Origin of the sequence: Streptomyces sp. NPDC085927, from assembly GCF_044540975.1 — a bacterium.
GTDB classification, from domain to species: domain Bacteria; phylum Actinomycetota; class Actinomycetes; order Streptomycetales; family Streptomycetaceae; genus Streptomyces; species Streptomyces hirsutus.
This window is the reverse complement of record NZ_JBITSN010000015.1, coordinates 155,086-212,756: the sequence shown is the minus strand read 5'-3', so window position 1 is coordinate 212,756 and position 57,671 is coordinate 155,086. Positions and strand designations below refer to the sequence as shown.

50 protein-coding genes and 3 tRNA genes (2 of these 53 only partly in view) are annotated in these 57,671 nt (G+C 68.7%); 30 read left to right on the top strand and 23 right to left on the bottom strand.

The window, feature by feature from the left end:
- The 7 genes from ACIF80_RS30705 to trxA form a co-directional block, all read left to right on the top strand.
- On the top strand, positions 1-929 hold the 3' portion of the coding sequence (locus ACIF80_RS30705) for a DUF6049 family protein (RefSeq protein ID WP_399810528.1). The gene continues 1,486 nt to the left of window position 1, outside the view; the window shows 929 of its 2,415 coding nt (coding positions 1,487-2,415); its start codon lies off the left edge, out of view; it ends in the stop codon at positions 927-929.
- Positions 930-973: 44 nt separating this feature from the next.
- A complete protein-coding gene (murJ, locus tag ACIF80_RS30700; protein WP_399810527.1) occupies positions 974-3,220 on the top strand; it encodes a murein biosynthesis integral membrane protein MurJ in 2,247 nt (748 codons plus the stop codon).
- A 141-nt stretch (positions 3,221-3,361) separates the two neighbouring features.
- Positions 3,362-5,092: a protein kinase family protein gene (locus ACIF80_RS30695; protein WP_399810525.1), complete on the top strand. Its 1,731-nt coding sequence runs from the start codon at positions 3,362-3,364 to the stop codon at positions 5,090-5,092.
- 29 nt (positions 5,093-5,121) lie between these two features.
- Positions 5,122-5,847 (top strand): RNA polymerase sigma factor SigM, encoded by a 726-nt coding sequence (sigM, locus tag ACIF80_RS30690; protein ID WP_399810523.1) that lies wholly within the window; start codon positions 5,122-5,124, stop codon positions 5,845-5,847.
- Entirely contained in the window at positions 5,844-6,788 is a 945-nt protein-coding gene (locus ACIF80_RS30685; protein WP_399810521.1) for an anti-sigma factor family protein, read from the top strand. Before sigM ends, ACIF80_RS30685 begins: the two co-directional genes overlap by 4 nt.
- 192 nt (positions 6,789-6,980) lie before the next feature.
- Positions 6,981-7,949, top strand: coding sequence for a thioredoxin-disulfide reductase (trxB, locus tag ACIF80_RS30680; protein ID WP_399810519.1), 969 nt, complete (start codon positions 6,981-6,983; stop codon positions 7,947-7,949).
- A 41-nt stretch (positions 7,950-7,990) separates the two neighbouring features.
- On the top strand, positions 7,991-8,323 hold the full coding sequence (trxA, locus tag ACIF80_RS30675) for a thioredoxin (RefSeq protein ID WP_399810517.1): 333 nt from the start codon (positions 7,991-7,993) through the stop codon (positions 8,321-8,323).
- A gap of 160 nt (positions 8,324-8,483) precedes the next feature.
- Here trxA and ACIF80_RS30670 read toward each other — a convergent pair whose 3' ends face one another.
- The 9 genes from ACIF80_RS30670 to rpmH form a co-directional block, all read right to left on the bottom strand.
- Positions 8,484-9,101: a GNAT family N-acetyltransferase gene (locus tag ACIF80_RS30670; protein ID WP_399810516.1), complete on the bottom strand. Its 618-nt coding sequence runs from the start codon at positions 9,099-9,101 to the stop codon at positions 8,484-8,486.
- Positions 9,102-9,429: 328 nt separating this feature from the next.
- The gene (locus tag ACIF80_RS30665; RefSeq protein WP_399810514.1) at positions 9,430-10,530 is read right to left on the bottom strand and encodes a ParB/RepB/Spo0J family partition protein; all 1,101 of its coding nucleotides are present in this window, start codon (positions 10,528-10,530) and stop codon (positions 9,430-9,432) included.
- Positions 10,527-11,603, bottom strand: a complete 1,077-nt coding sequence (locus ACIF80_RS30660) for a ParA family protein (protein WP_399810546.1) — start codon at positions 11,601-11,603, stop codon at positions 10,527-10,529. The genes ACIF80_RS30665 and ACIF80_RS30660 overlap by 4 nt, the downstream gene beginning before the upstream one ends.
- 343 nt (positions 11,604-11,946) lie before the next feature.
- Positions 11,947-12,666, bottom strand: coding sequence for a 16S rRNA (guanine(527)-N(7))-methyltransferase RsmG (gene rsmG / locus ACIF80_RS30655; protein WP_399810513.1), 720 nt, complete (start codon positions 12,664-12,666; stop codon positions 11,947-11,949).
- Between the two features lie 115 nt (positions 12,667-12,781).
- The gene (locus ACIF80_RS30650; protein WP_399810511.1) at positions 12,782-13,294 is read right to left on the bottom strand and encodes a protein jag; all 513 of its coding nucleotides are present in this window, start codon (positions 13,292-13,294) and stop codon (positions 12,782-12,784) included.
- Positions 13,295-13,309: 15 nt separating this feature from the next.
- A complete protein-coding gene (gene yidC, locus ACIF80_RS30645) occupies positions 13,310-14,581 on the bottom strand; it encodes a membrane protein insertase YidC (RefSeq protein ID WP_399810509.1) in 1,272 nt (423 codons plus the stop codon).
- Between the two features lie 3 nt (positions 14,582-14,584).
- The gene (gene yidD, locus ACIF80_RS30640; protein ID WP_399810507.1) at positions 14,585-14,956 is read right to left on the bottom strand and encodes a membrane protein insertion efficiency factor YidD; all 372 of its coding nucleotides are present in this window, start codon (positions 14,954-14,956) and stop codon (positions 14,585-14,587) included.
- Complete coding sequence (rnpA, locus tag ACIF80_RS30635) at positions 14,953-15,324, bottom strand: ribonuclease P protein component (RefSeq protein ID WP_399810505.1); 372 nt, start codon at positions 15,322-15,324, stop codon at positions 14,953-14,955. The genes yidD and rnpA overlap by 4 nt, the downstream gene beginning before the upstream one ends.
- A 21-nt stretch (positions 15,325-15,345) precedes the next feature.
- On the bottom strand, positions 15,346-15,483 hold the full coding sequence (rpmH, locus tag ACIF80_RS30630; RefSeq protein ID WP_003949374.1) for a 50S ribosomal protein L34: 138 nt from the start codon (positions 15,481-15,483) through the stop codon (positions 15,346-15,348).
- Between the two features lie 376 nt (positions 15,484-15,859).
- Here rpmH and dnaA point away from each other — a divergent pair, with 376 nt between their 5' ends.
- The 9 genes from dnaA to ACIF80_RS30585 all read left to right on the top strand — a co-directional run bounded on the left by dnaA (position 15,860) and on the right by ACIF80_RS30585 (position 29,261).
- Entirely contained in the window at positions 15,860-17,824 is a 1,965-nt protein-coding gene (dnaA, locus tag ACIF80_RS30625; RefSeq protein WP_399810503.1) for a chromosomal replication initiator protein DnaA, read from the top strand.
- A 1,190-nt stretch (positions 17,825-19,014) separates the two neighbouring features.
- On the top strand, positions 19,015-20,145 hold the full coding sequence (gene dnaN, locus ACIF80_RS30620; RefSeq protein WP_055596610.1) for a DNA polymerase III subunit beta: 1,131 nt from the start codon (positions 19,015-19,017) through the stop codon (positions 20,143-20,145).
- Between the two features lie 295 nt (positions 20,146-20,440).
- Positions 20,441-21,316, top strand: coding sequence for a phosphogluconate dehydrogenase (NAD(+)-dependent, decarboxylating) (gene gnd, locus ACIF80_RS30615; RefSeq protein WP_055596609.1), 876 nt, complete (start codon positions 20,441-20,443; stop codon positions 21,314-21,316).
- Between the two features lie 125 nt (positions 21,317-21,441).
- Positions 21,442-22,563, top strand: coding sequence for a DNA replication/repair protein RecF (recF, locus tag ACIF80_RS30610; protein ID WP_399810501.1), 1,122 nt, complete (start codon positions 21,442-21,444; stop codon positions 22,561-22,563).
- Positions 22,560-23,114 carry a DUF721 domain-containing protein gene (locus tag ACIF80_RS30605; protein ID WP_399810499.1) on the top strand — a complete coding sequence of 185 codons (555 nt, stop codon included), beginning with the start codon at positions 22,560-22,562 and terminating at the stop codon, positions 23,112-23,114. Before recF ends, ACIF80_RS30605 begins: the two co-directional genes overlap by 4 nt.
- Positions 23,115-23,603: 489 nt before the next feature.
- Positions 23,604-25,664, top strand: coding sequence for a DNA topoisomerase (ATP-hydrolyzing) subunit B (gene gyrB, locus ACIF80_RS30600; RefSeq protein WP_399810497.1), 2,061 nt, complete (start codon positions 23,604-23,606; stop codon positions 25,662-25,664).
- Between the two features lie 42 nt (positions 25,665-25,706).
- Positions 25,707-28,298, top strand: coding sequence for a DNA gyrase subunit A (gene gyrA / locus ACIF80_RS30595; RefSeq protein WP_399810495.1), 2,592 nt, complete (start codon positions 25,707-25,709; stop codon positions 28,296-28,298).
- Positions 28,299-28,316: 18 nt separating this feature from the next.
- Positions 28,317-29,066 carry a DUF3566 domain-containing protein gene (locus ACIF80_RS30590; RefSeq protein ID WP_399810493.1) on the top strand — a complete coding sequence of 250 codons (750 nt, stop codon included), beginning with the start codon at positions 28,317-28,319 and terminating at the stop codon, positions 29,064-29,066.
- 121 nt (positions 29,067-29,187) lie between these two features.
- Positions 29,188-29,261, top strand: a tRNA-Ile gene (locus ACIF80_RS30585).
- Positions 29,262-29,780: 519 nt separating this feature from the next.
- On the opposite strand, the gene ACIF80_RS30580 is transcribed toward ACIF80_RS30585, so the two are convergent.
- On the bottom strand, positions 29,781-30,164 hold the full coding sequence (locus ACIF80_RS30580; protein ID WP_399810492.1) for a DUF6344 domain-containing protein: 384 nt from the start codon (positions 30,162-30,164) through the stop codon (positions 29,781-29,783).
- A gap of 337 nt (positions 30,165-30,501) precedes the next feature.
- Here ACIF80_RS30580 and ACIF80_RS30575 point away from each other — a divergent pair, with 337 nt between their 5' ends.
- Positions 30,502-30,630 carry a DLW-39 family protein gene (locus ACIF80_RS30575; RefSeq protein WP_003999697.1) on the top strand — a complete coding sequence of 43 codons (129 nt, stop codon included), beginning with the start codon at positions 30,502-30,504 and terminating at the stop codon, positions 30,628-30,630.
- A 225-nt stretch (positions 30,631-30,855) separates the two neighbouring features.
- A complete protein-coding gene (locus ACIF80_RS30570; RefSeq protein ID WP_399810490.1) occupies positions 30,856-32,190 on the top strand; it encodes a hypothetical protein in 1,335 nt (444 codons plus the stop codon).
- On the opposite strand, the gene ACIF80_RS30565 is transcribed toward ACIF80_RS30570, so the two are convergent.
- Positions 32,177-33,925, bottom strand: coding sequence for a serine/threonine-protein kinase (locus ACIF80_RS30565; protein ID WP_399810489.1), 1,749 nt, complete (start codon positions 33,923-33,925; stop codon positions 32,177-32,179). The genes ACIF80_RS30570 and ACIF80_RS30565 overlap by 14 nt on opposite strands.
- 174 nt (positions 33,926-34,099) lie before the next feature.
- Entirely contained in the window at positions 34,100-34,648 is a 549-nt protein-coding gene (locus ACIF80_RS30560; RefSeq protein WP_055605041.1) for a hypothetical protein, read from the bottom strand.
- A 182-nt stretch (positions 34,649-34,830) separates the two neighbouring features.
- Here ACIF80_RS30560 and ACIF80_RS30555 point away from each other — a divergent pair.
- Positions 34,831-34,903 (top strand) — tRNA-Ala (locus ACIF80_RS30555).
- Positions 34,904-35,161: 258 nt separating this feature from the next.
- Here the strand turns inward: ACIF80_RS30555 and ACIF80_RS30550 are convergent.
- Positions 35,162-35,869 (bottom strand): DUF5324 family protein, encoded by a 708-nt coding sequence (locus tag ACIF80_RS30550; RefSeq protein WP_399810487.1) that lies wholly within the window; start codon positions 35,867-35,869, stop codon positions 35,162-35,164.
- A 323-nt stretch (positions 35,870-36,192) separates the two neighbouring features.
- On the opposite strand from ACIF80_RS30550, the gene ACIF80_RS30545 reads away from it, so the two are divergent.
- A complete protein-coding gene (locus ACIF80_RS30545; RefSeq protein ID WP_055594763.1) occupies positions 36,193-36,720 on the top strand; it encodes a peptidylprolyl isomerase in 528 nt (175 codons plus the stop codon).
- 109 nt (positions 36,721-36,829) lie between these two features.
- On the top strand, positions 36,830-37,717 hold the full coding sequence (locus ACIF80_RS30540) for a rhomboid family intramembrane serine protease (protein ID WP_399810486.1): 888 nt from the start codon (positions 36,830-36,832) through the stop codon (positions 37,715-37,717).
- Between the two features lie 332 nt (positions 37,718-38,049).
- Here the strand turns inward: ACIF80_RS30540 and crgA are convergent, their stop codons facing one another.
- Positions 38,050-38,304, bottom strand: a complete 255-nt coding sequence (crgA, locus tag ACIF80_RS30535) for a cell division protein CrgA (RefSeq protein ID WP_399810484.1) — start codon at positions 38,302-38,304, stop codon at positions 38,050-38,052.
- Between the two features lie 139 nt (positions 38,305-38,443).
- On the opposite strand from crgA, the gene ACIF80_RS30530 reads away from it, so the two are divergent.
- The 6 genes from ACIF80_RS30530 to ACIF80_RS30505 are packed head-to-tail and all read left to right on the top strand — an operon-like array spanning position 38,444 to position 42,948.
- Positions 38,444-39,223, top strand: a complete 780-nt coding sequence (locus ACIF80_RS30530) for a DUF881 domain-containing protein (RefSeq protein WP_399810483.1) — start codon at positions 38,444-38,446, stop codon at positions 39,221-39,223.
- A gap of 59 nt (positions 39,224-39,282) precedes the next feature.
- Entirely contained in the window at positions 39,283-40,020 is a 738-nt protein-coding gene (locus ACIF80_RS30525; protein WP_399810481.1) for a class E sortase, read from the top strand.
- 52 nt (positions 40,021-40,072) lie between these two features.
- On the top strand, positions 40,073-40,234 hold the full coding sequence (locus ACIF80_RS30520) for a hypothetical protein (protein WP_399810479.1): 162 nt from the start codon (positions 40,073-40,075) through the stop codon (positions 40,232-40,234).
- Positions 40,231-40,869 carry an aminodeoxychorismate/anthranilate synthase component II gene (locus ACIF80_RS30515; RefSeq protein WP_399810478.1) on the top strand — a complete coding sequence of 213 codons (639 nt, stop codon included), beginning with the start codon at positions 40,231-40,233 and terminating at the stop codon, positions 40,867-40,869. The genes ACIF80_RS30520 and ACIF80_RS30515 overlap by 4 nt, the downstream gene beginning before the upstream one ends.
- On the top strand, positions 40,866-42,170 hold the full coding sequence (locus ACIF80_RS30510) for a class E sortase (protein WP_399810477.1): 1,305 nt from the start codon (positions 40,866-40,868) through the stop codon (positions 42,168-42,170). The genes ACIF80_RS30515 and ACIF80_RS30510 overlap by 4 nt, the downstream gene beginning before the upstream one ends.
- A 13-nt stretch (positions 42,171-42,183) precedes the next feature.
- The gene (locus ACIF80_RS30505) at positions 42,184-42,948 is read left to right on the top strand and encodes a class E sortase (protein ID WP_399810475.1); all 765 of its coding nucleotides are present in this window, start codon (positions 42,184-42,186) and stop codon (positions 42,946-42,948) included.
- 105 nt (positions 42,949-43,053) lie between these two features.
- Here the strand turns inward: ACIF80_RS30505 and ACIF80_RS30500 are convergent, their stop codons facing one another.
- From ACIF80_RS30500 to ACIF80_RS30470, 7 genes are all read right to left on the bottom strand, one after another.
- Positions 43,054-44,094, bottom strand: a complete 1,041-nt coding sequence (locus tag ACIF80_RS30500) for a restriction endonuclease (protein WP_399810474.1) — start codon at positions 44,092-44,094, stop codon at positions 43,054-43,056.
- A gap of 290 nt (positions 44,095-44,384) precedes the next feature.
- The gene (gene pknB / locus ACIF80_RS30495) at positions 44,385-46,391 is read right to left on the bottom strand and encodes a Stk1 family PASTA domain-containing Ser/Thr kinase (RefSeq protein ID WP_399810472.1); all 2,007 of its coding nucleotides are present in this window, start codon (positions 46,389-46,391) and stop codon (positions 44,385-44,387) included.
- Positions 46,392-46,560: 169 nt separating this feature from the next.
- Positions 46,561-48,036 carry a peptidoglycan D,D-transpeptidase FtsI family protein gene (locus ACIF80_RS30490; protein ID WP_399810470.1) on the bottom strand — a complete coding sequence of 492 codons (1,476 nt, stop codon included), beginning with the start codon at positions 48,034-48,036 and terminating at the stop codon, positions 46,561-46,563.
- Positions 48,033-49,469, bottom strand: a complete 1,437-nt coding sequence (locus tag ACIF80_RS30485) for an FtsW/RodA/SpoVE family cell cycle protein (protein WP_399810469.1) — start codon at positions 49,467-49,469, stop codon at positions 48,033-48,035. Before ACIF80_RS30485 ends, ACIF80_RS30490 begins: the two co-directional genes overlap by 4 nt.
- Positions 49,470-49,496: 27 nt before the next feature.
- Entirely contained in the window at positions 49,497-51,032 is a 1,536-nt protein-coding gene (locus ACIF80_RS30480) for a Stp1/IreP family PP2C-type Ser/Thr phosphatase (RefSeq protein ID WP_399810544.1), read from the bottom strand.
- Positions 51,033-51,164: 132 nt separating this feature from the next.
- Positions 51,165-51,674, bottom strand: coding sequence for an FHA domain-containing protein (locus tag ACIF80_RS30475; RefSeq protein ID WP_055605028.1), 510 nt, complete (start codon positions 51,672-51,674; stop codon positions 51,165-51,167).
- A gap of 10 nt (positions 51,675-51,684) precedes the next feature.
- Positions 51,685-52,557 carry an FhaA domain-containing protein gene (locus ACIF80_RS30470; protein WP_399810467.1) on the bottom strand — a complete coding sequence of 291 codons (873 nt, stop codon included), beginning with the start codon at positions 52,555-52,557 and terminating at the stop codon, positions 51,685-51,687.
- A gap of 713 nt (positions 52,558-53,270) precedes the next feature.
- Here ACIF80_RS30470 and ACIF80_RS30465 point away from each other — a divergent pair.
- Positions 53,271-53,354 (top strand) — tRNA-Leu (locus tag ACIF80_RS30465).
- A 364-nt stretch (positions 53,355-53,718) separates the two neighbouring features.
- Here the strand turns inward: ACIF80_RS30465 and ACIF80_RS30460 are convergent.
- Positions 53,719-54,687, bottom strand: coding sequence for an NAD-dependent epimerase/dehydratase family protein (locus ACIF80_RS30460; RefSeq protein WP_399810465.1), 969 nt, complete (start codon positions 54,685-54,687; stop codon positions 53,719-53,721).
- Positions 54,684-55,796: a ScbA/BarX family gamma-butyrolactone biosynthesis protein gene (locus tag ACIF80_RS30455; protein WP_399810463.1), complete on the bottom strand. Its 1,113-nt coding sequence runs from the start codon at positions 55,794-55,796 to the stop codon at positions 54,684-54,686. Before ACIF80_RS30455 ends, ACIF80_RS30460 begins: the two co-directional genes overlap by 4 nt.
- A gap of 215 nt (positions 55,797-56,011) precedes the next feature.
- Between ACIF80_RS30455 and ACIF80_RS30450 the strand changes: the two genes are divergently transcribed.
- Complete coding sequence (locus tag ACIF80_RS30450; protein WP_399810461.1) at positions 56,012-56,686, top strand: ScbR family autoregulator-binding transcription factor; 675 nt, start codon at positions 56,012-56,014, stop codon at positions 56,684-56,686.
- 329 nt (positions 56,687-57,015) lie between these two features.
- On the top strand, positions 57,016-57,671 hold the 5' portion of the coding sequence (locus ACIF80_RS30445) for a DUF2252 domain-containing protein (protein WP_399810460.1). 808 nt of this gene lie beyond the right edge of the window; 656 of the gene's 1,464 nt are visible here — the first part of the coding sequence; it begins with the start codon at positions 57,016-57,018; its stop codon lies off the right edge, out of view.

Here is a 57,671-nt window from a genome sequence, read left to right as displayed (position 1 = left end):
CCGCGAAGGCCGAACCGGACCCCGCCGCCACCACCGAGGTGCCCGCGGCCTCCTCGTACCCCTCCTCGCTGCGCAAGCAGGAGCTGCCACGGTCCGCGTTCGAGCAGATCGCGAGGACTCAGGACAAGCTCGACACGTTCAAGGTGATCCTCTCGGACCCGTCCCGGGTCGTGACCCCGTTCGGCCGGGCCCTGAACCGCGGGATGTCCGTCTCCTGGCGCGGCCGGATCGCCGAGGCCGCCACCTACCGCAGCGGCGTCGAGGCGTACCTCGATGAACTCCTCGACCAGGTGAAACTGATCGACAAGTCGGAGACGAAGCTCTCCGGCCGCAGCGCCACCATCCCCGTAACCGTCCAGAACAACCTGGTGCAGGGCGTCGAGAACCTGACGCTGCGGCTCACCTCGACCAACCCGACCCGCCTCGAGATCGGCGGCGACGCCTACGAGGAGCAGCCGGTCACCGTCTCCGGCGGGCACAGCCAGTCGGTGAAGTTCACCACGTCCGCCAACGCCAACGGCCGGGCCACGGTGATCGCCCAGCTGTACACGCAGGACGGCCAGAAGTACGGCGAGCCCGTCACCTTCGACGTCAAGGTCACCGAGATCACCGCCACGGTGATGCTGGTCATCGGCGGCGGCGTGCTGCTGCTCGTCCTCGCCGGCTTCCGGATGTACACGCAACGCAAGCGTGCCGCGGCCCGCGAGGCCCAGGAGCAGAACCGCGTGGAGGACGAGGGCCCCGACGGCCCGCAGAACCCGGACACCCCCGCGGAACGTCCTACCAAGAAGCCGGAGAACGGCCCTGGGACGAAGGAACCGGAAGCCGGCTCGGAGACGGACGCCCCGGAGCAGCCGAGTGACCCGGCACCGGACACCGCACCGGGAAACGCAGGCCCGTCCGGCACGGGTGAGAGAGTGGACCGTTGAGGATGTCGTGGCCGGTGGGCCCGGGACGATGAGGTGGGGTAACCATGAACGCGCCGTACGACGGTGACCGCGGCCATGCCGCGGGCAACTCGGGCCATCCCGAGTCGGACCCCCGGGGGGGCCCGCCGCCCGGTCACGACCAGGCGCCGCAGCCGCCCGCCGACATGTACCTCCAGGACGCCTACGACCAGGATCCCTACCGGGCGCAGGACATCGCCGCTCAGGACCCGGTCGCCGAGGCCCTGTACGACCGCGCGGCGCACCCTCCGCCCCCACCGGGCACATACCCCCCTCAGCAGCCGCTGTACGGGCAGCCGCCCCGCTCTCCCCACGCGCCCGACCCCCGGGTGTGGGCCCAGGCTCCCGCGCCGGAGCCGGACGGCCCGTCCCGACACCTTCCGTACGGGGACGACCCCCGCACGACGCAGTTCGTGGGCGTGGACGACTTGGTCGGCCAGGTCGGGGAGCAACGTCATGAGCCCGACGCCTTCGCCCACCTCTTCCGCGACCAGCAGCAGGGCGGGGGGCACCCCGGCCGGCCCTACGAGCCCGTGCCCGGCCCGGCTTCCGCGGCCCCCGGCCACTATGCGGGCGCCACACCGCCTCCGGTCGCCGAGGCTCCCGCGCCGGAACCGGCTTCCGCGGCACCCGCGAAGAAGGGCGGCCGGGCCGGAGGGCTGCTGAAGTCCAGCGCCGTGATGGCGGCGGGCACGATGGTGTCCCGCCTCACGGGTTTCATCCGGTCCGCGCTGATCGTCTCAGCACTCGGTCTGGGCCTCCTCGGTGACTCGTTCCAGGTCGCCTACCAGTTGCCGACCATGATCTACATCCTCACCGTCGGCGGCGGCCTCAACTCCGTCTTCGTACCGCAGCTCGTCCGTTCCATGAAGGACGACGCCGACGGCGGCGTCGCGTACGCCAACCGGCTGCTGACCCTTGTGATGGTGGCCCTGGCCGCGCTCACCGCCGCCGCGTGGCTCGCCGCGCCGCTCCTCGTGCGGGCGCTGTCGAACCCGGTCGCCTCCGACCCCGCGGCCAACGAGGTCGCCGTCACCTTCACCCGTTACTTCCTGCCCTCGATCTTCTTCATGGGCGTGCACGTGGTGATGGGCCAGATCCTCAACGCCCGCGGACGGTTCGGCGCGATGATGTGGACCCCGGTCCTCAACAACATCGTCATCATCGTGACGCTCGGTACGTTCATCTATGTCTACGGCACCTCCGCCAACTCGCAGATGACCGTCACGAGCATTCCGCCGGAGGGCCAGCGTCTCCTCGGCATCGGTGTCCTGCTCGGCCTCGTCGTCCAGGCCCTGGCCATGATCCCGTACCTGCGCGAAACGGGATTCCGTATCCGTCTGCGCTTCGACTGGAAGGGCCACGGGCTGGGCAAGGCGGCGATGCTCGCCAAGTGGACCATCCTTTTCGTGCTCGCCAACCAGGCGGGCGCGCTGGTCGTGACCCAGCTCTCCACCGCTGCCGGCCTGGACTCCGATGTCCAGGGCACCGGCTTCGCCGCCTACGCCAACGCCCAGCTGATCTGGGGTCTGCCCCAGGCCATCATCACCGTCTCCCTGATGGCCGCCCTGCTGCCCCGTATCTCCCGCTCGGCGGCAGAGGACGACGGTGGCGCCGTCCGGGACGACATCTCCCAGGGCCTGCGCACCACGGCCGTCGCGATTGTGCCGATCGCCTTCGGTTTCATCGCGCTCGGCATCCCGATGTGCACCCTGATCTTCGGCTCCTCGGGCACCAGCGAAGCGACCAACATGGGTTACATGCTGATGGCCTTCGGCCTCGGCCTGATTCCCTACTCCGTGCAGTACGTCGTCCTGCGCGCCTTCTACGCCTACGAGGACACCCGAACCCCCTTCTACAACACGGTCATCGTGGCCGCGGTCAACGCGGTCGCCTCGGCGGTCTGCTACTTCGTCCTCCCCGCCCGCTGGGCCGTGGTCGGCATGGCCGCCTCGTACGGTGTGGCCTACGCGGCCGGCGTCGGTATCGCCTGGCGGCGGCTGCGCACGAAGCTGGGCGGAGACCTGGACGGCGCCCGAGTCCTGCGGACATACGCCCGGCTGTGCATCGCCTCGATTCCGGCCGCTCTCCTCGCCGGCGCGGTCTGCTACGGGATCGGGCACACCCTCGGTCAGGGCGCCGGCGGTTCCTTCGCCGCGCTGCTGGTCGGTGGAGCCGTGCTGCTCGGCGTCTTCTTCGTCGCCGCGCGCCGGATGCGCATCGTGGAGGTCAACTCACTGGTCGGTATGGTCCGCGGGCGCCTGGGACGCTGAGGCGGGGGTAGCCGCACAACCATCGTCAGTCCTTGTGTGTCGTGCATAGCGGCGGACTGTGGGCACAATTGGTTTCGGCGTCGGACGGCGCGCACGGGCCGTCGCCCGACGCGTACATGGATGGGGAGGCAGGGAACGACGGTGGCGGAACGGAGCACAGCTGCCGTCGACGTGGCAGACAACAGTGACGACCAGTCGCTGACCGCGCAGGCGGACCAGTCCACGGCCGACGGGGTGGCCAAGAACCAGGAGCAGGAAACGGACAGCGACGCGGCACAGGAGAACACCGACACCGGGATCGACGGTTCCGGGAAGACGCCGCCTCTCGAACTGCACAGCGGTCACAAGCTCGCCAGACGCTACCGCCTTGAGGAGTGCGTCACCCGTCTGGACGGATTCAGCAGTTGGCGTGCCGTGGACGAGAAGCTCCGCCGTGCCGTCGGCGTGCACATCCTGCCCGCGGAGCACTCGCGTGCCCGCTCCGTCCTGGCCGCGGCCCGTTCCTCCGCCCTGCTGGGCGACCCGCGCTTCGTTCAGGTCCTGGACGCCGTCGAGGAGGACGACGTCGTCTACGTCGTCCACGAATGGCTCCCCGACGCGACCGAGTTGACCGCCCTGCTGGCGGCCGGCCCGCTGGAGGTGTACGACGCCTACCAGATGGTCAGTCAGATCTCCTCCGCCATGGCCGCGGCCCACCGCGAGGGCCTCGCCCATCTGCGTCTGAACCCCAACGCGGTACTGCGCACCTCGACCGGTCAGTGGCGCATCCGGGGCCTCGCGGTGAACGCGGCGCTGCGTGGCATCGACTCCGACACCCCGCAGCGCGCCGACACCGAGTCCATCGGTGCCCTGCTGTACGCGGCGCTCACCCAGCGCTGGCCGTACGAGAGTGACGCCTACGGTCTGTCCGGGCTGCCGAAGGACATCGGCCTGATCCCGCCCGACCAGGTGCGGGCCGGCGTTCACCGCGGCCTGTCCGAGCTCGCCATGCGCGCCCTGGCCAACGACGGGGCCACCGCGTCCCGCCACGAGTCCCCCTGCACCACGCCGGAGGAACTGGTGAAGGCGATCGGCGAGATGCCCCGCATCCGCCCGCCGGAGCCCACGTTCACCACTCCACCGGACTACCAGCGCACGACCTATCAGCAGGGCTCCTACGGGCGCCCCGCGCCCCGGCCGGGCGCACGCGTCACACAGCCCGTCCCTGTCCCCCCGCCTCCACTGCAGAGCCGTACCGGCAAGGCCCTGAAGTGGGCCGTCTCGGCACTGCTGATCGCCGCGCTCGGCCTGGGCAGTTGGCAGCTTGCCGACGCCCTCATCGGCCAGGGCAACAACGCGGACGACACCGACAAGACGCAGACGACGGACGAGAGCGACAAGAGCGGCAACCATCCCAAGCCTGCCGAGCCGCTCACGATCCAGGGCGCCCAGGAGTACGTCGCGTCGGGGAGTGCCCAGGCCCCGGGCGACGTCGCGAAGACGTACGACAACAACAGCGAGACCTACTGGCGGACCAAGAAGTACAACGAAGGCCCGGAACTCGCTCCGTACAAACCCGGCGTGGGCATCGTCTACGATCTCGGCTCGGCCAAGGAGATCTCGACGGCGTCGATAGGGCTCCGCTACACCGGTGACCGCACGGCGGTGCATCTGTACGCCACGGACTCGCTGACGCCGTCGACCGGGGTTGACGGCATGAAGGAGATCGGGACCGGCACGACCAGTGCCGGGACGCTGAACGTGAAGGCGTCGGAGACGGTGAAGACGCGGTACGTGCTGCTGTGGATCACGGCCGTACCGAACACTCCCGCCGACGGCTACAGCACCGCAGGCTACAAGCAGGCCATCACCGACCTGAAGTTCACCGGCTGACGTCTCACCGAGGGAGGGGAGGGGTCCCGATGCCGGATGGCACCACGCACCGCGACGCAAGCGATCAGGACCTCCTCACCCGTCATGTGGCGGGCGATCCCGAAGCCTTCGGCGAACTGGTGCGACGGCACCGGGACCGGTTGTGGGCGGTAGCCCTGCGGACGCTGGGAGACCGCGAGGAGGCCGCTGACGCGGTTCAGGACGCTCTTGTCTCCGCCTACCGGGCCGCTCATACCTTCCGGGGCCAGTCGGCCGTCACGACATGGCTGCACCGGATCACGGTGAACGCCTGTCTGGACCGTGCGCGCAAGGCCGCCTCCCGGAAGACCTCTCCTGTCGATGACACGGAGCGCCTGGAGCAGCTGCTGGAGCCCCACGAGTCCGCTTCGGCTCCTGCGGAACGGAACGACCTGCATCGCCAGCTCGTCGAAGCGCTGGGGACATTACCGCCCGATCAGCGGGCGGCGCTCGTCCTCGTGGACATGCAGGGCTATCCGGTGGCCGAGGCCGCCCGCATCCTCGGTGTGCCCACCGGCACGGTGAAGAGCCGCTGTGCCCGGGGCAGAGCCAGACTCCTGCCTCTTCTGCATCACCTACGACCGGACGGCGGCGGTGACGGCAGGAAACGGGGCAAGGAACGGAACCGGGTGCAGGGGGTATCCGTCCCACCCGCAGCGGGACCGCGTCGAGCAGGTCCGCCGGATACAGGACCGAGTGACCCAGCGGCAGTGAAGGGCGGAGGTGGGCGAGCGTGACCTCGACGACAGACATGACGGAGCACCCAGGCGTCGAGGAGATCTCCGACCTCACCGAGGGACTTCTGCCGCCCGCCCGGGACACCGCTGTGCGCCGGCATCTGGAGGAGTGCGAGCTCTGCGCGGACGTCCGTGCCTCACTGGAGGAGATCCAGGGGCTGCTCGGCACCATGCCGGGGCCCCCCCGTATGCCGGCCGAGGTGGCCAGCCGTATCGACGCCGCGCTCGCCGCGGAAGCTCTGCTCCATGCCACAGCGCCGGAACCCGGGGACCTCGCAGAATCGGTCGACACAGAACCCGTCGGCGCTTCTCCTGCTCTGCCCGACGGTGATCGCGCGCATGTTTCACGTGAAACATCGGTATCGCGTGAAGCGCAGGCGCCGACGGGTCGGCCCGCTGGGCGCCCTCGGCCCTCCACGGCCGGTCCGGGGCGCAAGGGTCGCGTGCGGCATGGACGCCACAAGGCCGCAGTGCTGGGGACGGTGTTCACCCTCGCGGCTCTGGGGCTCGGCACCGTATTCCTCTCGTCCCAGAACGAGGGCCCGGGGGACGGTCATCGGACGGCCGCCACGGATACCTTCTCCGAGGGGAAGCTGGAGAAGCAGGTCTCCGACCTCCTCGCACAGAGCCGGACGAAGGCCAACTCCTCCCGCAGCGCGCAGCCCTTCGGGCTGGAGTCGGCATCCGGTACCCCTGCCGGCCCCAGGGTGCTCAGGGCCACGGTCCCGGAATGCATCCGTGAAGGAATTGGCCGCGACGATGTCGCCCTCGCCACGGAGGAAGGTACCTACGAGGGGCGAGAGGCCCTGCTGGTGGTTCTTCCCGACGTCTCCGACGACACCCGGGTAACCGCCTACGTCGTCGACACCGCCTGTGTCGCCGATCCCTCCTCTGCCTCCGCCGCAAAGGTTCTGCTGGAGCACGTCTACACACGCGACTGAGACTCATGCTTCGACCGCATCCTGTGCGGTATCTCGTACGGTGCGCATCTCCCCGCACCTGCCCGAGGGCCATGTCCGTGTACTCGGGCACAGCGGGAATGCGCGCCCCTTAGGATCCGTTGGGTGAGGTGAGAGTTCCGACAGAAGCTCCCACCGGTCGGATGACACAGACCAGAGACGAGGAATCAAGCTGTGAGCGACGTCCGTAACGTGATCATCATCGGTTCGGGGCCTGCCGGCTACACCGCGGCGCTCTACACCGCCCGCGCGTCGCTGAAGCCTCTGGTGTTCGAGGGCGCCGTCACCGCCGGTGGCGCGCTGATGAACACGACCGATGTCGAAAACTTCCCGGGCTTCCAGGACGGCATCATGGGCCCCGAGCTCATGGACAACATGCGCGCCCAGGCGGAGCGCTTCGGTGCCGAGCTCATTCCGGACGACGTGGTCTCCGTCGACCTGACCGGCGAGATCAAGACCGTCACGGACACAGCGGGCACGGTCCACAAGGCGAAGGCCGTCATCGTCACCACCGGCTCGCAGCACCGCAAGCTCGGTCTGCCGAACGAGGATGCCCTCTCCGGCCGCGGTGTCTCCTGGTGTGCCACGTGTGACGGCTTCTTCTTCAAGGACCAGGACATCGCTGTGATCGGCGGCGGCGACACCGCGATGGAGGAGGCCACCTTCCTCTCGCGCTTCGCCAAGTCCGTCACGGTCGTTCACCGCCGCGACACCCTGCGGGCCTCGAAGGCGATGCAGGAGCGCGCCATCGCCGACCCGAAGATCTCGTTCGTCTGGGACAGCGAGGTCGCCGAGGTCCAGGGTGACCAGAAGCTCTCGGGTCTGAAGCTGCGGAACGTCAAGACCGGCGAACTTTCGGACCTGGCGGTGACCGGTCTGTTCATCGCGATCGGGCACGACCCTCGTACGGAGCTCTTCAAGAGCCAGCTGGAGCTGGACGACGAGGGCTACCTGAAGGTCGAGGCGCCGTCGACGCGTACGAACCTCACCGGCGTGTTCGGTGCCGGTGACGTGGTCGACCACACCTACCGCCAGGCGATCACCGCGGCCGGTACGGGCTGTGCCGCCGCCCTCGACGCCGAGAGGTTCCTTGCCTCTCTCGCCGACGAGAAGAAGGCCGAGCCCGAGAAGACCGCAGTCTGACCCCCACCCGCCCCACGCATCAACCAGTTAAGGAGCCCGCCGTGGCCGGCACCCTGAAGAACGTGACGGACGATTCCTTCGACGAGGACGTCCTCAAGAGCGACAAGCCTGTCCTGGTGGACTTCTGGGCCGCCTGGTGCGGCCCGTGCCGCCAGATCGCCCCTTCCCTCGAGGCGATCGCCGCGGAGTACGGGGACAAGATCGAGATCGTCAAGCTGAACATCGACGAGAACCCGGGTACGGCCGCCAAGTACAGCGTCATGTCCATCCCGACCCTGAACGTCTACCAGGGTGGCGAGGTCGTCAAGACCATCCGTGGCGCCAAGCCGAAGGCCGGAATCGTCCGCGACCTCGAGGACTTCCTCGCCGGATGATCGCCGACCGCCTCACCGGCGGCGCGTGTTTCACGTGAAACACGAATGGGCCGACCCGTACGGGTCGGCCCATTCGCATGAGGTGCCCCGGACTCGCAGATACCGACATCGTCGGCCCGGGCTCAGGGCATCAGCTCCAGGTGGATCAGCATCGCCCGGTTCAGAGGGGGCGCAATGCCGGCTCCTTCTGCACTGCTCCGAGCAGGCGGTCCAACGCCATCTCGACGTCGTCCTTCCACGACAGCGTCGTCCGTAGTTCCAGCCTGAGCCGGGGGTACGTGGGGTGCTGGCGGACCGTCTTGAATCCCACTGCCAGTAGATGATCGGCAGGCAGCACACAGGCCGGCGCCTTCCAGCGCGCGTCGCCGAAGGCTTCGATCGCTTTGAACCCGCGATTCAGCAGGTCCTTCGCCACCGTCTGCACCATTACCCTTCCCAGCCCTTGGCCCTGGTAGCCCGGCACGATGAACGCGGTCATCAACTGCACCGCATCGGGCGACACAGGGCTCGTGGGGAAGGCCGTGGCACGCGGCACATAGGCGGGCGGGGCGTAGAGAACGAAACCCACAGGGGCGTCATCCACATAGACGACCCTTCCGCACGACCCCCAGTCCAGGAGTACAGCGGAGATCCACGACTCCTTCTCGACCGCTGACGTACCCGCCTTTACCGCTGCCTCACCACTGACGGGGTCAAGTTCCCAGAAGACACACGAGTGACAGTTCTGGGGAAGGTCCTGAAGGTTGTCCAGCGTGAGCGGTACGAGCCGACGCCCCATGAAGCCTGTGCCTCGCTTCCTTCACCTGCTGCCTCACGGACTGCTTTCAGAGCATGTCGCTCCTTGAGGAGGCTGCCGATGAACCCACCGAAGACAGCAATCGCCAGCCCTGTTCTCACCAGTCCGGTGCGGCTCATCATTCGCATGGCCCCTGCCTTGCGTTCAGAGAATCAGAGGTACTGCCGGTGGATACACCTCGTATTTCCATGCATCGTATCCACGAAGCGATTCCGTCGATACCGCCAAAAAGCAAAGGGCGGACCATGTTCCGGCTTATACCGGACATGATCCGCCCTTGGTCAGCTCTTCGGCTGAACGAGCCGATGTCTCAGGACTCGTCCTCTACGGCATCGTTGTCCACAAGGCTCCTCTGCAGGACCGGCCCCTCATCGGGAGCGAGCGTGCCAAGGATGCGTTCGAGATCCTCCATGGAGGCGAACTCGACAGTGATCTTGCCCTTCTTCTGCCCCAGGTCGACCTTCACCCGCGTCTCGAAACGATCCGAGAGGCGTGTGGCCAGATCGGAGAGCGCTGGCGACACCAGTGCACCCGCCCGCGGACCCTTGGACCGCGGCGCCTTCTGAGGCCCGGACCCCATCAGTGTGACGATCTCTTCGACGGCCCGTACCGAGAGCCCTTCGGCCACGATCCGATGGGCCAGCCTGTCCTGCTCCTCGGAGTCCTCGACAGATAGCAGAGCCCGCGCATGTCCGGCGGAGAGCACTCCGGCAGCCACCCGGCTCTGGACCCTCGGCGAGAGCTTGAGCAGACGCAGGGTGTTGGACACCTGCGGACGGGAGCGGCCGATGCGGTCCGCCAACTGATCGTGGGTGCAGTTGAAGTCCTTGAGCAACTGGTCGTAGGCGGCTGCCTCTTCCAGTGGGTTCAACTGGGCCCGGTGCAGGTTCTCCAGAAGGGCGTCCAGAAGGAGTTTTTCGTCCTCCGTGGCCCGGACGATCGCCGGGATGGCCTCGAGCCCCGCCAGACGGCAGGCCCGCCAACGACGCTCCCCCATGATGAGCTCGTAGTGCGCCGGCCCGACCTGTCGTACGACCACGGGCTGGAGGAGGCCGACCTCCTTGATGGACGTGACAAGCTCTGCCAGTGCGTCCTCGTCGAAGACCGCGCGGGGCTGACGCGGGTTCGGCTTGATGGACTCGATGGGGACCTCAGCGAAGTGTGCCCCCAGGGGAGGCATGGGAGTCTCCGCCGCACCTTGCGTCGAGGGCTCCTCTGTTTCACGTGGAACAGAGGGCAGTGCAGCCAGCTTCGCGGCGGCCACCCCGCGCTCGTTCGACGCCACCGGCGGGCTGACAGGAGACGCGGAAGCAGCGCCTCCCGTCATGGCCGGGGCGGTCATTTTCTCTGTCGGGGCGGCAGGAATCAGTGCGCCGAGACCACGACCCAACCCTCTCCGTCGCTCACTCACTGGACGCCCTCCACCATGCTCGGATCGTTCTGCTGTGTGCCGATGTGCGCGTTCGATGCGTCATAGCTGACGCCTACACCCCTCAACGCGATCTCTCGTGCCGCCTCAAGGTAGGAGAGGGCACCGCTCGATCCAGGATCGTAGGTCAGTACCGTCTGCCCATAGCTCGGTGCCTCCGAGATACGTACAGAACGAGGAATGCTCGTCCGCAGCACCTCTTCACCGAAGTGACTGCGTACCTCGTCCGCCACCTGGGACGCGAGCCGCGTCCGGCCGTCGTACATGGTGAGCAGGATCGTCGATACATGCAGGGAGGGGTTGAGGTGACCCCGCACCAGATCGACGTTGCGGAGCAGCTGCCCCAGGCCTTCCAGCGCGTAGTACTCGCACTGGATCGGGATCAGGACCTCCTGACCTGCCACCATCGCATTGACTGTCAGCAGGCCGAGCGACGGGGGACAGTCGATGAGGATGTAGTCCAAGGGCTGCTCGTAGGCTTGGATCGCCCGCTGCAGCCGACTCTCCCGTGCCACCAGGGACACCAGCTCGATCTCCGCACCGGCAAGATCGATCGTGGCGGGTGCACAGAAAAGACCCTCCACGTCGGGCACCGGCTGGACGACTTCCGCCAGCGGCCGGCTCTCGACCAACACGTCATAGATGGAAGGGACTTCGGCGTGGTGGTCGATCCCCAGAGCCGTGGATGCGTTGCCTTGAGGGTCGAGGTCGATCACCAGGACCCGAGCACCATGGAGCGCGAGTGACGCGGCAAGGTTGACGGTCGTCGTCGTCTTGCCCACGCCGCCCTTCTGGTTGGCGACCACCATGAGGCGTGTCTGCTCAGGCCGCGGCAGGCCCTCGCCTGCGCGGCCCAGCGCGTCCACCGCCACCTGGGCAGTACGACCGATGGGAGTGTCGTCCATCGGAGGCGGTGTTTCACGTGAAACATCCGCCCCCATCGATTCGGTACGGGGACCGGGGACCGGGTCGGTCATCGGTCCCGCGATGTTGGCGTCGGACCGCAAGGATTCACTCTCCTCGACTTCAGGCTCGCAATGAACAGAGCCTCCCATGTCTTCGGGGTCGCGAACCAGCGAGGCCTTACGTTCTGTGGAGAAAACCACCTCTGTGGACAACTCCGCGCCCCCTGAGGGGGATGAACTCTCGTCGGGAACAGGACCCTCTCCGAGTGAACCGAGAGGCTTACGGTCGCGGGGTTCGGCTGCGGCGCGACCGCGACTGATGATGCCGTGCAGCAGGGAGCGACGTTTCACGTGAAACACGATGCACAGCAGCCGGGCCCGCACTGTCGCGACACTCCGGCACGCGAAGGTTCGGCAGCTTGTGTGGAGTACGGCTGACCGCTCAGAGCGTATGCCTGTTCGCCAGCCGTCCTGCCACAGGACGTGCGAACCCTTATCCGCGTCGGCGCCGTGCACGCCCCGTGCGGGCGGCCTTCGCGCGCTTCGCCGCGAAACGCACACCTCCGGGGCTTTCCCCGACCTCGACGCGCACGACTGTGGACATCGGATCCACCACGCCCTCACCCACATGCACGACCGACGTCGCCACTGCACCGAGTTTGTTCAGAGCGACGGTCGCGCTCTTCAGCTCCTCCTCGGCGGCATCGCCCTTGAGTGCGAGCATCTCTCCGTAGGGCCGGAGCAGGGGGATGCCCCATGTGGCGAGACGGTCGAGCGGTGCCACGGCCCGCGCGGTCACCACATGGACCGGAGGCAGCGTTCCCATGACCTCCTCGGCCCGTCCACGGACGACCGTCACATGGTCCAGGCCCAGCAGTTCCACCACTTCGGTCAGGAAGGTGGTGCGCCGCAGCAGCGGTTCCAACAGCGTGATCTTGAGGTCCTCCCGGACCAGCGCCAAGGGAATGCCGGGCAGGCCGGCGCCCGAGCCGACATCGCACACCGTCACACCCTCGGGAACGACCTCCGAGAGCACCGCGCAGTTCAGCAGATGCCGCTCCCACAGCCGGGGCACCTCCCGCGGACCAATCAGACCACGCTGCACGCCCGCCTCGGCAAGTAGCTCCGCATAACGCACCGCGTCCGCGAAGCGATCACCGAACACCTCACGGGCCTGCTCGGGCGCGGGGGGAAGCTCCGCTGCCTCCGTCACGGGGGACCGTCCTTCCGTACTGTGCCGACCCACCGGCCGACACCACAGAACTATCAGGCTGACAAAATTCGGCCCCGTCTGCACAACAGACGGGGCCGGTGGAATGTGGAGCCGCTCAGGCGGGAAGTACGACGACGAAGCGCTGCGGCTCCTCGCCCTCGGACTCACTGCTCAGGCCGGCAGCCTTGACCGCGTCGTGCACGACCTTGCGCTCGAACGGCGTCATCGGGTCGAGCTTCACGGGCTCACCACTGCTCCTGGCCTCGGCAGCGGCCTTCGCTCCGAGTTCGGACAGCTCGGCGCGCTTCTTGGCGCGGTACCCCGCGATGTCGAGCATCAGCCGACTACGGTCACCGGTCTCGCGGTGCACGGCCAGGCGCGTGAGCTCCTGGAGCGCTTCGAGTACCTCGCCGTCACGACCGACCAGCTTCTGCAGGTCACGTCCGGACGAGTCGCTGATGATCGAGACAGAGGCACGGTCGGCCTCGACGTCCATGTCGATGTCACCGTCGAGATCGGCGATGTCGAGCAGACCCTCCAGGTAGTCCGCTGCGATCTCGCCTTCCTGCTCCAGGCGGGTCAGGGTGTCTGTGCCCTCGGCAGCGGCGGAGGTGGTGCCTTCCGTCACGGGATGGACTCCTTCTTACTTCTTGGACGGGGACTTGGGCCGCTGCGGGCCCTTGCGCTGTCCGGACTGGGCCTTGCTGCGGGTGCTCCCGCCGGGCTTGGCGTTGCCCTTCTTGGCAGTGGCGGCGGGCTTGACGTCGTCCCTGGGCTCTTCGTCCTTGGTCAGGGAGAGGGACTCACCGGCTGCCTTCGTCGCACCGCTCTGGCGCTGGGACTTGCTCTGCCGCTTGGGCTGCTGCCGCTTCGCGCCCTGAGACGTGGTCGGGGAACCGTCCTCCGCCTGGGCGGCGGCCGTGGCGTCGCTCTTGATCACCGCACCGTCGGCCTGGGCCGCGAGGCCCGCCTTGTTCAGACCGTTGATGAACTTGCGCTCGTACTCGTTGCGGTCCCGGCCCTTGGCGACGATGGCCTTGACGATGGCACGCTCACGGCGGTTACGGGTCTTGCCGTGGTGGGTGACGTGCTTGGAGAAGCGCTCCAGGTACGCGGCCTGCGCCTTGGAACCCGGCGTCGGGTTGTTGTGGATGACGTACATCTGCTGGCCCATGGTCCACACGTTGGTGGTCAGCCAGTAGACGAGGACACCGACGGGGAAGTTGATACCGAAGACGGCGAAAATGACGGGGAAGACGTACATCAGCATCTTCTGCTGCTGCATGAACGGCGTCTTCACCGTGGTGTCGACGTTCTTCGTCATCAGCTGGCGCTGCGTGTAGAACTGCGACAGCGACATCAGCACGATCATGAGCGCCGTGACGATGCGCACATCGGTCAGGGAGGCGTTGAGAGCCTCGAGCTTGTCCGAGCTGTCCGTGAACTTCGCCGCGAGCGGGGCGCCGAAGATGTGTGCCTTCTGCGCGCTTTCCAGCAGACGCTCGTTGATCACGCCGACCGTGTCATTGGACGCGATGCTGTTGAGTACGTGGTACAGGGCGAAGAAGAACGGGGACTGCGCCAGGATGGGAAGGCACGAGGAGAGCGGGTTGGTGCCCGCATCCTTGTACAGCTTCATCATCTCTTCGGACTGGCGCTGTTTGTCGTTCTTGTAGCGCTCCTGGATCTTCTTCATCTCCGGCTGGAGCGTCTGCATCGCGCGTGTCGCCTTGATCTGCTTCACGAAGAGCGGGATCAGGCAGATACGGATCAGGATCACCAGGGACACGATGGACAGGCCCCAGGCCCACCCGGTGTCAGGGCCGAAGATGGCCCCGTACACGCTGTGGAACTGGACGATGACCCAGGAGACAGGTGTCGTGATGAAGCTGAAGAGGCTGGCAATCGTGTCCACTAATCATGCTCCTTGGGCATGGGGCGAGATCTCTGCGGCCGGGCTCGAAGAACTCGGGCCCTCGGAAGGGGTCCGTCCTGCGGTGGCCGGTTCGGCGGAGGCGGGCCCGCTCTTGCGTGCACGCCAGGCGTTACGCAGCATTTCGTGCCACCGTGGTCGCTTGCGCGGCGGGACATGGTCCACGCCGCCCAGCGACCACGGATTGCACCGCAGGATGCGCCAGGCCGTGAGTGCTGTGCCCTTGATGGCACCGTGCCGGTCGATGGCCGTGTAGCCGTAGTGGGAACACGACGGGTAGTACTTGCATACAGGCCCGAGCAGGGGACTGATCGTCCACTGATAGAGCTTGATCAGAACCAGCAGCGGGTACTTCATCGCGTGCCCCCTCCCAGCAACCGCTGAAGAGCGGCATCCAGGTCTTGGGCCAGTTGTGCATGGTCGGCGTCCCCCGCTCCGGGCAACGCTCGTACGACTACCAGGCTACCGGGGGGCAGCAGGGCGACTCGATCGCGCATCAGGTGGCGAAGCCTGCGCTTCACCTTGTTCCGCACGACCGCGCCGCCCACCGCCTTGCTTACGACGAAACCCGCACGCGTCGGGGCAGTGTTCTCCCCAGGCGCATGCGGGTCCGTGACACCGCTGCGTAGGTGTACGACGAGATGTGGGCGTCCGGCCCGGCGCCCTCGTCGTACCGCGGTCGCGAAGTCCTCGCGCCGCCTCAGCCGGTTCTCGGTGGGCAGCACGACGTCATGACCTGATCAGGATCAGGCGGACAGACGGGCGCGACCCTTGCCACGGCGGGACGCGAGAATCGCGCGGCCGGCACGGGTGCGCATACGCAGCCGGAAGCCGTGGGTCTTGGCGCGACGACGGTTGTTCGGCTGGAAGGTGCGCTTGCTCACTCGGGGGCTCCAGAAAGAGTTCGTAGATTGCGGGGTGCCGTCCTGGCTGTCACCGTGCGCCCACGAGTAGCTCGCGTTACGCCCGAGTGCACCGCTGACCGATCATCTTGCGCGATCTGTGCCCATCGGAGGCAGGCGGCAGCAGCCATCGACAACTCGACCTCGTCACGGTACGCGCGGCTGCGTCATTCGGTCAAACCAGCCGCCGCCGGGAGACACTTGTCCACAGGCTGGGGACAATAACTTGAACCGTACCGGTCGCCCTGACTACCGTGGCTGAACTCCGATTCGTTCCTTTGTCCCTCCCGCACCCCCTTTAGAACCCGACCCAACCCGTCCCTGAACCGCATGAGGGACCTGTGAGAGAGCGTGCCCTGTGGCTGACGTACCTGCCGATCTTGCCGCAGTGTGGCCACGCGTACTGGAACAACTCCTCGGTGAGGGTCGGGGTCAGGGAGTGGAGGGGAAGGACGAACACTGGATCCGGCGCTGCCAGCCGCTGGCACTGGTCGCCGACACCGCCCTGCTCGCCGTGCCGAACGAGTTCGCCAAGGGCGTGCTCGAGGGCCGCCTGGCCCCGGCCGTCAGCGAGAGCCTGAGCCGCGAGTGCGGGCGCCCCATCCGTATCGCCATCACCGTCGACGATTCCGCGGGAGAGCCTCCGGCCCCGCTCGCCCCCCGCCCCCAGCCGCGCTACGAGGAACCCGAGCTCCCGCCCGCCCGGCAGGACCGCCCCGAGCGCCAGGACAGGCAGGACCGCCAGGAGCGCGAGCAGTACGAGGACTACGACAGCTACGGCCGGCGCCGCGCCGACCAGCACTCCGGACCGCCCGGCGACCAGCTCCCCACCGCCCGCCCGGCCTACCCCTCGGAGTACCAGCGCCCGGAGCCCGGCTCCTGGCCCCGCCCGGCACAGGACGAGTACAGCTGGCAGCAGCAGCGCCTCGGCTTCCCTGACCGCGACCCGTACGCCTCGCCGTCCCAGGAGACGTACGGTCCCCAGGACGGCTACGGCGGCGCGCCCTCGCAGGACTACCGTCCGCAGCCGATGGAACGTCCCTCCTACGACCAGCAGCGCTCCGACTACGAGACATCCCGCGCGGAGTACGGCCGCGGCGACTACGGCCGCAAGGACTACGAGCGCGGCGACCACGACCAGCGCGACGCAGTCCGCCGCGAGCTGCCGGATCCCCCCTCCGGCGCGGGTCACGTCCACCGTGGCGGCCCCGTCGGCCCGAACCTGCCCGCCAGCGGTGCACCCGGCCCGCTGGCCGCCCAGCCCGCACCGGCGACCGGCCCCGGTGAGCCGACCGCGCGGCTGAACCCGAAGTACCTCTTCGACACGTTCGTCATCGGCGCCTCCAACCGCTTCGCGCACGCGGCGGCGGTGGCGGTGGCCGAGGCCCCCGCGAAGGCGTACAACCCCCTCTTCATCTACGGGGAGTCCGGACTCGGCAAGACGCACCTGCTGCACGCGATCGGGCACTACGCGCGCAGTCTCTATCCCGGTACCCGGGTGCGGTACGTGAGCTCGGAGGAGTTCACCAACGAGTTCATCAACTCCATCCGCGACGGCAAGGGCGACAGCTTCCGCAAGCGGTACCGGGAGATGGACATCCTGCTGGTCGACGACATCCAGTTCCTCGCGGACAAGGAGTCGACGCAGGAGGAGTTCTTCCACACCTTCAACACGCTGCACAACGCCAACAAGCAGATCGTGCTCTCCAGCGACCGGCCGCCCAAGCAACTGGTGACGCTGGAGGACCGGCTGCGGAACCGTTTCGAGTGGGGCCTGATCACCGACGTCCAGCCGCCGGAGCTGGAGACGCGGATCGCGATCCTGCGCAAGAAGGCGGTGCAGGAACAGCTCAACGCCCCGCCGGAGGTGCTGGAGTTCATCGCCTCCCGGATCTCGCGGAACATCCGTGAGCTGGAGGGCGCGCTGATCAGGGTGACGGCCTTCGCCTCGCTCAACCGGCAGCCGGTGGACCTCGGGCTCACCGAGATCGTCCTGAAGGACCTGATGCCCGGCGGAGACGACTCCGCACCGGAGATCACCTCGACGGCCATCATGGGCGCGACCGCCGACTACTTCGGGCTCACGGTCGAGGACCTGTGCGGCACCTCGCGCGGACGCGCGCTGGTGACCGCGCGGCAGATCGCGATGTACCTGTGCCGCGAGCTGACCGACCTGTCGCTGCCGAAGATCGGCGCGTTGTTCGGCGGCCGCGACCATACGACGGTGATGCACGCGGACCGGAAGATCCGCAATCTGATGGCGGAGCGGCGCTCCATCTACAACCAGGTCACCGAACTCACCAACCGCATCAAGGCCGGCTGAGGCCTCCCACCGCCCCTGAGCAGGCAGGCACCCGCAGCAAGGGGCCGGAACAGGTCGCCCGTCACGGCACGAGGGGATCCAGCGCCCGCCCACAGCTGTGCGTGCTTGCCCCCTCGGGCAGGCTCGCCTCCCTCAGAACCGTCAGACACCCAGGAAGGGCGTCCCCGGACCGCATCCGGGGACGCCCTTCCTCGTACGCCCGGCCGGCCTGCCGACCCACCGGCCCGCTCACCGCCTGAACCCAGAAGACCTTCGGGCACCTTCCGGTACCTCCAGGAGCCGTCGGCACACGCCACCCGCCCCTCAGCCATCTCCCTCAGCCGTCCCTCACCGCCCTCCGCCGGTCCTCACGTCGGTCCTCGCGTCGGTCCTCGGTCGCTCCGGTCGTCCTCGAGGTCCTGTCCGCTGTTCCATTCCGGCACCGGGTTACGGCCTTCCTCCACAGATTCGGCAAGTTTTTCCCGTCCACATCCTGGGGACCGCGAAGTTGTCCCGATCCTGTCCACAGGGCCGCTCGATGGGGCACTATCAGGCCAGGTCAATCGGCTGTGGATTCGTGGACAAGCGATCTCCACAGGCTGTGGACGAAACAGTCATCCACAGCCTGTGGACAAAGTTTTCCACCGGCAACCCACAGGCAGAGGCCGGTTGTCCCCAGCGATCATCGGCTTCTCCACACGCCTGTCCACTGTTCGGCAACGCGATGCCCCTCCTCACTGGGTCGAGTGAAAGGCGTCACATCAAGGTGCCGAGGGGGCCTGTGGGAAAGACCGGCAAACCTGGGGACGGAGCTGGGGAGAACTCGGCCCCACCTGTGCACGGAGTGTGCAGAACTTTCTGTTCTCCACAGAAACCCCGAGTTGTCCACCGGCTCCGCCCACAGGGTCGGTGGACAAAATCTATGCCCTGAGCTGGGAAAACGAGGTTATCCACGGTATCCACAGGCCCTACTACTACTCCCAACTAGAGAGAGTGAGGAATCCGTTTCGAAGAGGGCCCTGTGCACAACTCGCCGCTTCTACGCCGACTGCCCCTCGTCACGACTTGACCCCGAGGGGCACCTACTGTCAGTGCCGTGCGTCAGACTGTTCCCGGTGTCCTTGCCCCTCCCAGAGGCCGAGCACACCGAGTCAGATGACGAAGGCAATGCAGGGCGCGAGAACGCCGGCAACAGCAGGAGGCGGCTTACGGTGAAGATCCGGGTGGAACGCGACGTACTCGCGGAGGCAGTGGCCTGGGCGGCACGCAGCCTCCCGGCCCGTCCGCCGGCGCCGGTCCTCGCAGGCCTGCTGCTGAAGGCCGAGTCGGGACAGCTGAGCCTGTCCAGCTTCGACTACGAGGTCTCCGCGCGGGTCTCGGTGGAGACGGAGGTCGAGGAGGAGGGCACGGTGCTCGTCTCGGGCAGGCTGCTCGCCGACATCTGCCGCGCTCTCCCCAACCGGCCGGTGGAGATTTCCACAGACGGTGTACGGGCGACGGTGGTCTGCGGCTCCTCGCGGTTCACGCTCCACACCCTGCCGGTGGAGGAGTACCCGGCCCTGCCGCAGATGCCGAACGCGACGGGCACGGTGCCCGGTGAGGTCTTCGCGTCCGCCGTGCAGCAGGTCGCCATCGCGGCGGGCCGCGACGACACCCTGCCCGTCCTGACCGGTGTGCGCATCGAGATCGAGGGCGACACGGTGACGCTGGCCTCCACCGACCGCTACCGCTTCGCGGTCCGCGAATTCCTGTGGAAGCCGGAGAACCCGGAGGCCTCGGCGGTCGCCCTGGTGCCCGCCAAAACGCTCCTGGACACCGCCAAGGCGCTGACCAGCGGCGACCAGGTGATCCTGGCGCTGTCCGGCTCGGGTGCGGGCGAGGGCCTGATCGGCTTCGAAGGCGCGGGCCGACGCACCACCACGCGGCTCCTGGAGGGTGACCTCCCGAAGTACCGCACGCTGTTCCCGACCGAGTTCAACAGCGTCGCCGTCATCGAGACCGCCCCCTTCGTGGAGGCCGTCAAGCGTGTGGCCCTGGTCGCCGAGCGCAACACCCCGGTGCGGCTGAGCTTCGAGCAGGGTGTGCTCATCCTGGAGGCCGGTTCCAGCGACGACGCACAGGCTGTGGAAAGGGTCGACGCCCAGCTGGAGGGCGACGACATCTCGATCGCCTTCAACCCCACGTTCCTCCTGGACGGCCTGAGCGCCATCGACTCCCCGGTGGCCCAGCTCTCGTTCACCACGTCCACCAAGCCCGCGCTGCTCAGCGGCAGGCCCGCGGTGGACGCGGAGGCGGACGACGCCTACAAGTACCTGATCATGCCGGTGCGGCTCAGCGGCTGATCTCGCCCGCCCGACCCCGCCCCGCCTGTCCACGGCCGCCCGCATCGGTCCACAGGCGTGCACAGCCCTTCCGGGTCCGGACGCCGGACCGTGGGTGTACCGGATCGTGCCGGACCCGGAAGCGGCGGAAGACGGCTGGTCGGCCGCCGTTGGTGAAACCGCAGGTGAGGGCGTGCGCATGAGCGCGTATGCCCACAGATGTGCGTGAGCGCCCGGGTTTAGGGTCGGGTCGGTACGTAAGTGCCGCGGCACGCTCGTGCCGCCACGCCACGTCGCAACCTAAGGAACACAACTGATGGAGCTCGGTCTCGTCGGCCTTGGCAAGATGGGTGGCAACATGCGCGAGCGGATTCGCCGCGCGGGCCACACCGTTCTCGGATACGACCGCAACCCGGACCTCGCCGATGTCCACAGCCTGGAAGAACTCGTGGGCAAGCTCGAGGGCCCGCGCGTGGTCTGGGTGATGGTCCCGGCGGGCGAGGCCACCCAGTCGACCATCGACGAACTCGCCGAGCTGCTGCAGCCCGGCGACGTGGTCGTGGACGGCGGCAACTCCCGCTGGACGGACGACGAGAAGCACGCCGAGGAGCTGGCGGCCAAGGGCATAGGTTTCGTCGACTGCGGTGTCTCCGGCGGTGTCTGGGGCCTGGAGAACGGCTACGCGCTGATGTACGGCGGCGACAAGGAGCACGTCGCCAAGGTGCAGCCGGTCTTCGACGCCCTGAAGCCGGAGGGCGACTTCGGTTCGGTCCACGCCGGCAAGGTCGGTGCCGGCCACTTCGCCAAGATGGTCCACAACGGCATCGAGTACGCGATGATGCAGGCCTACGCCGAGGGCTGGGAGCTCCTGGAGAAGGTCGACTCGGTGACCGATGTCCGGGAGGTCTTCCGCTCCTGGCAGGAGGGCACGGTCATCCGGTCCTGGCTGCTCGACCTCGCGGTGAACGCGCTGCACGAGGACGAGCACCTGGAGGGCCTCCGGGGATACGCGCAGGACTCCGGTGAGGGACGCTGGACGGTGGAGGCCGCGATCGACAACGCGGTCCCGCTGCCGGCGATCACCGCGTCGCTGTTCGCGCGGTTCTCCTCCCGGCAGGAGGACTCGCCGCAGATGAAGATGATCGCGGCGCTGCGCAACCAGTTCGGCGGCCACGCGGTCGAGAAGAAGTAACCCACGGAGAAGCACTCCACGAAGCAGCCGGAGCGGCCCCAGCCCGAGCGGGCGGGCAGCTCCGGGGCTGCAGTCCACCGGGCCGCACGACGGTCCACAACGCCTGGGGAGGTCGGCGAACGACCATGCACGTCACGCATCTGTCGCTGGCCGATTTCCGGTCCTACCCCCGGGTCGAGGTCCCGCTCGACCCGGGGGTCACGGCCTTCGTCGGCCCCAATGGGCAGGGCAAGACGAATCTCGTCGAGGCGGTCGGCTATCTCGCCACCCTCGGCAGCCACCGTGTCTCCTCCGACACTCCGCTGGTCCGCATGGGAGCCGACCGAGCGATCATCCGGGCCCAGGTCCGCCAGGGTGAGCGGCAGCAGCTCGTCGAGCTGGAACTGAACCCGGGCCGCGCCAACCGCGCCCGGATCAACAGGTCCTCGCAGGTCAGGCCCCGGGACGTGCTGGGGATCGTCCGTACCGTCCTGTTCGCGCCCGAGGACCTCGCCCTGGTCAAGGGTGATCCCGGCGAGCGGCGCCGGTTCCTGGACGAGCTGATCACGGCCCGCTCCCCGCGCATGGCCGGTGTCCGTTCCGACTACGACCGTGTGCTCAAGCAGCGCAACACGCTGCTGAAGTCCGCCGCGCTGGCCCGCCGCCACGGCGGGCGCACCATGGACCTGTCCACCCTCGACGTCTGGGACCAGCACCTCGCGCGTGTGGGCGCCGAACTGCTGGCCCAGCGACTGGATCTGATCGCCGCGATCCAGCCACTCGCCGACAAGGCGTACGAACAGCTCGCGCCGGGCGGCGGTCCCGTCGCCCTGGAGTACAAGCCGTCGGCACCCGGCGAGGCGCACACGCGCGAGGACCTGTTCGAGCAGTTGTCGGCCGCTCTCGCCGAGGCACGCAAGCAGGAGGTCGAGCGGGGCGTCACCCTGGTCGGCCCGCACCGCGACGACCTGCTGCTCAATCTCGGCCGGCTGCCGGCCAAGGGCTACGCCTCCCACGGCGAGTCCTGGTCCTACGCGCTGGCGCTGCGCCTGGCCTCCTACGACCTGCTGCGCGCCGAGGGCAACGAGCCGGTGCTGGTCCTCGACGACGTCTTCGCCGAGCTGGACACCCGCCGTCGTGAGCGCCTCGCCGAGCTGGTCGCGCCCGGCGAGCAGGTGCTGGTGACCGCGGCGGTCGACGACGACGTCCCCCATGTGCTGTCGGGGACGCGGTTCGCGGTGGCCGAGGGGACGGTGGAACGGGTATGAGCGAGCCGGGCGGACCCGACGGCGCCCCCGGAGACGCTCGGAAGGCGGCCCCTGAGCCCTCGGGTGTCGATCTCGCGCGCGTGGCGTTGCGCGCGGCCAAGGAAGCGGCACGCGCGCGCGGGGACGTGGCGCAGCAGAAGAAGCAGGCGCGGCGCGGTGGCCTGCGCTCGGGTGCGCGCGGGGACCGGCGCGATCCCATGGCGCTCGGCGCGGCGATCAACCGGTTGCTCACCGAGCGCGGCTGGGAGGCCCCGGCCGCGGTGGGCGGTGTGATGGGGCGCTGGCCCGAGATCGTCGGTGAGGACGTGGCCAAGCACTGTGAGCCGGAGCGTTACGACGAGGACGAGCGGGTGCTGATCGTGCGCTGCGACTCCACCGCGTGGGCGACGAATCTGCGACTGCTCGCCCCGACTCTGGTCGCCCGGCTGAACGAGGACCTGGGCCACGGCACGGTGAGGCTGATCAAGGTCAACGGACCGGGTGGCCCGGCCCGCCGCTACGGACCGCTGCGGGCCCCAGGAAGCACCGGTCCCGGCGATACGTACGGGTGACCGAGGTCCTTTCCGAGCCATGTCCGGAGCCCTGTGCCGGGCCCGTTGCCGGCCCGTTGCGGGCCCTGTTCCGGGCCTTCCGCAGGATGGTGACCGACGTCACAAAGAGGGCTTCCCGAGGTGTGTTCGATCCGTCGCTGCCCCTTTCGCGGTACCCCCGGGTGGAGTGCCGGATCACCACCTGACTCGTAAGTAGCAAAGGGTTGACGGCCGGAAGCGCTAGGTGCCCTCGTGAGCCTCCTGGGGCCCCCATCCGTATATCGGGAGTCGGGCGAGACCGGTTGAGGGCGGCACATGCGGACTCAGGCACCGGCAAACCCCCATCGATGTCCGAGCTACCGGTAGACTGGAAGCAATCCCGCCCCGATCGTGGGGACCGCCCGGGAAAAGCTGAGCAACGCTGATCAAGGCTTATCAACGCAACATGCCGCAGCCGCTCCGGCAACCCGCCGCCGAGCCAGGCTCGTGGTGTGCCAGAAAGGGCGCTTCGTGGCCGATTCCGGCAACCCCAACGAGAACATCCCGTCCACCGACACCGGCGTGAAGAACGAGGCGACCGCCCTCAACGGCGAGATCACCGCTTCGTACGACGCCAGTGCCATCACCGTCCTCGAGGGCCTGGACGCGGTCCGCAAGCGACCCGGTATGTACATCGGTTCGACCGGTGAACGAGGGCTGCACCACCTGGTGCAGGAGGTCGTAGACAACTCCGTCGACGAGGCGCTGGCCGGGCACGCCGACACGATCGACGTGACGATCCTGGCCGACGGCGGCGTCCGGGTCGTCGACAACGGCCGGGGCATCCCGGTGGACATCGTCCCCTCGGAGAACAAGCCGGCCGTCGAGGTCGTGCTGACCGTACTGCACGCGGGCGGCAAGTTCGGCGGCGGCGGATACGCGGTCTCCGGCGGCCTGCACGGCGTCGGTGTCTCCGTGGTGAACGCCCTGTCGAGCAGGATCTCCGTCGAGATCAAGCGTGACGGCTACCGCTGGACGCAGGACTACAAGATGGGCGTCCCCACGGCCCCGCTGGTCCAGCAGGAGGCCACGGAGGAGACCGGGACCACGGTCACCTTCTGGGCCGACGCGGACATCTTCGAGACCACCGAGTACTCCTTCGAGACGCTTTCGCGGCGTTTCCAGGAGATGGCGTTCCTCAACAAGGGCCTGCGGATCAACCTCGCCGACGAGCGTGAGTCGGCGAAGGCCACCGCCGGGGCGGACGAGGCGGGCGAGGACGAGAAGTACGAGGTCAAGGCCGTCTCGTACCACTACGAGGGCGGCATCGTCGACTTCGTGAAGTACCTCAACTCCCGCAAGGGCGACGTGGTGCACCCCACCGTGATCGACCTCGAGGCCGAGGACAAGGAGAAGCTCCTGTCCCTCGAGGTCGCCATGCAGTGGAACAGCGGCTACACCGAGGGCGTCTACTCCTTCGCCAACATCATCCACACCCATGAGGGCGGCACGCACGAAGAGGGCTTCCGCGCGGCGATGACCTCGCTCATCAACAAGTACGCGCGCGACAAGAAGCTGCTGCGGGAGAAGGACGACAACCTCACGGGCGACGACATCCGCGAGGGTCTGACGGCGATCATCTCGGTCAAGCTGAGCGAGCCCCAGTTCGAGGGCCAGACCAAGACCAAGCTCGGCAACACCGAGGTGAAGACCTTCGTCCAGAAGGTCATCTACGAGCACCTCGCCGACTGGCTGGACCGCAACCCCAACGAGGCCGCGGACATCGTCCGCAAGGGCATCGCGGCGGCCACCGCGCGTGTGGCGGCCCGCAAGGCCCGCGACCTGACCCGCCGCAAGGGCCTGCTGGAGTCGGCGTCCCTGCCGGGCAAGCTCTCGGACTGCCAGTCGAACGACCCCATCAAGTGCGAGATCTTCATCGTCGAGGGCGACTCCGCCGGCGGCTCGGCCAAGTCCGGCCGGAACCCGCAGTACCAGGCGATCCTCCCGATCCGGGGCAAGATCCTCAACGTCGAGAAGGCGCGCATCGACCGGATCCTGCAGAACCAGGAGATCCAGGCGATGATCTCCGCGTTCGGCACCGGCGTGCACGAGGACTTCGACATCGAGAAGCTCCGCTATCACAAGATCATCCTGATGGCGGACGCCGACGTCGACGGCCAGCACATCAACACCCTGCTGCTGACGTTCCTGTTCCGTTTCATGCGGCCGCTGGTCGAGGCCGGGCACGTGTTCCTCTCCCGTCCCCCGCTCTACAAGATCAAGTGGGGCCGGGAGGACTTCGAGTACGCGTACTCCGACCGCGAGCGCGACGCGCTGATCGAGCTGGGCCGCCAGGCCGGCAAGCGCATCCGTGAGGACTCCGTCCAGCGCTTCAAGGGTCTCGGCGAGATGAACGCCGAGGAACTGCGCATCACCACGATGGACCAGGAGCACCGCGTCCTCGGCCAGGTCACCCTGGACGACGCCGCGCAGGCCGACGACCTGTTCTCCGTCCTCATGGGCGAGGACGTGGAGGCGCGCCGTCAGTTCATCCAGCGCAACGCCAAGGACGTCCGTTTCCTCGACATCTGAGTCGGTCTCAGCTGACCGCACCAGGAAGGATCTTCACCAGCAATGACCGACGAGAACACTCCCGTCACGTCCGAAGAGAACGGCATCGTCATGCGCGTCGAGCCCGTCGGGCTCGAGACGGAGATGCAGCGTTCGTACCTCGACTACGCGATGTCCGTCATCGTCTCGCGTGCGCTGCCGGACGTCCGTGACGGGCTCAAGCCCGTCCACCGCCGCGTGCTGTACGCCATGTACGACGGCGGCTACCGGCCCGAGCGCGGCTTCTACAAGTGCGCCCGTGTCGTCGGCGACGTCATGGGCAACTACCACCCGCACGGCGACTCCTCGATCTACGACGCGCTGGTCCGCCTCGCGCAGCCGTGGTCGATGCGGATGCCGCTGGTGGACTCCAACGGCAACTTCGGCTCCCCGGGCAACGACCCCGCGGCGGCCATGCGGTACACCGAGTGCAAGATGGCGCCGCTGTCGATGGAGATGGTCCGCGACATCGACGAGGAGACCGTCGACTTCAAGGACAACTACGACGGACGCTCCCAGGAGCCGACCGTCCTGCCGGCCCGTTTCCCGAACCTGCTGATCAACGGGTCGGCCGGTATCGCGGTCGGCATGGCGACCAACATCCCGCCGCACAACCTGCGCGAGGTCGCGGCCGGCGCCCAGTGGTACCTGGAACACCACGAGTCGTCGAACGAGGAGCTGCTCGACGCGCTCCTCGAGCGCATCAAGGGCCCCGACTTCCCGACCGGCGCCCTCGTGGTGGGCCGCAGGGGCATCGAGGAGGCGTACCGGACGGGCCGCGGCTCGATCACCATGCGCGCGGTGGTCGCGGTCGAGGAGATCCAGAACCGCCAGTGCCTGGTGGTCACCGAGCTGCCGTACCAGACCAACCCCGACAACCTCGCGCAGAAGATCGCCGACCTGGTGAAGGACGGCAAGGTCGGCGGTATCGCGGACGTCCGTGACGAGACGTCGTCCCGCACCGGACAGCGCCTGGTCATCGTGCTCAAGCGGGACGCGGTCGCCAAGGTCGTCCTGAACAACCTCTACAAGCACACCGAGCTGCAGACCAACTTCGGCGCCAACATGCTGGCGCTGGTCGACGGCGTGCCGCGCACGCTCTCCCTGGACGCGTTCATCCGCCACTGGGTGAACCACCAGATCGAGGTCATCGTCCGCCGTACGCGCTTCCGGCTGCGCAAGGCCGAGGAGCGCGCGCACATCCTGCGTGGCCTGCTGAAGGCGCTGGACGCCATCGACGAGGTCATCGCGCTGATCCGGCGCAGCGACACCGTCGAGATCGCGCGCGGGGGCCTGATGGGCCTCCTGGAGATCGACGAGATCCAGGCCAACGCGATCCTGGAGATGCAGCTCCGCCGGCTGGCGGCACTGGAACGCCAGAAGATCGTCCAGGAGCACGACGAACTTCAGGCGAAGATCAGCGAGTACAACGAGATCCTCTCCTCCCCGGTCCGTCAGCGCGGGATCGTCAGCGCGGAACTGGCCGCGCTCGTCGAGAAGTACGGGGACGACCGCAAGACGAAGCTGATCCCCTATGAGGGCGACATGTCCATCGAGGACCTGATCGCCGAGGAGGACATCGTCGTCACGGTCACGCGCGGTGGCTACATCAAGCGGACCAAGACCGACGACTACCGGGCCCAGAAGCGCGGCGGCAAGGGCGTACGGGGCGCGAAGCTCAAGGAAGACGACATCGTCAACCACTTCTTCGTGTCCACCACGCACCACTGGCTGCTGTTCTTCACCAACAAGGGCCGGGTCTACCGGGCGAAGGCGTACGAGCTGCCCGACGCCGGCCGGGACGCGCGCGGCCAGCACGTGGCGAACCTGCTGGCCTTCCAGCCGGACGAGGCGATCGCCCAGATCCTCGCGATCCGCGACTACGAGGCGGCGCCCTACCTGGTTCTCGCCACCAAGGCCGGCCTGGTGAAGAAGACGTCGCTGAAGGATTACGATTCGCCGCGTTCGGGCGGTGTGATCGCGATCAACCTGCGGGAGCAGGAGGACGGTGCCGACGATGAACTGATCGGGGCCGAACTTGTCTCGCCAGAAGATGATCTACTACTGATCAGCAAGAAGGCGCAGTCGATCAGGTTCACCGCGACGGATGAGACTTTGCGGCCCATGGGCCGTGCGACTTCAGGCGTAAAGGGCATGAGTTTCCGCGAAGGGGACGAACTGCTCTCGATGAATGTTGTTCGACCCGGTACGTTCGTGTTCACTGCCACAGACGGCGGGTACGCGAAGCGGACCGCTGTCGACGAGTACCGCGTCCAGGGTCGCGGTGGCCTCGGTATCAAGGCCGCCAAGATCGTCGAGGATCGTGGAACTCTCGTCGGTGCGCTGGTGGTCGAGGAGACCGACGAGATCCTCGCCATCACGCTGTCGGGCGGTGTGATTCGTACGCGAGTCAGCGGGGTCAGGGAGACGGGCCGTGACACCATGGGCGTCCAACTGATCAATCTGGGCAAGCGCGATGCCGTGGTCGGCATCGCCCGTAACGCCGAGGCGGGACGCGAGGCGGAGGAAGTCGACGGCGACGTGGCCGTGGACGAGACCGATGAAGGTGCCGTGACCACCGGCACGGACGAGGGTGAGGCGCCCTCGGCCGAGTAGCACGAGGAGTGAGTCAGCGTGAGCGGAGCCACGGGCGCCGGACCGACCGGTACCAGTACGGGTGCGGACGGCGGTGGCCGTGGCTCTGCCACGCAGGCGACAGACCCGCACACGACCAACCTGAAAGCGATCAAGTCGCCCGGCAAGGACTCGCCTTCGTCCGACAGACATGGATCCCAGGGGGGAACTGTGACGGACACCCGAGGCCAGCAGCAGAGCGCGCCCGGACAGGGCGCCGCCGCTCACACGGCCTCACCGCTGCCGGGGGAACGGCAGCCGCAGCAGCAGGCGGGGCCGTACCACCCGCCGCAGGCCTACACCGCGCAGGACGGTACGGCAGGGGGCCAGGCCGGTGCCGCGGTACGCCGCCCGCGCACCGGGGCGCGCACCACACCGCGCGTGCGCAAGGCGCGCCTGCGGGTGGCCAAGGCCGATCCCTGGTCGGTGATGAAGGTCAGCTTCCTGCTCTCCATCGCGCTGGGCGTCTGCACGATCGTCGCGTCCGCGGTGCTGTGGATGGTCATGGACGCGATGGGTGTCTTCTCCACCGTCGGCGGCACGATCTCCGAGGCGACCGGCTCCAACGAGTCGAACGGTTTCGACCTCCAGTCGTTCCTGTCGCTGCCCAACGTGCTGCTGTTCACGGCGATCATCGCGGTCATCGACGTCGTCCTGGCCACGGCCCTGGCGACCCTCGGCGCGTTCATCTACAACCTCTCCGCGGGCTTCGTGGGCGGCGTCGAGCTGACGCTGGCCGAGGACGAGTGAGCGGCGCTCACCGCTTTCCCGGCCTGCTCCGACGGCCCCCCGACAACCGATTTTGGGACTGCCCCGGTCGTGCGCTAATCTTCAGGAGTCAGCGCGCGGGACATACACCGCAGAGCGCGGCGGGGCTATAGCTCAGTTGGTTAGAGCGCATCCCTGATAAGGATGAGGCCACAGGTTCAAATCCTGTTAGCCCCACATCATCGCGAGACCCCCGGTCAATGTGGCCGGGGGTTTTCGGTGTCTCCGGGGCTTCCGTGCTGTGAGCCATGTCTGGTGGGCGGTGCATGGTGTGCCGTGTCTGGTGGGCGGTGCGGTCGGAGGGGCTGATTCGTTGGTGGGGGTGGGGCGTCCGCGGCCGGCGGCGAGAGGGTGGGCGTGGCCGATGCGGTCGTGGTGGCCCTGTTCCTCCTGGACTCGTTTCCGCCGTCCCCTCCCGTCCCCTCCCATCCCGCCGAGTCCCGTCGCGTCGTGGGGCGTGGCTTGAATGCCGTCCTTCGCATCCTTCGCCGCTGTGGCAGGGGACCGGTAGGTGTGCTGGACCCTTGGGCCCTGATGATCCGGTGGGTGGGGCGTGGGTGTGGGCATGGGAAAGCCCGGCTGCTCGTGTTCGAGCTGCCGGGCTGTTTTTCGCGTGCCGTTGGGGCTGTACGCGAGTTCGCCGGGACTTCGGGGGAGCCGGAACGGCACGGAAAGGGTGCTGTGGGGCTCCGGGGCTCAGCGTTGGAGCGGGATGCGGCCTCTGGGGGATTCCGCCGGGGGCGGGGTGTCGTCGTCGGAGCAGGGCGTGGAAGCGGCCGGATCAGGAGCCGGGGCGGGGGCCGGGTTCGCGAGCGGGCGGTGGCGGCAGCCGGGGGAGGCGCCATGGGCCTCCGCGCGGATGCGCTGTTTCATCGTGGGGGGCAGGGCCCTCGCATGGGACCAGGGCCGGACGGACGTCGCCGGCGCCGTCCTGTCCGGGGCGCTCTCGCTGTTGCGCGTCGTCTCGGTCCGGGGTACGGCCGCGGAGGCGGTCGTGGTAATGAATCCGAGCGCTGTGCACAGCGCGAGGAAGGCGGTGATGATGGCGGTCCACAGCTTCATGACCTTGTTCCGGGCCATGGCCCCTCACTTTCGGGTCGGGCGATTTGCGTACTTTCCTCATGATGTGTATGTGGGCCGCGAAGTGGTGGACCTACGCACGTGGCGCGTCGATGTTCAGATGAACACCACTCGGATGGGCGCAAGAGGGGAGGAAAGTGGAAGATCGTGGAGGGAGGTGGCCGAAATCACCGACCGTGCGAGGGTCATCACCCTCCGGTCCGGCCGATGTTCTCTGCTTCTACTGCACGGCTCAGGAGGGGAGTTGACGGGCCGACGCAGGTCACCGATCGGTCTCGGCCGGTGTGTATAGTCGGGCGCCAGAGGTCCCCTACGTCAAGAAAGACGAGGTCGCGCGGTGAAGAAGCTTCTCCTGGTCGCACTGGCCGCCATCGGCGGGCTCCTCGTGTACCGCCAGATCCAGGCGGATCGCGCCGAGCAGGATCTGTGGACGGAGGCGACTGACTCCGTGCCCACGGGTTCGTGAGTACCGACATACGACGCTGAACAGACCCCGGCCGCGCTCGCGGTCGGGGTTTTGTGTGTGGTGGGGCCCTGCCGACGGACCTCGTCCGCGGGGCAGGATGGTCACGGTGCGACGTCCGGCGACGACGAGGAGTGGCGCGTGAGGGCACGGCGGTGTACTGCGAGGGGACGGCGTGCACGGGCGGGGAGGCGCGTCCGGGTCCCGGCTGCCGCACGCGCGGGAGTGGTGACGCTCGCGGCGGCGCTCCTGACGGGTATGCCGGGCCTGCCCGCAGGGCAGGAGGCGGCCGCCGCAGGGACTCCTGGGACGTATGCCTTCGACGAGGGCGCGCCGCGCGTCGAAGGAGCCCTGAGCACCGCGGACGCCGTACGGCTGGAGACCGGCCGCACCTACCGGAGCACCCTCCCGGCGAGCGGCCCGGTCCACTACCGCCTGGAACTCGACGCCACCTCGAACGTCTATGTCTCCGCCACCGCCGTCCCGCCGGGCGGCGGCGCCGCTGTCATCGACGGCGTCAAGGTGTCCGTACAGGACGGTGAAGGACGCTCCTGCGACGTGGACACGGCGACCTTCGGCGCTGCCGCAAGCCCGCATCCGGTCGCCGCGTCGGCCGCACGCGAGATCTCTCCCAGACGGTCCCTCTGCAAGGACGCCGGTACGTACTACGTGACCGCCGAACGCGCGGACCCGGACGGAAAGGGCGCCTCCCCCGACGCGTGGGAGCTGGAGCTCACCACCGTGTCGGAACCGCGGCCGGCGCAGCCCGGAGCGACGACCGCGCCGGACGCGTGGAACTCCGCCTCGCCCGAGCCCGTCGCCGGGGAGGCCCGACGGCGTGCCGGCGGCGCCGGTTTCACCGAGGCCACCCCTCTCGATGAGGGAGTCTGGCGGGACGACATCCGGCCCGGCCGGACGCTCTTCTACAAGGTTCCGGTCGGCTGGGGCCGGCAGTTCAACGCCACCGCCGAACTGGGCAGTTCGAGCTCGGGCGGTACCGGGTTCGTCCCCGCCGCCCTGGACCTGGACCTCTACAACCCCGTACGCGGACATGTCGCGGACGTGGGCATCGGCTACGACGGCAAGCAGAAGTCGGGCAGCCTCTCCCCGCTGCCGCACGTCGCGTACGCCAATCGCCACGCACCCAACAGCAAGATCGCGGCGATGCGTTTCGCCGGCTCGTACTACCTCGTCGCACACCTCGCGGAGAAGGTCGCGGACGACTTCGGCGACGGGCCCGTCCCGCTGACGCTGCGGGTACGTGTGAGCGGGACGGCACAGGACGGGCCCGGGTACGCGGGTGAGCCCGTGCCGTCGGACGTCTTCGCGGGCGGTGATCAGGACCACGAGGCGGTGGCGGACGGGCAGGAGACGGGTCGGGCAGGGAACGACGGCACCGCGATGACGGCGCTCGCGGTGGGCGGTATCGGCACCGGCAGCGCACTGCTGGTGGGCCTCGGGTTGTGGACCGTCGCGGCTCGGCGGAGAACTGCCTCCCCGGGCCGGGGAGGCAGCTCCTGGGACGGCGGCCCGCGGGACGGCGGGGGCTTCAGATCCGGGTGAGCGCCCAGAACCCCACGGCGTAGCAGGCCAGGGCCAGGAGCAGGAGAGGGACGGCCACCCGCGCGGGAGGGCCGGGGCGGCGACGGCGTCGGCTCCCCCCTCCGTGCCGTGGGCCTGTCCTGCCTTGGGGCGGGGCCCCGGGGACCCCGGCGGTGTATTCGGCGGTGGAGGGATCGGCACGGTGCGACGTGGGGCGGGAATGCGTGGACGGCTGGGGCGGGGAGGAGCGCAGCGGGTGAGTGGGATCGTGAGGGGACACGTGGGACACGTGCCCCGCGTGGGCGACCTGCGGCTGCGCGCTGTACGGCGGCTGGGGCGGTCCCGGCACCCGGGGCTGCGCCGGTAACGGTGCCTGTGGCTGCGCCGGTGGCGTGTGGGCGTGACGGGGCGGGGCGGGCGCGGGAGAGGGCGTGACCGGGGCCTGGGGCGGTGGCAGGTGGAAGCTGCCGGTGTCCGACATGGAGGGCGGCTGCGGCGGGACGGACGGTGCCGGGAGAAAGGCGGCGCCGGGGCCGGGGCCGGGGCCGGAGGAGGGCGCCCGGGTGGTGCGGGGGGTGGAATGCGGTGCCGGGTCGGTGTCCTGGCGCGGGTCGGGGGAAGCGGTACCGCTGCCTGTGGAGGATGAACCGGGTGACGCCGGAGCGCTGTCGCCTCCGTCGAAGGGCCGAAACCCCGGACCCGCCGGTTCGGCGCCCGCCGGCCCGGCGCCTGGTGCTCCGGCATCCGCCGCCGGCCCGAGGGCTCCTGGCCGGTCGTTTCCCTGGTGGCCCGTCTCCTCGCGCTCCGACCGGCGGCCCTCCACTCCGGGACGGCCCCGAGCCTGGCCCCGGCCCGCGCGCACGCCCGAGGTCGCCTTCAGCGGGCCGTCGGGGCCGAAGCCCGGGGGAAGCGGACCGAGTTGGTCGAAGATCTCGATCACTTCGTCGTCGGGGCCGGGTTCCGGGAGCAGCTCCCTGGCCGCAGCCAAGGCCTTGCGCGCCCCCGTGGCCGTACGGAACCGCGCCTGCGGGTCCGGCTGCAGCAGAGTGGCCACGACCTGCCACAGCGGCTCGGGAACGCCCTGGGGAGCCCCTGGCGTCCCGTGTTCGTCGAAGTACTCGATGAGGGCCTTGGCGTCCGGCTTGGCACCCTCCAGCAGATAGAGCGCGACCAGGCCCACGGCGAACAGATCTGCGGGGAAGTCCGGTTCGGATCCCCTCATCTGTTCCGGCGCGAGATAGCCGGGCGTGCCCACCACCAGGTCGGTCTCGGTCAGGCGGGGCTCTCCGAGCCGCATGGCGATGCCGAAGTCGGACAACCGAAGCCGTGGCGTGCCCGTGCCGGTGGCCTCCAGGAGGATGTTGGCGGGCTTGATGTCGCGGTGGACGACGCCTTCCGTGTGCACCGCGGTGAGTCCCGCCAGGAGCTGGTCGAGCAGGGTGCCGACGAACACCGGCGGCAGGGGGCCGTAGTCGCCTATGAGATGGACCAGTGAACCGCCGGCGACCAGGTCCATGGTGAACAGAACCTTGTCGTCGTCCGCGGCCCAGCTGGTCGGGGCGAGCACATGGGGGTGGTCGATCCGCAGGGCCTGCTCGCGCACGAAACGGAGCAGGGAATGGGCGTCGCTCTGCAGCAGGACCTTGGCGGCCGCGTAACGGCGGCGACGGTGGTCCCAGGCACGCCAGACGGCACCGACACCTCCGCGCCCGATCGGGTCGGCCAGTTCGTACCGGCCGGCAAAGACCTCACCCATGGCTGTGCGTCGCTCCTCCCCCAGCGGTGCCGTGCCCGGCCCTGTCCTGCCCTATCCCTTCTGCCTCACGCCGACTGTTTCCCCTCGACTGCTTCCCCCGTGACGAGCAGTTCGACTCCCCCGGCCGCCCCTCCCGCGTTCCCGGCCGCCGGACCCCCTCCGGCGGCCGGGACCTCAGCTCTGGTGGGACTGGTAGTGCGTGACCGCGTCGGAGGTGCGGCCGGCGCCGTAGACCCGAAGGAACTCTGCCAGTTCGGGGTGGGTCGGGGCGAGGGTGTCGGCGGCGTCGATGATGTCACCGGCGGCCGCCACCGAGCGCAGCAGCGACTGGATCTCGCGCACCACCCGCTTGACCGTGGGCGCCCCCGAACTGCTCGTCGTCTGCGTGGTGGTGCTGAGAACCGAGCCGCCCTGCGACTTCTTGATCTCCTCCATGCGCTCGGTCGCCTCGGCCGCGCTGACGCTTCCGTCCGCGACCTGACCCGCCAGGTCCTGCAGCAGCTGCACCCGCTGGACCACCGCGGGATTGCCGATCTTCGCCCGCTGACCGCTCATCAGCTGTGACAGCATCGGAGCGGACAGTCCGAGTACCCCCGCGAGACGAGCCTGGTTGAGGCCGAGATCGTCTATGAGCTTACGGAAGAGCGCCCCCAGTGGCTCCCCGTACCAGTTCCGCTGCAGTTCCCGCGCTCTGGCGGTGGCTTCCTGCTGTGCGGCGTCCATTGCGTCTCCCCATCGCTTCCCCAAGAACCGTGCTTCGCTGTAGCGAACCACGCCGAGCATCTTACGGAGAGTGGTCGGTCACGGGGACCCCCAATCCTTTTTGCGGAACCCCCCGGGTGACCCGGTACTCTGGTTCCGGCGCCCGCCCGGATCTCCCTCTTCCTGGTGGACGCTTTGTCCACGGGGCCTTAGCTCAGTTGGTAGAGCGCTGTCTTTGCATGGCAGATGTCAGGGGTTCGACTCCCCTAGGCTCCACAAGGAAACCCCTCCCACCTGCGGAAACGCAGGTGGGAGGGGTTTTTCGTCGACTTCGCTTCCCCGCCTCCGGCCCGGGCTTCCCGCAGCAGCCCGGCCTCCGGCGGGATTCCCGGTTTTCCGCCGCCCGGCTCCCGTTCACCGCCCCCGGGGACCTGTTTCACGTGAAACAGCCCGGTGGGGCAGGAGACACTGAACTCTCCTGCCCCACCGGGCTGTTCATGCCGCAGGCGGACGTACCGCCGCGCGCGGACAGGCCTACGGCTGTTCGTCGCGCTTGGCGGCCCCCTCCTCGGCCTCGGCCTCCTTGGCCCGGACCTCGGGGTCGAGCGCAGCCTCGCGGCTGCCGTCCACCGACGTCAGAGTCCCGGACTCGCGGACATCGGTCGCGGGCGGCGGCTCCACGAGCCAGTCCGGGTTGGCCTGCTTGTCCCACCACTTCCAGGCGGCGAAGGCACCGCCGGCAACGGCACCCAGGATGACGACCACCTTCGCGGCACGGCCGGCCTTCGCGCGCCGCTGCTGCTTGCGGACCAGCTTCTGGATCTGCTGGGCCGAGACCTGACCGCGCAGGGCGGCCAGCACCGCCGCGCTGCGCGCCGCCGCCTCCTCCTTCGCCGGGCCGGCGGCGGCCCTGGCCTGCTCGATCCTCGGCCGGGAGTACTCCGCCGCCTGCTGGGCGGCCTTGCGGGTGCGGATGGCAGCCTCATGGGCGGCCAGATCGACCTTCGGCGGCACATGGGTGCGGGCCTGTTCCAGGTACGGCTGGACATGCGTGCCGTACTGGACAAGGGCATGCCCTGCGGCCTGTGTCACCTTGGGCGCCAGCCGTACGCGTGCCTCCTGCGCGTAGTGCGCGGCCTTCACCTTGGCTGTGTCGGCGTAGGGCGCCACCACGTCCGCGGCGTGCAGCACGCTGTCCTTTGCCGAATCAGTCGCGGCGCGCACGCTTTCGATGCGGGTCACGGTTCCTCCTCCTCGGTGGCGTACGTTTTTCGACTGTCCACCCTTTTACGGATCATGCCTCCCTCGTCGACGTCGGGCATGTGAGGGCGGGCATACGGGTGCCGATGGCACTGATCGAGTGCAATAGTGGATGAATACGGGGGAACAGAAGCTATTCGTCGACAATGCCACGGATCGTTGCCGAGTTCCCCCGTCGCGGCGGCACTCACCCAGTTTCCGCAAGCTGTTCGGCCCTGTTGCCCCCCGTGAACGGGCGTCGAGCGACTGCGCGCCCCGTCCGTGCGAGGATCAGGGCGTTACGGAAAGACAACGGAAGGCACACCGTGGCTGACCAGCTCTACGCCACCCTGAAGACCAACAACGGCGACATCGAGGTCCGGCTCTTCGCGAACCAGGCGCCGATCACCGTCAAGAACTTCGTCGAGCTCGCCAAGGGCGAGCGGGAGTGGACGCACCCGGAGACCGGGGCGAAGTCCACGGCCAAGCTCTACGACGGCACGGTCTTCCACCGGGTGATCAGTGGCTTCATGATTCAGGGCGGGGACCCGCTGGGCAACGGCACCGGCGGTCCCGGCTACCAGTTCGAGGACGAGTTCCACCCGGACCTGCGCTTCGACAAGCCCTACCTGCTGGCGATGGCCAACGCGGGTCCGGGCACCAACGGCTCGCAGTTCTTCATCACCGTCTCCCCGACGGCGTGGCTGAACCGCAAGCACACCATCTTCGGCGAGGTCACCGACGCCGCGAGCCAGAAGGTCATCGACACCATCGCGGCCGCGCAGACCAACCCGCGCACCGACCGTCCGCTCAATGACGTCGTCATCGAGTCGGTCGAGATCCGCGAGGGCTGAGGACGGCCCTGTCCCCGAGGAGCGCGCAAGCCCCCAGAGGGAACCAAACGCCCCGCTCATCCGTAAGGATGGGCGGGGCGGGGCTTTTCCACACGACCTAGGGGATCCCATGGACGACCAGGCTGCCGGCAGCCCGCAGGACGCCCACGGCGTCCTCGTCTGCTATCGCCACCCGGACCGTGAGACCGGCATTCGCTGTACCCGCTGCGAGCGTCCGATCTGCCCCGAGTGCATGATCAGCGCCTCGGTCGGGTTCCAGTGCCCCCAATGCGTCCGCGACGGCTCGGGCACCGGCCACGCACCCACGGCCTCCATGCCCCGCACGATCGCGGGCGGCACCATCGCCGCGGACCCCCGGCTGGTCACCAAGATCCTTCTCGGGATCAATGCCGCGGTGTTCATCGCGGTGCATGTCTGGTCGTCGCTGCTGGGCCATCTCGTGCTGATCGGGGTCTGGCCCCCGGTGCCGTTCCATCCCACCGAGGGCGTCGCCGAGGGCGAGTGGTACCGCCTGGTCACCTCGATGTTCACGCACGAGGCGATCTGGCACATCGCCTTCAACATGCTCAGTCTGTGGTGGCTCGGCGGCCCGCTCGAACAGGCCCTCGGCCGGGCCCGCTATCTCGCGCTCTACCTGATCTCGGGCCTGGCGGGCAGTGCGCTGACCTATCTGCTGGCCTCCGGCTCCACGGCCTCGCTCGGTGCCTCCGGCGCCATCTTCGGGCTGTTCGGCGCGACCGCGGTGCTGGTGCGCCGGCTCAACTACGACATGCGGCCGATCATCGCTCTGCTGGTGATCAACTTGATCTTCACCTTCGGCTGGAGCAACATCGCATGGCAGGCCCATATCGGAGGACTTGTCGCCGGTGTCGTGATCGGCTACGCCATGGTCCACGCCCCGCGTGAACGGCGGGCGCTGATCCAGTACGGAACCTGTGGGCTGGTTCTTGCCGTGGTCGTGTTGACGACCCTGGTGAGGACGGTTCAGCTCGTCTGAGTGCAAGTTGTCCACAGCATGTGGCGGATCTTGTGCACACCGTGCGGGAACATCTGTGCCCGATGTCACCGACTGGTGTTTTCCCAGGTCAGAGACGTGCGAACAGGCATTCGGTTACCGGTACTTCTGTTATACAAGCGTCAACACTCGACAGGGCCCGACGGGTTATCCACAGATCGTCGTTTCTTTTCCCCACGCTGTGGAAACGCCTGTGGATAACTCGGTGGATAGTCCTGCCCAGAGCTGGGACCGGAGCGGAGAACAGCCCTGCCCGGCGCTGTCGGGCAGCTCCGGGCAGGGCTGGTCCAGTGGGCGGTGAGCGCTGCGGGGCGCTACTTCCACTGTGTGGAGACGCCGAATCCGGCGGCGATGAAGCCGAAGCCCACCACGATGTTCCAGTTGCCCAGAGCGTCGATGGGCAGCTTGCCGTCGGTGACGTAGAACACGACGATCCAGGCCAGACCGATCAGGAACAGGGCCAGCATCACCGGCGCGACCCAGGCGCGGCTGGTCAGCTTGAGGGCGGTCGTCTGCTTCGCCGCCGGCGGCGTGTAGTCGGCCTTCTTGCGGATACGTGACTTCGGCACGAGGGTCTCTCCTGTCGATGCGCTGCGTGGCCGCGCAGGGAACTGGGTCGGGCTCGGGGCGGTTGGAAGGGGACTCCGAGCGCTCCCCGGGCGTCCGTTAGCGTAGTCCTTCCGTGGCGCTGAAGGAGATAAGGGTACGTTGAGCAATTCTGCCGACTCTCCCGGAACGGAATCCAGCCCTGTCCGCCGACGGGGTTTCCGACCCGTCCGGATCCTCACCGCGGGTGTCTTCGCCCTCGCGGGCCTGATCTTCTTCACCAGCTTCAACACGGCGAGGGGGACCAACATCCGCACGGACGACTCGCTGCTGAGGCTGTCCGATCTCATCCACGAGCGCAGCCGCAAGAACGGTGAGCTGGAGGAGTCCAACGGAGTCCTGCGCGGGGACGTCGAGTCCCTCGCCGAGCGGGATGCCGGCAGGAGTGCGGCGGAGGACGACGAACTCGCCGGTCTGGAGCGTCGCGCGGGGACGCAGGAGCTCAAGGGCGAGGCCGTCACGGTCACGCTCGACGACGCTCCGCCGGATGCCACGGCCAAGCTTCCCGGCTACCCCGAGCCGGAACCCGACTACCTGGTCATCCATCAGCAGGACCTCCAGGCCGTGGTGAACGCGATGTGGCAGGGCGGCGCCGAGGGCATCAAGGTCATGGACCAGCGGCTGATCTCCACCAGCGCGGTGCGCTGTGTGGGCAACACCCTGATCCTCCAGGGCCGTGTCTACTCGCCGCCGTACAAGATCACGGCGGTCGGTGACCCGGAGAAGCTGAAGAACGCGCTCGCGGCCTCCCCGTCGATCCAGAACTACATGGTGTACGTCAACGTCTACGGGCTCGGCTGGAAAGTCGAGGACGACGGGCCGGTGACTCTGCCCGGCTACTCGGGCACAGTGGACCTGCACCACGCGAAGCCCGTGGAGTAGAGACCACGGGACAGACCCCGGACCGAGGTGGGCTCCGGGGGCGAGGCCGGGAGCCGCCGGTGCGTGTGACCGTCAGGACCGTCAGTGAACTGTGCGTCACCGTCGGCACCTTGATCGTTTTGTTCGTCGCCCATCTCCTCTTCTGGACCGGGGTCAGGGCCGATCAGGTCATGGCCGACCAGATCACCCTCCTCGAGGACCAGTGGGCGAGGGGGAGCGCACTGCCGGCCGTCACGCCCGGGCCCGGGCCCTGGTCCGGGCCCACCCCGGGTTTTCGTACCGGCGCCGCCCCTGCCGGTCCCCCGAAACCGAAGCCGAAGCCGTACGTCGAGGGAAAGTCCTTCGCGATCATGTACATCCCGCGTCTTGGTTTCACGTGGAACAAGCCCGTGCTCGAGGGCACGGAGTCCAGCACCCTGAAGAAGGGCCTCGGTCACTACGCGAACACCGCGCGGCTGGGCCGCGAGGGCAACTTCGCCGTCGCCGGCCACCGGCGCACGCATGGCGACCCGTTCAAGGACTTTCCCCGGCTCGGGCGGGGCGACGCGGTGGTGCTGACCGACGGGACGACCTGGTTCACGTACCGGATCGACCGGGGCCCGTACAAAACCGTGCCCACGGACATCGAGGTGATCGACCCTGTGCCACGTACTTCCGGATATGCGCGTCCGGGTCGCTACCTGACACTGACGACGTGCGAACCGGAATGGGGGCACAGTCACCGGCTGATCGTCTGGGCCCACCTGGACTCCACGCAGCCTGTGGAGGCCGGGAAACCGGAGGCGTTGCGCCGTTAGTCTGGTGACGTACGGCGTGGGTCTGGTGCCGTGGTGCGACGGAAGGGACGGCATGTACAGCTGGATCTGGCGGCATCTGCCGGGGAACGGATGGGTGAGGTCACTCATCTCGCTCGTGCTGATCATCGCTGTGGTCTATGTCCTTTTCCAGTACGTCTTCCCCTGGGCCGAGCCGCTGCTGCCCTTCAACGATGTGACGGTGGACAACCAGTGAGCGCGCGCATTCTCGTCGTCGACAACTACGACAGCTTCGTCTTCAACCTGGTTCAGTACCTGTACCAACTGGGCGCCGAGTGCGAGGTCCTGCGCAACGACGAGGTGTCCACGGCGCACGCACAGGACGGGTTCGACGGTGTGCTGCTGTCCCCGGGGCCCGGCACTCCCGAGCAGGCCGGGGTCTGTGTGGACATGGTGCGGCACTGTGCGTCGACCGGGGTGCCCGTCTTCGGTGTCTGCCTCGGCATGCAGTCCATGCAGGTGGCCTACGGCGGTGTCGTGGACCGTGCCCCCGAGTTGCTGCACGGGAAGACCTCGCCGGTCGAGCACGAGGGCAAGGGCGTTTTCGCGGGCCTTCCTTCGCCGTTCACGGCGACGCGCTACCACTCGCTGGCCGCCGAGCCGGCCACCGTACCGGAGGAGCTGGAAGTGACGGCCCGGACACCGGAAGGCATCGTGATGGGTCTGCGTCACCGTGAACTGCGCGTCGAGGGAGTGCAGTTCCATCCCGAGTCGGTGCTCACCGAGCACGGTCACCAAATGCTGGCCAACTGGCTGGTGGAGTGCGGGGACGAGGGCGCTGTGGCGAGATCGGCGGGGCTCGCCCCGGTGGTGGGCAGGTCGCCGGCGTGACCGCGCTGCGCCCCGAGCGCGAGTCCGGCGCCGGACACGGGGAGCCCTTCACGGACGGCTTCCCGTACGGCACCGGCGGCGAGCAGGGGACCTCGTACGGGCAGCAGCAGCCGTACGGGGCACCCGGCACGCTCGGGGGCGGCGACTGGTACGACACCACCCAGCAGGGCGCCTACTCCTACGGCGGTGCTGTCGTCGGCCCCGGCAGTGGTGCGGCCGGGGCCGACGACAGCACCGCGTATCTGCCCCCCGTCGACGAGCACGCGTACCTGCCGCCCGTCGACGAGGAGACGGTGGCGCTGCGGATCCCCGATCCGCCGCCGCAGCGCGTGGAGCGCACGCGGCGCACGCAGAGTACGGACGGCACGGGGTACACGACGGGCACGGTCGGTGCCGCGGCGTACGGGACGGACGGGGCGGGCGGGGCGGGCGGGCCGGACGGGGCGCGCACGGAGTCCCCGGCGGTTCCCGGGGGTCGCGCGGCGCGCAGGAAGGCCGCCAAGAAGCGCCACGGGCTCCGTGGCGGCGCGAACAGCCCTTCCGAGGGCCGCGATACCCCGCAGGGCCTCAGCGCGCCTCAGGCGCCGCTCTCGCGGGTGGAGGCGCGGCGGCGGGCCCGGGAGCGGAAGGTGAGCCCCGCCGTCGTCGCGAGCCGGGGTATCGGCGAGGTGTTCATCACCTGCGGTGTGCTGATGCTGCTGTTCGTGACGTACCAGCTGTGGTGGACGAATGTGCGTGCGCAGGCACAGGCCGGCCAGGAGGCCAGCGACCTCCAGAGCGACTGGGCCAACGGCGAGCGCAAGCCGGGCGCGTTCGAGCCGGGCCAGGGTTTCGCGCTGCTGCACATTCCGAAGCTGGACGTGGTGGTGCCGATCGCCGAGGGCATCGACAGCAAGAAGGTGCTCGACCGGGGCATGGTGGGCCACTACGCGGAGGGGGCCCTGAAGACGGCGATGCCGAACGACAAGAAGGGCAACTTCGGGGTCGCGGGGCACCGCAACACGCACGGGGAGCCGTTCCGGTACATCAACCGGCTGGAGCAGGGCGACCCGATCGTGGTGGAGACGCAGGACACGTACTTCGTCTACAAGATGGCGTCGATCCTGCCGGTGACGCCGCCGAGCAACGTGAGCGTCCTCGAGCCCGTCCCGAAGGGATCGGGCTTCACCGGGCCGGGCCGCTACATCACGCTGACCACGTGCACGCCGGAGTTCACCAGCAAGTACCGCATGATCGTCTGGGGCAAGATGGACGAGGAACGGCCGCGCAGCAAGGGCAAGCCGGATGCGCTCGTCAGTTAAGGGCAGAGGAAACGTGGCAGCGACCGCCGACGACACCGAAGAGCACCCCGCCATGCCCGCGTCACCGTCGCCTCCGGTCCGCCGCCGTATGGGACCGGGCGCGCTGCTGGTCAGCGCCCTCGGGGAACTCCTCATCACCGCGGGCCTGGTGCTCGGCCTGTTCGTCGTCTACTCCCTGTGGTGGACGAACGTGCTCGCCGACCGCGCGGCGGACAAGCAGGCGGACAAGGTGCGGGACACCTGGGCCCAGGGGCCCGGTGCCGGCACCGGTGACGGTCCCGCCTCCTTCGACAGCAAGAACGGCATCGGTTTCCTGCACGTACCCGCGATGGGGGGTGGCGACATCCTGATCGAGAAGGGCACCACGATGAAGGTGCTCAACGACGGCGTCGCCGGCTACTACACCGACCCGGTGAAGGCGACCCTGCCGACGTCCGGCAAGAAGGGCAACTTCTCGCTGGCCGCGCACCGGGACGGCCACGGGGCCAAGTTCCACGACATCCACAAGATCAAGGACGGCGACCCGATCGTCTTCGAGACGAAGGACACCTGGTACGTCTACAAGACCTACGGAATCCTTCCCGAGACCTCGAAGTACAACGTGGACGTCCTCGCGAAGGTCCCCGAGGAGTCCGGCCGCAAGAAGGCCGGCCACTACATCACCCTGACGACCTGCACGCCGGTGTACACCAGCAAGTACCGCTACGTCGTCTGGGGCGAACTGGTCCGCACGGAGAAGGTCGACGAGGACCGGACGCCGCCGAAGGAACTGCGCTGAGACACACGAGGTCCTGCACGGACCTCGTTCCCTTAACATGACGGAGGCCCGAAGCCGCAACTTGCTCTTGCGGCTTCGGGCCTCCGTGATCAGCCGTTACCGCCGTTACCGCAGAGCCTTGAGTCGAACTCCTGCGGTCCAGGCCTCCACTTCTTCCCGATTGACCGTGACGACTCCGGTCAGGTCGGCGATCGCCTGTGATTCATGGCTGAAGTTGCAGGTGGCGACGAAGAGCGCGAGGTCCACACGGTCGATGGCACGCGCCGCGCCCGCGAACTTCTGCAGGTCGGCACTGGGCACCGTCCAGCGGCCGGACCGGTTCTTGCACTGGACGGCCACGGTCCGCCCGTCCGCGGCGCGGCCGGTGATATCGATGCCCCGGTCGCTACGGGCCTGCCGTACGACGACATCGGTGCAGCCGTCGCGCCGCAACAGGGCGGCGACGTGCTGTTCGAACGCCTGCCAGGTCATCGCCTTGAGCGTCGACCTGGTGTTTTCCGCGGGGGCCTCTCCTTCCAGGGTGGCCAGGCGCTTGTGGTGCCAGCACATCCTGCGCTCGACGTTCTCGATGTCCTCACGGAGTTCGATGAGCTCGCGGCGGTGTTCGCCGGACGTGGCGATCAGGGTGTTGAACATCGGCACGACCGTCCTGCCGAGGATGTGGGTGATGCGCTGGTCGATGCGGGCATCGAGACCGGCGGGACCTGTCGGGGCCGGGTTGTCCACAGACTGTGTGCGGGCCAAGTGCTCCATGTCCAGGAGATACACCCGCACCTGCCGGGCGACATGGCTGTCGCGGAGAAGCATCGCGACATTGAGCACGGCTCGCCGGGAGTAGAGAGTGAGGCTCGACCGAGGCTGTGGATAACTTCCAGGAAAGAGTGACAGGACGTCACGCTTAAATCGTGCGAGCTCAGGGCCTTGGAGTGTCGTCATTCCGTTGCACGAGAGTTCCTCGCGATGCCGTGCCTTGAGCTGCCGGATCACCTCAGTGGTGACACCGAAGTACGCCGCCACCATCGCCGTCGTCACGTGCATGCCGTCCGGCAGCAGCGACAGGGCTTTGACCTTGTCGAGTACGTCCGTGCGGTCCAGGACGCCGCTGCGCAACGTCTGCGATTCCAGCAGTACTGATTCCTTGAGCACCCGATGCCCCTTGCGTTGTCGTGGTCGGAGCAGAACTCGGATGCCCCGCCCCACCCGATCAACGAGTGATGGCAGGCGAAGGCACGAGCGGGGTGAGGACGTGCGTTCAAGGGACGGGACTCCGTCATGGGCGGGTGGGAATGGTCCGCCGGTGAGGCTCCGGTGGGCCTGTGTTCCCACTGGCCTCCTTGAAGGGGGCCTGTTCTGTGCCTGCCTGTACGGGGCACGACGGAGCCCCGGCTCCTTGAAGAGGGCGCCGGGGCTCCGTGGTGTCCGGGTGTTCGGAGGCGTCAGTCGTCGTTGCCGCCGGTGAGGCCGCCGAAGAAACCCCCGCCGTTGTTGCCGCCGTTTCCGCCGTTGCCGCCCTGGTCCGCGGCGACCATGCGGACCACCGTTCCCTTGTCGACCTCGGTGCCCTGCGCCGGGTCAGAGGTGATGACGCGGGCGTTGGGGTCCTGCGAGCCGGCGATGTCACCGACCGTGAGCCCGGCGTCCTGGAGCATCTTCTGGGCGTCCTTGAGGAGCTGGTTGTTGATGTTCGGGACGGTGACCTTCTCGTTCGCCTTGGCCTTGCCGACGACGATCTGCACCTGGGAGTTCTTGTCGACCTGCTGGTTGGGGCCCGGCGTGGTCGAGGTGACCTTGCCGACCTGGTTCGGGTCGTCGACGTCCTGCTCGGTGCAGTTGCCGACCAGGTCGTTGGCGGTCATCTGCGCCTTGGCCTCGTCGCACGTCCTGCCGAGAACGTCCGGGACCGTCGACTTGGCCACCGCCTTGGCGACGGTGAGGGTGATGGTGGTGCCCTTCTCCACCTCCTTGCCGGAGGTCGGATTCTGGTCGAGGACGGTGCCTGGATCCTCGGAGACCTCGCGGGTCTCGGTCTTGATCGTGAACTCGTAGTCGTCGCCCTCGAGCTTGGACGTGGCATCTTCCAGGCTGAGGCCGATGACGCTCGGCACCGCCACCTTGGGTGCCCCCGTGGACACCACCAGGTTGACGGTGGACTCCTTCTTGACGTCGGTGCCCTCGTCGGGGTTCTGGCTGCAGATGTTGCCCTTGGCCTGGTTCTCGCAGGGTTCCTCGGTGAACTTCAGGACCAAGTCGACGTTGGTGGCCTGTTTTTCGGCGGCTTCCTTCGTGAGGCCGATGAAGTTCGGGGCTTTGATGTTGTCGTTGCCCACGCCGCCGTCGCCGGAGAAGGCCCAGCGGCCGATCAGGATGGCGCCGATCAGGACCAGGACGCCCGACGCGACCAGCAGGATCGTCGAGGTGTTGTTCTTCTTCTGCTGGCGGCGCCGGCCGGGGCGGTCGTCGTAGCCGTAGCCGCCGTCGTCCGGGTTCATCGGCGGCAGCATCGACGTCGCGGCGCCGGAGTCCGAGCGCAGCGCGGTCGTCGCCTGGTTGTCGGGGTAGCCGCCGTAGCCGGCCGCGCCCATCGCGGCGGTGGCGGCGACGGGCTGGCCGTCGAGGTAGGCCTCGATGTCGGCGCGCATCTCGTCGGCCGACTGGTAGCGGTAGTCGGGGTCCTTGACGAGCGCCTTCAGCGTGATCGCGTCTATTTCGGGCGTGACCTCGGGGTCGAAGACGCTCGGCGCCTGCGGTTCCTCCCGGACGTGCTGGTAGGCGACCGCGACCGGGGAGTCGCCCACGAACGGCGGGCGGACGGTCAACAGCTCGTACAGCAGGCAGCCGGTGGAGTACAGGTCGGAGCGTGCGTCGACCTGCTCTCCTTTGGCCTGCTCGGGCGAGAGGTACTGCGCGGTGCCGATGACCGCCGACGTCTGGGTCATCGTCATGCCGGAGTCGCCCATGGCGCGGGCGATGCCGAAGTCCATGACCTTGACCTGGCCGTTGCGCGTCAGCATGACGTTCGCGGGCTTGATGTCGCGGTGGACGATGCCGGCCCGGTGCGAGTACTCCAGGGCCTGGAGGATGCCGATGGTCATCTCCAGCGTCCGCTCCGGCAGCAGCTTGCGGCCGCTGTGCAGGAGTTCACGGAGCGTGGAGCCGTCGACGTACTCCATGACGATGTACGGGATGGAGACCCCGTCGATGTAGTCCTCGCCCGTGTCGTAGACCGCGACGATCGCGGGATGGTTGAGCGAGGCGGCCGACTGGGCCTCCCGGCGGAACCGGGCCTGGAAGGACGGGTCGCGCGCGAGGTCGGCGCGGAGCGTCTTCACTGCAACGGTACGGCCGAGGCGGGTGTCATGGGCGAGGTAGACCTCCGCCATGCCACCGCGGCCGAGCACGTGGCCCAGTTCGTACCGGCCGCCGAGGCGACGCGGCTCTTCCATAGCTAACTACCAGCCCTCTCCGTCGGTCCCGGCCGGCACGTTCGTGCGGCCGGAGGCTGCCGTCCGGGCCTACCGTACCCGGCTCGCTTTGTGTGACCTGGCCAAGTACCGCAGCCGATACAGGACCGGTACCGCAACGTGCACCGATGGGAAGCGGACGTGAGCGGCGTCACTGCTTGCCCTTGACGACCGCCTCCATCACGCTCTTCGCGATGGGGGCCGCGAGGCCACCGCCGGAGATGTCGCCACGCACGGCGTTGTCGTCCTCGATGATCACGGCGACGGCCACCGGTGAGCTGCCGTCCTCGCCCTTGGCGTAGGAGATGAACCACGCGTAGGGGTTCTCGCTGTTGTCCACACCGTGCTGGGCGGTACCGGTCTTGCCGCCGACGGTGACGCCGTCGATCTTCGCCCTGGAGCCGGTGCCCTCGGAGACGACGGTCTCCATCATCGACTGGAGGATCTGGGCGTTCTCCGCCGACATCGGCTTGTTCAGTTCCTCCGGGTCCGTCTTCTCGATGGTGTCGAGGCTGGGGGCCTGGAGCTCGTCGACCATGTACGGCTTCATCAGGGTGCCGTTGTTGGCGATGGCGGCGGTGACCATGGCCATCTGCAGCGGGGTGGTGGCGGTGTTGAACTGGCCGATGGAGGAGAGCGCGGTCTGCGAGGGCTCCATGTCGTCGGAGAAGACCGAGGCGCTGGAGCGGGTCGGGGTGAACTGCTCCTCGGTGAAGCCGAACTTCTTGGCGTACTCGAGCATCTTGTCGTTGCCGAGGTCGGCGCCGATCTTGCCGAAGACGGTGTTGCAGGAGACCCGGAGCGCTTCGCGGAGGGTGGCGTCCTCACAGGGGAGGTCGCCGTCGTTCTCCAGGTCGGTGTTGGTGCCCGGCATGGTCCACGGCAGTGGCGTGTCCGTCTTCTCGTCCGCGCTCTTGTACAGCCCCTCCTCCAGGGCGGCGGCCGCGGTGAGGACCTTGAAGGTGGAGCCGGGCGGGTAGACCTCGCGCAGGGCCCGGTTCAGCATCGGGTCGTCGGGGTTTTCCTTCTTCTGCAGCTTCTGCCAGGCCTCGGCGTCCTTGTCGCTGTTGCCGGCGATCGCGGACGGGTCGTAGGAGGGGAAGGAGGCCAGGGCCAGGATCTTGCCGGTGGACGGCTCGATCGCGACGACGGAGCCCTTGCCGCCCTGCTTCTCCAAGCCCTCGTACGCGGCCTTCTGCGCGGCGCCGTTGAGCGTGGTGACGACGTTGCCGCCTTCCTTGTTCTTGCCCGTCAGCATGTCGAGCGTGTTGCGGAAGAAGAGGCGGTCGTCGTTGCCGGTGAGGATGCCGTCCTCGATGGACTCCAGCTGGTTGGCGCCGAAGGCCTGCGAGGCGTAGCCGGTGACCGGCGCCCACATCGGGCCGTCCTTGTAGGTGCGCTTGTAGTCGAAGTCGCTGCCTGATGTCTGCTTGGAACCGGTGATCGGCTTGCCGTCGACGATGATGTCTCCGCGCGGCTGCTCGTAGCGCTCGATGGCGATGCGCCGGTTGTGCTCGTTCTTCTGCAGTTCGTCCGCCTGGACGTACTGGAGCCAGTTGCCGCGGATCAGGAGGGCGAGGACGAGGAACCCACAGAAGATGGCGATGCGGCGCAGGGGCTTGTTCACGGTCGGACCACCTGAGTCATCTCGGCGTCTGGGTTGCTGGCGGGCGCGGGGGCCGGGCGACGGGCGGTGTCGCTGATGCGGAGCAGGATGCCGACCAGGGCCCAGTTGGCGATGACCGACGATCCGCCGGCGGCGAGGAACGGCATCGTCATACCCGTCAGCGGGATGAGCCCCATGACGCCGCCGGCGACCACGAAGACCTGCAGGGCGAAGGCGCCGGACAGACCGATCGCGAACAGCTTGCCGAAGGGGTCACGCGCTGCCAGGGCGGTCCGTACACCGCGCTCGATGATCAGCCCGTAGAGCAGGAAGATGGCCATGACGCCGGCCAGGCCGAGTTCCTCGCCGAAGGTGGAGAAGACGAAGTCGGAGTTGGCGGCGAAGCCGATCAGATCGGAGTTGCCCTGCCCGAGGCCGGTGCCGACGACGCCGCCGGATCCGAACGACATGATCGACTGGCCGATCTGCTCACAGGCGCCGGAGGTCTGGTAGCAGCCGAACGGGTCCAGCCAGGCGTCGACGCGGGCCTGGACGTGGCTGGCGAACGAGGCCACGCCCACGGCGCCGGCGGCGGACATCAGCAGACCGATCACGATCCAGCTCGTCCGCTCCGTGGCGACGTACAGCATGATCACGAACATGCCGAAGAACAGCAGCGAGGTACCGAGGTCGTTCTCGAAGATGAGGATGAGCAGGCTGACGGCCCAGATGGTGATGATGGGTCCGAGGTCCCGGCCGCGGGGCAGGTAGATGCCCATGAAGCGGCGGCTGGCCAGGGCCAGCGCGTCCCGCTTCACCATCAGGTAGCCGGAGAAGAAGATCGCGATGATGATCTTGGCGAACTCGCCGGGCTGGATGGAGAAACCGGCGACGCTGATCCAGATCTTGGCGCCGAACACGTCGGCACCGACTCCGGGCACCAGCGGCAGCAGCAGCAGGACCAGCGCTCCCACCATCGAGATGTAGGTGTACCGCTGGAGGATCCGGTGGTCCTTCAGGAAGACGAGTACCGCCACGAACAGGGCCAGACCGACGGCCGAGTACAGCAGCTGGTTCGGCGCCGACGGACTGAACACCCCGTACTGGCGCTCCGCCAGGTTCTGCAACCGCTCGGACTGGTCCAGCCGCCAGATCACGACCAGACCGAGACCGTTCAGCAGCGTGGAGAGAGGCAGCAGCAGGGGGTCGGCGTAGGCGGCGAACTTCCGCATCACGAGGTGCCCGACCCCCGCCAGCAGGCCGAGCCCCAGTCCGTAGGCGAGCAGCCCGGAGGGGACGGAGCCGTCGATGGCCAGGCCGACGTTGGCGTAGGCGAAGACCGGGATGACGACGGCGAAGACAAGCAGCGCGAGCTCGGTGTTGCGCCGGCTCGGCGCCCCGATCGCACCGATCGTGGACGTGTGCTGCGCCGATGGGTTGGTAGTACTGCTCATCGTGTGACAGGGCCTCTCACGGCTTGCCTACTGCTTACCGCACAGCGAGACGACCTTCTGCTCCTCCTCCGAGAGGCTGGGGCCGGGGCTGGGAGTAGGTGCGGACGGGGGCGTGGACTTCTGCGGGGCCTCGGTCGAGCCCGAGGGGGTCGGCGTCGGCGAGGCCTTGGACGTGAAGGAGGCGGGTGTGGTTCCCGTGGTGCCTCCGGCCTCGCCCTCGCCGGTCTTGGCGCTGTTCTTGCTTTCCGCGGTGCGTCGCTCGGCCTGCTTCTGGCAGGCGGAGGCCTGCACCGCGAGTTCGTCGATCTTCGACCGGGCGCCGTGCAGGTCGCCCTCGGCGATGGTCGCCTCGACGAGCTTGCGCTGGTAGGGCGGCAGGTACTTGAGTTCGATCTCGGGGTGGTCCTTCTCGACCTTCGAGAGCGAGACCCAGGCCAGGTCCTGGCTGATGCCCTGGTAGAGCGCGACGTGTTCGCCGTTGGTGCCGACGTAGTACTGGGTCTGGGTCCAGCGCCAGCCGCTGTACACGCCGCCGCCGAGGACGGCGAGGGTGAGCAGGCCGAAGAAGGAGCGTTTGAGCCACCGGCGGTTCTTGCGGGGCTTGACGAAGTCGCCCTCGTCGTAGTCGAAGCCGTCGGTCTGGATGAAGCCGGTGACGTCGCCGCTGCCGGGCGGGCCGAACTCGCCCCCGCCGCCCTGGCCGCGCCTGCGGCCGAGTCCGGCGGCGCGGCCGGCCGGGGTCTGCATGGCGCTGTTGTCGTTCGGCTGGTTCTGGTTCTCGGCGACGGCGCCGACCACGACCGGGGTGTCGGACAGCTGGCCGGCCAGGGTGTCACCGGTGTCGAGGTCGAGGACGTCGGCGATGATCACGGTGATGTTGTCCGGGCCGCCGCCGCGCAGCGCCAGCTCGATCAGGGTCTGCACGGTGTCCTCGGGGCCCTGGTAGCCGGCGAGGGCCTCTTCCAGGGTCTGGTGGGAGACCACGCCGGACAGGCCGTCGGAGCAGATCAGATAGCGGTCGCCCGCCCGGACCTCGCGGATCGACAGGTCGGGTTCGACGTGCTCGCCGCTGCCGAGGGCCCGCATGAGCAGGGACCGCTGCGGGTGGGTGGTCGCCTCCTCCTCGGTGATCCGGCCCTCGTCCACCAGCCGCTGCACCCAGGTGTGGTCCTGGGTGATCTGGGTGAGGACGCCGTCGCGCAGCAGGTAGGCCCTGGAGTCGCCGACGTGGACCATGCCGAGGCGCTGGCCGGTCCACAGCAGCGCGGTCAGGGTGGTGCCCATGCCCTCGAGCTGGGGGTCCTCCTCGACCATCATGCGCAGCTGGTCGTTGGCGCGCTGCACGGCCGAGCCGAGGGAGGTGAGCAGGTCGGAGCCGGGGACGTCGTCGTCGAGCGAGACGATGGTGGAGATGGCCTCGGAGGAGGCGACCTCGCCGGCCGCGGCGCCGCCCATGCCGTCGGCGATGGCGAGCAGGCGGGGACCGGCGTAACCGGAGTCCTCGTTGCCCTCCCGGATCATCCCCTTGTGCGATCCGGCGGCGAAGCGCAGGGACAGACTCATGCGCACCTCGCCCGTCGGCTCCGGGTACAGCCGGTCGTGTCGAGCCACACTGCCCACCCTCCGGTCGGGAGCGCGCCGGGGCCCGGGGTGGGGGCCCCCACTGCGTGCTCGCTCCGCTCGCTCATTGTCGTACTACTTCCGCAGCTCGATGACGGTCTTGCCGATGCGGATCGGTGAACCCGGTCCGATCGGTGTGGGGGTCGTCAGCCTGGACCGGTCCAGATAGGTGCCGTTCGTGGAACCCAGGTCCTCGACGATCCACTGGCCGTCGCGGTCCGGGTAGATCCGGGCATGGCGGCTGGAGGCGTAGTCGTCGTCCAGCACGATGGTGCTGTCGTGCGCCCGGCCCAGCGTGATGGTCTGGCCCTGGAGCGCGACGGTGGTGCCCGTGAGGGTGCCCTCGGTCACGACCAGCTTGGTGGGGGCGTTGCGGCCGCGGCGGCCGCCCCCGGACTGCTGGCGCTGCGGCGGTGGTGCCTGCCGGGCGCCCTGTTGCGGCCGGGCGGCCTCCCGGCGCGCTCCGCGCTGGGTGACCCGCGTACCGAACAGATCACTACGGATGACCTGCACGGCCACGATCACGAACAGCCACAGAACGGCCAGAAAACCCAGCCGCATGACCGTGAGGGTCAGCTCTGACATTGCCCCCGCTTCACCCTTCGGCTTGCCGGTAAATGATGGTGGTGCTGCCCACGACGATCCGCGAGCCGTCGCGGAGCGTAGCGCGGGTGGTGTGCTGTCCGTCCACCACGATGCCGTTGGTGGATCCGAGATCCTGGATCGTCGAGGGCGTTCCGGTCCGGATCTCGCAGTGCCGGCGGGAGACGCCGGGATCGTCGATCCGCACGTCGGCCTCGGTGCTGCGGCCCAGTACGAGCGTGGCGTTGGAGATCTGGTGGCGGTTGCCGTTGATCTCGATCCAGTACCGGGTGCGCCCGGCGGACGCGGGTGCGGCGGGGGGCCGCTGGGCGGCCGCGGGCTGCGGGTAGCCGTAACCGCCGGGCCGGCCACCGGGCGGCGGCGCGGCCGGCATGGGCGGGGCGCCCGTGGGCCCGGCCGGCGGGTAGCCGTAGCCGCCGGGGGCGCCGGCGGGCGGGCCGCCCATGCCGGGTCCGGCGGGGCCGGGGCCCGTGGGGCCCGCCTGGCTGCTGGAGGAGGCGAGCGTACGGCTGCGCACCCGGTACAGGCCGGTGTCGAGGTCGTCCGCCTTCTCCAGGTGCACCTTGATGGGGCCCATGAAGGTGTAGCGCTGCTGCTTGGCGTAGTCGCGCACCATCCCGGCGAGTTCGTCACCGAGCTGCCCGGAGTACGGGCTGAGCCGCTCGAAGTCGGGGGTGCTCAGCTCGACGATGAAGTCGTTGGGGACAACGGTGCGATCGCGGTTCCAGATGGTCGCGTTGTTGTCGCACTCCCGCTGGAGCGCTCCCGCGATCTCCACGGGCTGCACCTCGGACTTGAACACCTTGGCAAAGGTGCCGTTGACCAGGCCTTCGAGTCGCTGCTCGAACTTCTTCAGGACTCCCATGTGGCACCTCCTCCGTCGTTGCCGTCCTGTGTACTGCCCTGTCTTCTGCTGCGTCTACCGCGTCTACTGCCCGGTGCACTGTTCCGTGCACCGCATAACTGGTACTGCTTACTGATCGTATCCACGCCCTGGTCGATCGGCTGGTTCCCCCTGCCCGCCCGGCCCGACGGATGTCGGGGTCTGACGGAGTTCCCTCCGGGGCTCGCCTTCGAGCTCCTTACGGCCGTGCTCGGGCGAGCCCTCTGCATGGATCGTAGAGGGGGCCGTAGACCAGTGTCCCGCACCCGGCTGTGGACTCCGCCCGGCACCTGGGGAGACGGGGGCTACCGGTACGAGGTTGATACGTGAATCGGTTCCCGTCGGTTCCCGTCGGTTCCCGTCGGTTCCCGTCGGTTCTTATCGGTTCCCGTCGGTCCTTGTGGGCAGGTATCCGGTGGCCGTCGGTACGTGATGGTCCGGTGCGACGGGAGTCATACGGGGCGATACGGGACGGGCCGGTGCGATGGTGCCGTTGATCGTCCGTGACTGTTCGAGGGCGGCCGGTGCGCGGCTTGTGGGCCGCTCCGGGCTGCTCAGGAGCGACGGTGCTGCTCAGTGAGGGCGGGTGCCGGGGCGGGTGGAAAGGGATGTGAGTCCACCCCCACCAGCGTGCTAATGTTCAGGAGTCGAAAGGCGCCGGACCCCAAGGGGAAGAGCCTGACGGCACACCCAATGCGCGGGTGGCGGAATAGGCAGACGCGCTGGATTCAGGTTCCAGTGCCCGCAAGGGCGTGGGGGTTCAACTCCCCCCTCGCGCACACCGTCGAACGGGCGGCATCCATCACGGATGCCGCCCGTTTCGCATGCCCGGGCCCGGTCCGGGTCGGGTTGGGGGCGCGGTGGGGCGGGGGCCGAGGCGGTAATGGGCCTGGGTCGTGTGAGGAACGTCTCATGATCCTTTTTGGTGTTCGATTGCCGAACGTGTGGGTGTCGGTGCGTTCCGCAGTCGAATGAGGGCTGAGGGCGACAGGGGCCGACGGCGCGGCGGCGTGATGTCGCGGCCTGTGGGAGTGGCATCACAGGGGTGTCGCAGGAGTCAATCCGACGGGTCGGTTTGGTCTCAGGGGTGGCGGACACGCACAGGGGTGCAGGCGCGAGTGCGGCGGCCGTGGTGGTGGTCGGTCAGGGGGTGGTGACGAACGACCGGTACCAGGGGGCCACGTGGGGGAAGGCGCGGAGGAAGGGCTCGCCCGGGGAGCAGTCCAGGCCGTCCCAGAAGGTGTCGTCCCTGAACCAGTGGTCGACGGTGAGCATGCCGAGGTGGTGCAGGGCGCGCGGGGAGCCGGCGGCCCGAGCGTAGGCGGTCGTGACGTCGACCGCCGTTCCCTCGCCGGGCTGTTCCACCTGTGTGCGGACGGCCGCGAGCAGCTCCGACGCGGGTACCGGGTCCGGGTGGTTGACGTAGTGGACGCCAGGTTCGTGGACCGGGGAGAGTGCCGCGGCGACGGCCGCGCGGCCCAGGGTGTCGACGTCGATCATCGAGTGCAGGGTCCGGCAGCCCGTCATGGTCGCCGACAGCTCCCTCAGGAGTCCCACCAGGCCGGGGATCACCCAGCGGTCGCCCACGCCGTACACCAGGTGCGGTCGCAGCACCAGGCCGCCCGCCTCGAGGACGTGCCGTTCGGCCGCGGCGCGGGCGCGGCTGGTGGCGGAGGAGGGGGCGACGGGCGCCTCGCCGGGCCGTACGCCGCGGAAGGGGCCCCTGCCGTGGACGGCGGCGGTGCTCACGTACAGGATGCGGCGCACCCCGCTGCGTACCGCATCCTCCACCAGGGCCTTCGTGCCCCGGTCGTTGACCGCCGCGACGGATTCCGGGTCACCGGTGATGCGTGAGGCGCAGTGGACGAGGACATCGACGCCGGCGCAACTGCCGCGCAGGGATGCGGGGTCGGCGAGGTCGCCGGGAACGGTCCCAGTGGAAGGGGGCGGGCCCAGGGAGGCGTTCGCCTGCGTGGTTTCGGGCCGTGTGCTTCCGGCGGGTGTACGGCGGGAAAGCAACCGGACACGGGTGGACGGGCGTTGGCGTGCTGCGGCGGTGACCCGGCTGCCGATGAAGCCGGTGCCGCCCGTGATCAGGAGGTTCACCGTCACGTCAGCGACCGTACCGGAGCCGGAGCCGGAGCCGGAGCCGGAGCCGGAGCCGGGACCGGGGTCGGGGGCGGCCCCGGGGTCCGGCGGTGGGGTGCCGAGGCGAGGGTGACGGTGAAGACGGGGTCGTCGTTCTGCAGGCCGAAGACCCGTACGGTCACCTCGCCCCCGCTGCCGTTGTCTCCCCTGTCGGGGCTCCTGGCCTCATCGTCGGTTCCGCCCTTGTCGAAGACCTCGGTTTCGAGGAAGCAAGGGCTGTCCAGTTCGGTGTAGCGGCTGAAGGAGGAGGCCAGGTCGGACGGCAGGAAGACGCGTCCGCCGGCTGCCGCCGTCGCTGCCTGGCGGGCGGCCTCGAACAGAACCATGCCGGGGACGTGGTCGTTGGGCCGGGCGAAGAGGACGGGGTGACCGGTGTCGACGCGCAGGAGCCAGGTGCCGGGGCGGTCCGAGCGGGAGAGGACGACGTCCTCCGCGCGACGGCGGCCGACCAGTTCGTGAGGGACGGGAGGGAAAGGAGATATCGCGGTGTGCGGACCGGCCGGCCGGCCGGCCCGCAGGCGGCGGTACGCGGCCGGCGAGGTGCAGCCCATGCTGCCGGTGCCCCGGGCGACGAGCCGTCCCGCGCGGTGGAACTCCATGATGGTCCGCATGCTGCTCAGGCCGCGGCCCCGGCGGCGTACCTCGGAGCAGACGACGTCCACGGTGACCGGCTCCGCGGCGTCCGCCAGCAGCAGTTCGGAGGGGACGGTGGAGATGCCCAGGTCCCACATGACGAAGTGGGTGTCGAGGGGGGCGCCGAACTCGGCATGGGCGAGGGCCATCGTGGTCTGGCGCAGCGTCTCGGCGATGATCATCGGATCCTGGTGGAGGTCGTCCACGGGGCCGAAGAAGGAGTGGTCGGCGGGCCAGTACGCGGTGACGCGGAAGTCGAGTTCGGACAGGCGGACCCATTCCGTCGGGAAGACGTCCGCCGCGCGGGTGCGGTGGGCGAGTTCCGGGGTGACCCGGGTGGCGGTGGGGGCCCCGGCGGCCCGTCCAGTGGTGGTTGCAGGCGTGCTCCGCTGTCCGGTTCGATCCCCCGTGGGCGTGCTTGTGGAACCTGACTGCGGCATGAGGAACCCTCCGGAGAGAAGGCCTGGATCCGGTCAACTTCGCACTAAGATACGGACGAGCCGGTTTTTTTCAAGGGTGATCCACACCGTTGGAGACGAGCCCACAAGCCCACGCGCCCGCACGGCATCGTGGTACGGCGGTATGCCGACCGCACGGCTACCGCATGGCTACTTCACGGCGATCCACGAGATCCACGGAGATCAGGAGGCACCCGATGGCGCGACAGGAGCGCGCGATCCGCACACGGCGGATCATTCTGGACGCGGCCGCGGCCGTCTTCGACGAACGCGGTTACACCTCGGCGACCATCGGCGAGATTCTGGGCCGGGCCGGAGTGACCAAGGGCGCGCTGTACTTCCACTTCGGCTCCAAGGAGGAGCTGGCACTCGGCATTTTCGAGGAGCAGCTGGCGGTGACCCTGCCGCCCCAGCCCAGCAAGCTCCAGGAACTCGTCGACTCCGGTCTGGTGCTGGCCCTGCGGCTGTGCACGGACCCGCTGGTGCGCGCCAGTGTCGGACTGGCCCTGGACCAGGGAGCGTTGGGGCTGGACCGGACTCCGGCGTTCCGGATGTGGATCGACCAGACCACCCGGACCCTGGCCGAGGCGAAGACGGGGGGCGAGCTGCTGCCGCACGTCGAGGTGACGGAGACGGCGGAACTGCTGGTCGCGAGCTTCTCGGGAGTGCAGCTCCTCTCGCAGCTGCGCTGTCAGCGGCAGGATCTGGAGCACCGGGTCGTGGTGCTGTTCCAGCACATGCTGCCGGGCATCGCGGTGCCGGCGGTGCTGGCCCGGCTGGACATCTCGGCGGACCGCGGCCGGCGGGCCCTTGAAGCGGGGCGACTGGAACCGGCCACGGGGAATGTGGCCACCGAGGCGGAAGCGGGTTAGCGGGCCAGTAGGACAGCGGGACAGCAGGGCAAGCAGGACAGGCGTGGCAGGCGGTCGTCGTGGCTCAGGTGATGGGGTGGACGGCGGCTGCGGGGCGGGTGGTGGCAGGGGTGCGGGTGGGTGACGGAGTTGTCCACGGTCCCGGAGTTGTCCACAGGACCTGAAGCGTTTCGGCCACCGGGTTGTACGGTCGGCACGGTTGATGTCATGGCCTGTGCCGATGCCCGTGTCGACATCGAGGCGGGCCGGCGGTCGGTGGCCGTTCGTGTGCGGCGCGGCCGACGCGTGTGTACGGGCATACGTGTGGGCGTACGGGGGAGGCGGTTGTGGTGACCGAGACGGGTGCCGGCGGGACCGGGACGGACAGGACGGCGGAGCGGGCAGGGTCGGGCCTCGCTTCCGGTGAGGTGCGGCGGCTGCCGCGCGTACCGGGCTTCGCGGCGTGGCCGCCCGAGGGCTCGGCCAAGGCGGAGGGCAAGGCTCTGCGCCGGCTGGTGCCGCGCAGGGCGCACTCCGCTCTCGACCTGGATCCCTCCCGCCCCGACGCGGTCAGTGCGGTCGAGGAGTCCAGCCGTGGCCGGCTGCCCGAGCTGACGCCGATACGGGTGGGCAGGATGGCGGCGACACCGTTCGCCTTCCTGCGCGGATCGGCGGGTCTGATGGGCCACGACCTGGCCCGTACTCCCATGACGCGGATCCGCGCGCAGCTCTGCGGCGACGCACACGCGGCGAACTTCGGTCTGTACGGCGACGCGCGCGGTGGGCTGGTCATCGACCTGAACGACTTCGACGAGACGGTGTGGGGCCCCTGGGAGTGGGACCTCAAGCGGCTCGCCACCTCGCTGGTGCTCGCGGGGCGGGAGGTCGGCGCGGACGAGGACACCTGTCGCAAGGCCGCCCGTGACACGGTGGGCGCCTACCGGCGCACGATGCGGCTGCTGGCCGGGATGCCGGTGCTGGACGCGTGGAACGCCATCGCCGACGA

Excerpts from the sequence above, each read along its gene's own strand:
- murJ (WP_399810527.1), top strand. The coding sequence starts at position 974 with ATGAACGCGCCGTACGACGGTGACCGCGGCCATGCCGCGGGCAACTCG.
- sigM (WP_399810523.1), top strand. The coding sequence starts at position 5,122 with ATGCCGGATGGCACCACGCACCGCGACGCAAGCGATCAGGACCTCCTC.
- ACIF80_RS30670 (WP_399810516.1), bottom strand. The coding sequence starts at position 9,101 with ATGGGGCGTCGGCTCGTACCGCTCACGCTGGACAACCTTCAGGACCTT.
- ACIF80_RS30660 (WP_399810546.1), bottom strand. The coding sequence starts at position 11,603 with ATGGGAGGCTCTGTTCATTGCGAGCCTGAAGTCGAGGAGAGTGAATCC.
- yidD (WP_399810507.1), bottom strand. The coding sequence starts at position 14,956 with ATGAAGTACCCGCTGCTGGTTCTGATCAAGCTCTATCAGTGGACGATC.
- gnd (WP_055596609.1), top strand. The coding sequence starts at position 20,441 with ATGGAGCTCGGTCTCGTCGGCCTTGGCAAGATGGGTGGCAACATGCGC.
- recF (WP_399810501.1), top strand. The coding sequence starts at position 21,442 with ATGCACGTCACGCATCTGTCGCTGGCCGATTTCCGGTCCTACCCCCGG.
- ACIF80_RS30605 (WP_399810499.1), top strand. The coding sequence starts at position 22,560 with ATGAGCGAGCCGGGCGGACCCGACGGCGCCCCCGGAGACGCTCGGAAG.
- gyrA (WP_399810495.1), top strand. The coding sequence starts at position 25,707 with ATGACCGACGAGAACACTCCCGTCACGTCCGAAGAGAACGGCATCGTC.
- ACIF80_RS30580 (WP_399810492.1), bottom strand. The coding sequence starts at position 30,164 with ATGGCCCGGAACAAGGTCATGAAGCTGTGGACCGCCATCATCACCGCC.
- ACIF80_RS30565 (WP_399810489.1), bottom strand. The coding sequence starts at position 33,925 with ATGGGTGAGGTCTTTGCCGGCCGGTACGAACTGGCCGACCCGATCGGG.
- ACIF80_RS30560 (WP_055605041.1), bottom strand. The coding sequence starts at position 34,648 with ATGGACGCCGCACAGCAGGAAGCCACCGCCAGAGCGCGGGAACTGCAG.
- ACIF80_RS30540 (WP_399810486.1), top strand. The coding sequence starts at position 36,830 with ATGGACGACCAGGCTGCCGGCAGCCCGCAGGACGCCCACGGCGTCCTC.
- ACIF80_RS30520 (WP_399810479.1), top strand. The coding sequence starts at position 40,073 with ATGTACAGCTGGATCTGGCGGCATCTGCCGGGGAACGGATGGGTGAGG.
- pknB (WP_399810472.1), bottom strand. The coding sequence starts at position 46,391 with ATGGAAGAGCCGCGTCGCCTCGGCGGCCGGTACGAACTGGGCCACGTG.
- ACIF80_RS30485 (WP_399810469.1), bottom strand. The coding sequence starts at position 49,469 with ATGAGCAGTACTACCAACCCATCGGCGCAGCACACGTCCACGATCGGT.
- ACIF80_RS30480 (WP_399810544.1), bottom strand. The coding sequence starts at position 51,032 with ATGAGTCTGTCCCTGCGCTTCGCCGCCGGATCGCACAAGGGGATGATC.
- ACIF80_RS30475 (WP_055605028.1), bottom strand. The coding sequence starts at position 51,674 with ATGTCAGAGCTGACCCTCACGGTCATGCGGCTGGGTTTTCTGGCCGTT.
- ACIF80_RS30470 (WP_399810467.1), bottom strand. The coding sequence starts at position 52,557 with ATGGGAGTCCTGAAGAAGTTCGAGCAGCGACTCGAAGGCCTGGTCAAC.
- ACIF80_RS30455 (WP_399810463.1), bottom strand. The coding sequence starts at position 55,796 with ATGCCGCAGTCAGGTTCCACAAGCACGCCCACGGGGGATCGAACCGGA.
- ACIF80_RS30450 (WP_399810461.1), top strand. The coding sequence starts at position 56,012 with ATGGCGCGACAGGAGCGCGCGATCCGCACACGGCGGATCATTCTGGAC.